General features: G+C 59.9%; 49 protein-coding genes, 1 tRNA gene and 3 pseudogenes (2 of these 53 cut by a window edge). 30 read left to right on the top strand and 23 right to left on the bottom strand.

Annotation, left to right across the window (positions count from 1 at the left end):
* On the bottom strand, positions 1 to 610 hold the 5' portion of the coding sequence (locus ACLBWT_RS09830) for an alpha/beta hydrolase family protein (protein ID WP_447662886.1). 227 nt of this gene lie to the left of the window's left edge; 610 of the gene's 837 nt are visible here — the first part of the coding sequence; it begins with the start codon at positions 608 to 610; its stop codon lies off the left edge, out of view.
* Positions 611 to 1028: 418 nt separating this feature from the next.
* Here ACLBWT_RS09830 and ACLBWT_RS09825 point away from each other — a divergent pair, with 418 nt between their 5' ends.
* Together ACLBWT_RS09825 and ACLBWT_RS09820 are read left to right on the top strand one after the other, a co-directional pair.
* Entirely contained in the window at positions 1029 to 1997 is a 969-nt protein-coding gene (locus tag ACLBWT_RS09825; RefSeq protein ID WP_447662885.1) for a M15 family metallopeptidase, read from the top strand.
* Between the two features lie 303 nt (positions 1998 to 2300).
* Entirely contained in the window at positions 2301 to 3215 is a 915-nt protein-coding gene (locus ACLBWT_RS09820; RefSeq protein WP_447662884.1) for an NAD(P)/FAD-dependent oxidoreductase, read from the top strand.
* A gap of 982 nt (positions 3216 to 4197) precedes the next feature.
* Here ACLBWT_RS09820 and ACLBWT_RS09815 read toward each other — a convergent pair.
* Entirely contained in the window at positions 4198 to 5505 is a 1308-nt protein-coding gene (locus tag ACLBWT_RS09815) for an MFS transporter (RefSeq protein ID WP_447662883.1), read from the bottom strand.
* 130 nt (positions 5506 to 5635) lie between these two features.
* Positions 5636 to 6826 carry a winged helix-turn-helix domain-containing protein gene (locus ACLBWT_RS09810; RefSeq protein ID WP_447662882.1) on the bottom strand — a complete coding sequence of 397 codons (1191 nt, stop codon included), beginning with the start codon at positions 6824 to 6826 and terminating at the stop codon, positions 5636 to 5638.
* A gap of 228 nt (positions 6827 to 7054) precedes the next feature.
* On the opposite strand from ACLBWT_RS09810, the gene ACLBWT_RS09805 reads away from it, so the two are divergent.
* Positions 7055 to 7612: a GNAT family N-acetyltransferase gene (locus tag ACLBWT_RS09805; RefSeq protein WP_447662881.1), complete on the top strand. Its 558-nt coding sequence runs from the start codon at positions 7055 to 7057 to the stop codon at positions 7610 to 7612.
* A 216-nt stretch (positions 7613 to 7828) separates the two neighbouring features.
* Here the strand turns inward: ACLBWT_RS09805 and ACLBWT_RS09800 are convergent, their stop codons facing one another.
* Positions 7829 to 8704: an aldose epimerase family protein gene (locus tag ACLBWT_RS09800; protein WP_447662880.1), complete on the bottom strand. Its 876-nt coding sequence runs from the start codon at positions 8702 to 8704 to the stop codon at positions 7829 to 7831.
* 255 nt (positions 8705 to 8959) lie between these two features.
* Between ACLBWT_RS09800 and ACLBWT_RS09795 the strand changes: the two genes are divergently transcribed.
* Positions 8960 to 10402, top strand: coding sequence for an HD-GYP domain-containing protein (locus tag ACLBWT_RS09795; RefSeq protein WP_447662879.1), 1443 nt, complete (start codon positions 8960 to 8962; stop codon positions 10400 to 10402).
* Between the two features lie 115 nt (positions 10403 to 10517).
* The gene (gene mgrA / locus ACLBWT_RS09790) at positions 10518 to 11516 is read left to right on the top strand and encodes an L-glyceraldehyde 3-phosphate reductase (protein ID WP_447662878.1); all 999 of its coding nucleotides are present in this window, start codon (positions 10518 to 10520) and stop codon (positions 11514 to 11516) included.
* Positions 11517 to 11709: 193 nt separating this feature from the next.
* Here the strand turns inward: mgrA and ACLBWT_RS09785 are convergent, their stop codons facing one another.
* A complete protein-coding gene (locus ACLBWT_RS09785; protein ID WP_048746503.1) occupies positions 11710 to 11928 on the bottom strand; it encodes a hypothetical protein in 219 nt (72 codons plus the stop codon).
* Positions 11929 to 12145: 217 nt separating this feature from the next.
* Between ACLBWT_RS09785 and ACLBWT_RS09780 the strand changes: the two genes are divergently transcribed.
* Positions 12146 to 13678 (top strand): ATP-binding protein, encoded by a 1533-nt coding sequence (locus ACLBWT_RS09780; RefSeq protein WP_447662877.1) that lies wholly within the window; start codon positions 12146 to 12148, stop codon positions 13676 to 13678.
* Between the two features lie 168 nt (positions 13679 to 13846).
* Here the strand turns inward: ACLBWT_RS09780 and ACLBWT_RS09775 are convergent, their stop codons facing one another.
* Positions 13847 to 14281, bottom strand: a complete 435-nt coding sequence (locus ACLBWT_RS09775; RefSeq protein WP_447662876.1) for a universal stress protein — start codon at positions 14279 to 14281, stop codon at positions 13847 to 13849.
* 265 nt (positions 14282 to 14546) lie between these two features.
* Between ACLBWT_RS09775 and ACLBWT_RS09770 the strand changes: the two genes are divergently transcribed.
* A tRNA-Thr gene (locus tag ACLBWT_RS09770) sits at positions 14547 to 14622 on the top strand.
* Between the two features lie 100 nt (positions 14623 to 14722).
* Here ACLBWT_RS09770 and ACLBWT_RS09765 read toward each other — a convergent pair.
* The 3 genes from ACLBWT_RS09765 to ACLBWT_RS09755 form a co-directional block, all read right to left on the bottom strand.
* Complete coding sequence (locus ACLBWT_RS09765) at positions 14723 to 14983, bottom strand: YkgJ family cysteine cluster protein (RefSeq protein ID WP_447662875.1); 261 nt, start codon at positions 14981 to 14983, stop codon at positions 14723 to 14725.
* A gap of 348 nt (positions 14984 to 15331) precedes the next feature.
* A complete protein-coding gene (locus ACLBWT_RS09760; protein WP_447662874.1) occupies positions 15332 to 17083 on the bottom strand; it encodes a hypothetical protein in 1752 nt (583 codons plus the stop codon).
* A gap of 24 nt (positions 17084 to 17107) precedes the next feature.
* Positions 17108 to 18403, bottom strand: a complete 1296-nt coding sequence (locus tag ACLBWT_RS09755; protein WP_447662873.1) for an AAA family ATPase — start codon at positions 18401 to 18403, stop codon at positions 17108 to 17110.
* Positions 18404 to 18616: 213 nt separating this feature from the next.
* Between ACLBWT_RS09755 and ACLBWT_RS09750 the strand changes: the two genes are divergently transcribed.
* Both ACLBWT_RS09750 and ACLBWT_RS09745 read left to right on the top strand, forming a co-directional pair.
* Complete coding sequence (locus ACLBWT_RS09750; RefSeq protein WP_447662872.1) at positions 18617 to 19120, top strand: metallophosphoesterase family protein; 504 nt, start codon at positions 18617 to 18619, stop codon at positions 19118 to 19120.
* 88 nt (positions 19121 to 19208) lie between these two features.
* Positions 19209 to 20015, top strand: a complete 807-nt coding sequence (locus tag ACLBWT_RS09745; RefSeq protein ID WP_447662871.1) for a hypothetical protein — start codon at positions 19209 to 19211, stop codon at positions 20013 to 20015.
* Positions 20016 to 20086: 71 nt separating this feature from the next.
* Here the strand turns inward: ACLBWT_RS09745 and ACLBWT_RS09740 are convergent, their stop codons facing one another.
* Positions 20087 to 20752 (bottom strand): NUDIX hydrolase, encoded by a 666-nt coding sequence (locus tag ACLBWT_RS09740; RefSeq protein ID WP_447662870.1) that lies wholly within the window; start codon positions 20750 to 20752, stop codon positions 20087 to 20089.
* Between the two features lie 162 nt (positions 20753 to 20914).
* Between ACLBWT_RS09740 and ACLBWT_RS09735 the strand changes: the two genes are divergently transcribed.
* Positions 20915 to 22699 (top strand): ATP-binding protein, encoded by a 1785-nt coding sequence (locus ACLBWT_RS09735; RefSeq protein ID WP_447662869.1) that lies wholly within the window; start codon positions 20915 to 20917, stop codon positions 22697 to 22699.
* A 293-nt stretch (positions 22700 to 22992) separates the two neighbouring features.
* Positions 22993 to 24078, top strand: a complete 1086-nt coding sequence (locus tag ACLBWT_RS09730) for an FUSC family protein (protein ID WP_447662868.1) — start codon at positions 22993 to 22995, stop codon at positions 24076 to 24078.
* An 82-nt stretch (positions 24079 to 24160) separates the two neighbouring features.
* Here the strand turns inward: ACLBWT_RS09730 and ACLBWT_RS09725 are convergent, their stop codons facing one another.
* The 5 genes from ACLBWT_RS09725 to ACLBWT_RS09705 all read right to left on the bottom strand — a co-directional run bounded on the left by ACLBWT_RS09725 (position 24161) and on the right by ACLBWT_RS09705 (position 27946).
* Complete coding sequence (locus ACLBWT_RS09725; protein WP_447662867.1) at positions 24161 to 24457, bottom strand: transposase; 297 nt, start codon at positions 24455 to 24457, stop codon at positions 24161 to 24163.
* A 30-nt stretch (positions 24458 to 24487) separates the two neighbouring features.
* Positions 24488 to 24631 carry a hypothetical protein gene (locus ACLBWT_RS09720; RefSeq protein WP_447662866.1) on the bottom strand — a complete coding sequence of 48 codons (144 nt, stop codon included), beginning with the start codon at positions 24629 to 24631 and terminating at the stop codon, positions 24488 to 24490.
* A 302-nt stretch (positions 24632 to 24933) separates the two neighbouring features.
* Positions 24934 to 25533, bottom strand: a complete 600-nt coding sequence (locus tag ACLBWT_RS09715; protein ID WP_447662865.1) for a TVP38/TMEM64 family protein — start codon at positions 25531 to 25533, stop codon at positions 24934 to 24936.
* Positions 25534 to 25550: 17 nt separating this feature from the next.
* On the bottom strand, positions 25551 to 26747 hold the full coding sequence (locus tag ACLBWT_RS09710; RefSeq protein ID WP_447662864.1) for an MFS transporter: 1197 nt from the start codon (positions 26745 to 26747) through the stop codon (positions 25551 to 25553).
* Positions 26748 to 26788: 41 nt separating this feature from the next.
* On the bottom strand, positions 26789 to 27946 hold the full coding sequence (locus ACLBWT_RS09705) for an MGDG synthase family glycosyltransferase (protein ID WP_447663103.1): 1158 nt from the start codon (positions 27944 to 27946) through the stop codon (positions 26789 to 26791).
* Positions 27947 to 28196: 250 nt separating this feature from the next.
* Between ACLBWT_RS09705 and ACLBWT_RS09700 the strand changes: the two genes are divergently transcribed.
* The 8 genes from ACLBWT_RS09700 to ACLBWT_RS09665 all read left to right on the top strand — a co-directional run bounded on the left by ACLBWT_RS09700 (position 28197) and on the right by ACLBWT_RS09665 (position 37533).
* Positions 28197 to 29171: an aldo/keto reductase gene (locus ACLBWT_RS09700; RefSeq protein ID WP_447662863.1), complete on the top strand. Its 975-nt coding sequence runs from the start codon at positions 28197 to 28199 to the stop codon at positions 29169 to 29171.
* 171 nt (positions 29172 to 29342) lie between these two features.
* Positions 29343 to 29465 (top strand): hypothetical protein, encoded by a 123-nt coding sequence (locus tag ACLBWT_RS09695; protein ID WP_447662862.1) that lies wholly within the window; start codon positions 29343 to 29345, stop codon positions 29463 to 29465.
* 837 nt (positions 29466 to 30302) lie between these two features.
* The gene (gene glpX, locus ACLBWT_RS09690) at positions 30303 to 31283 is read left to right on the top strand and encodes a class II fructose-bisphosphatase (protein WP_447662861.1); all 981 of its coding nucleotides are present in this window, start codon (positions 30303 to 30305) and stop codon (positions 31281 to 31283) included.
* A 203-nt stretch (positions 31284 to 31486) separates the two neighbouring features.
* Complete coding sequence (gene gap, locus ACLBWT_RS09685; protein WP_447662860.1) at positions 31487 to 32536, top strand: type I glyceraldehyde-3-phosphate dehydrogenase; 1050 nt, start codon at positions 31487 to 31489, stop codon at positions 32534 to 32536.
* 29 nt (positions 32537 to 32565) lie between these two features.
* Complete coding sequence (locus ACLBWT_RS09680; protein WP_447662859.1) at positions 32566 to 32745, top strand: GapA-binding peptide SR1P; 180 nt, start codon at positions 32566 to 32568, stop codon at positions 32743 to 32745.
* 4 nt (positions 32746 to 32749) lie between these two features.
* Positions 32750 to 35497, top strand: coding sequence for a pyruvate, phosphate dikinase (gene ppdK / locus ACLBWT_RS09675; protein WP_447662858.1), 2748 nt, complete (start codon positions 32750 to 32752; stop codon positions 35495 to 35497).
* Between the two features lie 522 nt (positions 35498 to 36019).
* The gene (locus tag ACLBWT_RS09670; RefSeq protein ID WP_447662857.1) at positions 36020 to 36688 is read left to right on the top strand and encodes a helix-turn-helix transcriptional regulator; all 669 of its coding nucleotides are present in this window, start codon (positions 36020 to 36022) and stop codon (positions 36686 to 36688) included.
* Positions 36689 to 36735: 47 nt separating this feature from the next.
* Positions 36736 to 37533, top strand: coding sequence for a pyruvate, water dikinase regulatory protein (locus tag ACLBWT_RS09665; protein WP_447663101.1), 798 nt, complete (start codon positions 36736 to 36738; stop codon positions 37531 to 37533).
* Positions 37534 to 38512: 979 nt separating this feature from the next.
* On the opposite strand, the gene ACLBWT_RS09660 is transcribed toward ACLBWT_RS09665, so the two are convergent.
* A complete protein-coding gene (locus ACLBWT_RS09660) occupies positions 38513 to 39019 on the bottom strand; it encodes a hypothetical protein (protein WP_447662856.1) in 507 nt (168 codons plus the stop codon).
* A 172-nt stretch (positions 39020 to 39191) separates the two neighbouring features.
* Positions 39192 to 40502 carry a threonine ammonia-lyase IlvA gene (ilvA, locus tag ACLBWT_RS09655; RefSeq protein ID WP_447662855.1) on the bottom strand — a complete coding sequence of 437 codons (1311 nt, stop codon included), beginning with the start codon at positions 40500 to 40502 and terminating at the stop codon, positions 39192 to 39194.
* A 338-nt stretch (positions 40503 to 40840) separates the two neighbouring features.
* Between ilvA and ACLBWT_RS09650 the strand changes: the two genes are divergently transcribed.
* The 5 genes from ACLBWT_RS09650 to ACLBWT_RS09630 all read left to right on the top strand — a co-directional run bounded on the left by ACLBWT_RS09650 (position 40841) and on the right by ACLBWT_RS09630 (position 44585).
* Positions 40841 to 41380 (top strand): hypothetical protein, encoded by a 540-nt coding sequence (locus ACLBWT_RS09650; protein WP_447662854.1) that lies wholly within the window; start codon positions 40841 to 40843, stop codon positions 41378 to 41380.
* Positions 41381 to 41825: 445 nt separating this feature from the next.
* Positions 41826 to 42605: a kanamycin nucleotidyltransferase C-terminal domain-containing protein gene (locus ACLBWT_RS09645; RefSeq protein ID WP_447662853.1), complete on the top strand. Its 780-nt coding sequence runs from the start codon at positions 41826 to 41828 to the stop codon at positions 42603 to 42605.
* Complete coding sequence (locus ACLBWT_RS09640) at positions 42602 to 43093, top strand: N-acetyltransferase family protein (RefSeq protein ID WP_447662852.1); 492 nt, start codon at positions 42602 to 42604, stop codon at positions 43091 to 43093. The genes ACLBWT_RS09645 and ACLBWT_RS09640 overlap by 4 nt, the downstream gene beginning before the upstream one ends.
* A gap of 234 nt (positions 43094 to 43327) precedes the next feature.
* Positions 43328 to 43948 carry a deoxynucleoside kinase gene (locus ACLBWT_RS09635; protein ID WP_447662851.1) on the top strand — a complete coding sequence of 207 codons (621 nt, stop codon included), beginning with the start codon at positions 43328 to 43330 and terminating at the stop codon, positions 43946 to 43948.
* A 1-nt stretch (position 43949) separates the two neighbouring features.
* Positions 43950 to 44585, top strand: coding sequence for a deoxynucleoside kinase (locus ACLBWT_RS09630; protein ID WP_447662850.1), 636 nt, complete (start codon positions 43950 to 43952; stop codon positions 44583 to 44585).
* A gap of 306 nt (positions 44586 to 44891) precedes the next feature.
* Here the strand turns inward: ACLBWT_RS09630 and ACLBWT_RS09625 are convergent.
* From ACLBWT_RS09625 to rsgA, 3 genes and pseudogenes are all read right to left on the bottom strand, one after another.
* A pseudogene (locus ACLBWT_RS09625) lies at positions 44892 to 45092 on the bottom strand (VOC family protein); the annotation flags it as partial.
* 38 nt (positions 45093 to 45130) lie between these two features.
* Positions 45131 to 45286: pseudogene (locus tag ACLBWT_RS09620) on the bottom strand (VOC family protein); the annotation flags it as partial.
* Between the two features lie 365 nt (positions 45287 to 45651).
* Complete coding sequence (gene rsgA, locus ACLBWT_RS09615) at positions 45652 to 46818, bottom strand: ribosome small subunit-dependent GTPase A (protein ID WP_447663100.1); 1167 nt, start codon at positions 46816 to 46818, stop codon at positions 45652 to 45654.
* 713 nt (positions 46819 to 47531) lie between these two features.
* Between rsgA and ACLBWT_RS09610 the strand changes: the two genes are divergently transcribed.
* The 3 genes and pseudogenes from ACLBWT_RS09610 to ACLBWT_RS09600 all read left to right on the top strand — a co-directional run bounded on the left by ACLBWT_RS09610 (position 47532) and on the right by ACLBWT_RS09600 (position 50793).
* On the top strand, positions 47532 to 48872 hold the full coding sequence (locus ACLBWT_RS09610; RefSeq protein ID WP_447662849.1) for a serine hydrolase domain-containing protein: 1341 nt from the start codon (positions 47532 to 47534) through the stop codon (positions 48870 to 48872).
* Positions 48873 to 49573: 701 nt separating this feature from the next.
* Positions 49574 to 50446: pseudogene (locus tag ACLBWT_RS09605) on the top strand (glycoside hydrolase family 3 protein); the annotation flags it as partial.
* The gene (locus ACLBWT_RS09600; RefSeq protein ID WP_447662848.1) at positions 50446 to 50793 is read left to right on the top strand and encodes a carbohydrate-binding protein; all 348 of its coding nucleotides are present in this window, start codon (positions 50446 to 50448) and stop codon (positions 50791 to 50793) included. The pseudogene ACLBWT_RS09605 and the gene ACLBWT_RS09600, both read left to right, overlap by 1 nt.
* Positions 50794 to 50907: 114 nt before the next feature.
* Here the strand turns inward: ACLBWT_RS09600 and ACLBWT_RS09595 are convergent, their stop codons facing one another.
* Entirely contained in the window at positions 50908 to 51522 is a 615-nt protein-coding gene (locus ACLBWT_RS09595; RefSeq protein ID WP_447662847.1) for a TetR/AcrR family transcriptional regulator, read from the bottom strand.
* Between the two features lie 141 nt (positions 51523 to 51663).
* On the opposite strand from ACLBWT_RS09595, the gene ACLBWT_RS09590 reads away from it, so the two are divergent.
* Positions 51664 to 52554 (top strand): ABC transporter ATP-binding protein, encoded by an 891-nt coding sequence (locus ACLBWT_RS09590; RefSeq protein WP_447662846.1) that lies wholly within the window; start codon positions 51664 to 51666, stop codon positions 52552 to 52554.
* Positions 52551 to 53363, top strand: a complete 813-nt coding sequence (locus ACLBWT_RS09585) for an ABC transporter permease subunit (RefSeq protein WP_447662845.1) — start codon at positions 52551 to 52553, stop codon at positions 53361 to 53363. Before ACLBWT_RS09590 ends, ACLBWT_RS09585 begins: the two co-directional genes overlap by 4 nt.
* Before the next feature lie 189 nt (positions 53364 to 53552).
* On the opposite strand, the gene ACLBWT_RS09580 is transcribed toward ACLBWT_RS09585, so the two are convergent.
* Together ACLBWT_RS09580 and ACLBWT_RS09575 are read right to left on the bottom strand one after the other, a co-directional pair.
* Positions 53553 to 53843, bottom strand: coding sequence for a DUF3817 domain-containing protein (locus ACLBWT_RS09580; RefSeq protein WP_447662844.1), 291 nt, complete (start codon positions 53841 to 53843; stop codon positions 53553 to 53555).
* Positions 53844 to 53971: 128 nt separating this feature from the next.
* Positions 53972 to 54886, bottom strand: coding sequence for a helix-turn-helix domain-containing protein (locus ACLBWT_RS09575; protein WP_447662843.1), 915 nt, complete (start codon positions 54884 to 54886; stop codon positions 53972 to 53974).
* 142 nt (positions 54887 to 55028) lie between these two features.
* Between ACLBWT_RS09575 and yicI the strand changes: the two genes are divergently transcribed.
* Positions 55029 to 55862: the 5' end (the start) of an alpha-xylosidase gene (gene yicI, locus ACLBWT_RS09570; protein ID WP_447662842.1), read on the top strand. The gene runs 1566 nt beyond the window's last position; 834 of the gene's 2400 nt are visible here — the first part of the coding sequence; the start codon lies at positions 55029 to 55031; its stop codon lies beyond the right edge, outside the window.

The raw sequence follows: 55862 nt of genomic DNA, 5'->3' as shown, positions 1-55862 counted from the left end.
GGGCGGGAATGTCGAAGCGATCTTTATTGGCGTCCAGATCCTCGAAAAACTCGCGCCGCACAGGCATTTCCTGCTGCGTCCGGGAATTGGTCACGTAGGCGACGCCTTCCTCGCGAGCCTTGGCTTCGAAGGCGTCGTCGAACAAGTTGGCGCGGGCGATGCCGTTCCAGGTAGCGGCTGCCCGGATGAGCGGATGCTCGGCGGCGAAGATGAGGGCGTTGCCTCCGCCTCTGCTGTGGCCGATCATGCCGAGCTTGGCCCGCTGGATCAAGCTCGCGTGGGGCAGATTGCCTCCGATCGCGGCTTTGAGGACTTCCTCCAGGTCAGCCTGCTCCCGGGTGTAGGTGTTGTAGCCGAATTTGGACAGCTCGTCGAAATCCTGCTCGCCGACTCCGTTGCGCGAGAAATTGAAGGTGATGGCGACAAAGCCGGCTTCGGCCAGCTTCTCGGCCGCATAGGGCATGAAAGCCCAATCCTTGAAGCCCTTGAAGCCATGGGCCAGGAACAGGGCCGGGCGATCTCCCGGCTTTTTGGCCGCACGCACTTCGCCGCGGATAATGCCGCCGTCGCCAAGCCTGATTTCGAAGGGCGACACGAATAGATGGGACATGAAACATACTCCTCTCAAGCTATAGCATTTCCAAAACTAAGCATAAACTTCCTTGCCGTTTCGTTCAAATGGAACTTGCGGCATATTCCTGGAGCAGCGCCTGCGCCACCTGTTCCATCCCCGGCTGTGGTTTGGTACGATGAGGACGGGCCTGGAGGCTGAAACATTTCCTGCTCCGGGATCGTTCACAAGGTTAACAATCAATCATTGTGCATCATGGACAGGGCTGGCCGTCAGACATCGGATAATACGCAAGGCTGATTGCCAGACACCGGATCATACGCAAGGCTGATCCTGCTTTAAAGATTTGCGAAGCCGCAGGCTCCAATGGAAGCGACATAGCTCTCCGGGGATCGGCAAGACATGGCCAGCAGGCCGCCGGCAGGCGGATCTCATACAGCAAAGGGGAACGACGATCATGAAAAACCGAAACAAACGAATTGCAGCAGCGCTTCTGCTTGCCCTTACCGCTTGGGCGGCAGCAGCCTGCTCCGACAACTCCGCTCCGGGAACGATTGCGGCAGTCAACGAGGCTGCTGGAAATGTGCAGACGGCCTCTCCATCGCCGTCGCAGGAGCCGGCAGCAAATGACGGAAACGGCAGCGAAGCCGTGGGAGGCGGAGCGGCAACGAATGCAGGGGGCGCAGCCAATGCAGGCGGAACGAATGATCCATCCGGCTCCAAGGGCGGCACAGACAAGCCGGCCGGCAACACAGGCAGCACAGACAAGCCGGCCGGGGACAAGGACGGACAAGGAACCGCTGTATCCGGGCAGCCGTCCGAACAGGTTGCGGCACAGGCCGATACGGTCGCGGCTTTGATCAACAAGGAGTTCCGCCTGCCGGAGGGCTATGTGCCGGATGACCTCGTCTACCCGGACATTCCGTTCACCTTCAGCGAGAAGATCGACAAGCGCAAGCTCCGCAAGGAGGCTGCAGGGGCGCTGGAGAAGCTGGTGGCAGGAGCAAAGAAAGACGGAATCTCGCTTGCCGGGGTCTCGGGCTACCGCTCGGAAACGAGACAAAAAACGCTGTTCGACAACTATGCCAAAAAAGACGGAGTCGCTGCTGCGGACAAATACAGCGCACGGCCGGGGCATAGCGAGCACCAGACCGGACTTGCGATCGACATGTCCGGGACGGACGGCAAATGCGCGGCGGAAAGCTGCTTCGGCGGTACGCCGGAAGCGGAGTGGCTGGCGGCGCATGCGGCGGATTACGGCTTCATCATCCGCTATCCCGAAGGCAAGGAATCCATTACGGGTTATAAATACGAGCCGTGGCATATCCGCTTCGTAGGCGTGGAACTGGCCGGCAAGCTTGCTGCAAGCGGCGACACGCTGGAGGAGTACTACGGAGCCGCGGTGCCGGTTACGGGACGGAAGTAAGCGCCGGGGCAAAGGCATCCACGGAGTTAGAAGCACATCCGCCAAGGCGGAGATGAAATGCGGGGGAGCCCGTTTTCGTCTCCGCCTTTTTGTCTCCGCCTTTTTGTCTCCGCCTTTTTGTCTCCGCCTTTTGTCTCGACCTTTTCGCCTCCGCCTTTTCGCCTCCGCCTTTTTGTCTCCGCCTTTTTGTCTCCGCTTTTTCGCCTCCGCTTTTTGTTTCCGCTTTTTTGTCCGGGCCGTTCCTCTTCTAGGCGTGCTATTTTCCTAATAAAGTTAGAGTAGCAAGGAAGGGGGCCTCGGGGGATGGATTGGGACTGCGCAATCATCGGCGGCGGGCCTGCGGGCTTGAGCGCCGCCTTGATGCTGGGCCGCTCGCAAAGATCGGTCCTTTTGCTCGACGATCATCAGCCGCGCAACTCCGTTGCGGAGGCCAGCCACGGCTATCTGACGAGAGACGGGATTGCGCCTGCGGAATTCCGCTCCCTCGCCAGCAATGAACTGGCGCAATATCCCTCGGTGCGGCTGAGCAAGAGCCGGGTCGTGTCGGTGGAAAAGGTGAATGGAGGTTTCCGTGTCTATACCGCAGCCGGGGGCTCCGCCGCAGCCCGCACGGTGCTGCTCGCCGCGGGATTGCAGGAGCGGTTCCCGGATATTCCCGGACTGCGGGAAATGTACGGCAAAAGCCTGTTCAGCTGTCCCTACTGCGACGGCTGGGAGCTTCGCGGGCAGCCGCTGCTGGCGCTGTCGACGGGATCCGGCTTGTTCCGGCAGGCCAGACTTCTGCTCGGGTGGAGCCGCGATCTGCTCGTATGCAGCCATGGGTCGTCCAATCTGACCATGCAGCAGCGGCATGCGCTGGAGAGCCGGGGAGTGAAGGTCAGCTCCCTTCGGATCGCTGCTCTTGAAGGAAGCGGCGGCATGCTGCGCGAGGTCGTCTTCGAGGACGGCAGCCGGATAGCCCGCAGCGGCGGCTTCGCCACGCCGGACGGGATGCTCGGCACCCCGCTCGGGAGCCAGCTCGGATGCGCGCATGACGCATACGGCTCCGTTTCGGCCGACGGCTCCGGCCGCACAAGCGTCCCCGGCGTCTATGCGGCGGGGGATACGGCGGGGTTCTCGCCGTCGCAGATCGTCGTCGCGGCGGCCAGCGGCACCCGCGCCGCAGTCGGCATCATCGGCGACCTGGCCGAGATCGATTTTATGCGGATGGGCGGATAAGCAGCCTTCGTTCCTGTTCAAAAAGAAAGATCCCTTCCATGGCGACATTGGCGGCAAACATGCCGTTTCCTGCCGGGACGGGATCTTTTTGGCTTGCCGCTTGGTCTTTGCCTGGAAGCTTGGTCGCAAGCTTATATAGGCTTCTTGAGGTTGAGCCCGGGAGCGAGGGGTCCGGAACGGCTCCTGGAGTTTAGCCCGTAAGCGAAGCCTCCGGAATGACTTCTGAGGGTTGAGCCCGGAAACGAAGCATCCGGAAAGGCTCCTGAGGGTTGAGCCGGAAGCGAAGCCCCTCAATGGCTCCTGCGGGTTGAGCCCGGAAACGAAGCATCCGGAATGGCTCCTTAGGGGTTGAGCTCGAAGGCGAAGCCTCCGGAATGGCTCCTGAGGGTTAAGCCCGAAAGCGAAGCCCTCGAAATGGCTCCTGAGGGTTGAGTCCGTAAGCGAAGCATCCGGAAAGGTTCCTGAGGGTTGAGCCGGAAGCGAAGCCTCCGAAACGGCACCTGAGGGTTGAACCCGGAAGCGAAGCCTCCGGAGTGGCCCTGAGGGTTGAGCCGGAAGCGAAGCCTCCGAAACGGCACCTGAGGATTGAACCCGGGAGCGAAGCATCCGGAATGGCCCTGGAGAAATGAGAATGGTCGCCTTTGCCGCCGGATTTCCACCTTTGAAACCATCGAATCGGGAAATCCGGCGGCAACAGCGATCGGAAGGGCCATCCGGCTGCGAAGCGAACTTGGGTTCACCTGCACAGGGCCGTCCTGGCTGCGAAGCGAACTTGGGTTCACCTGCACAGGGCCATCCGGCTGCGAAGCGAACTTGGGTTCACCCTCACAGGGCCATCCGGCTGCGAAGCGAACTTGGGTTCACCTGCACAGGGCCATCCGGCTGCGAAGCGAACTTGGGTTCACCCTCACAGGGCCATCCGGCTGCGAAGCGAATTTGGGTTCACCCTCACAGGGCCAATGGCTGCGAAGCGGCTCAGGCATCAGGCCTCCGCATCCAAGCGTTCCGGCTCCACCGGCCAAAGCCAGCGGTTGAAAAGGATTCCGGCCGCGCCGAGCAGAGCGATGACGACCCCGAACCGGCCGAAGATTTCCCGAGGGCCGGCCAGCTCGACCAGGAATCCGCCGAGCAGCGGAGCGGCGATCATGACCGTGCCGAGGACCATGCTCTGAATGCCGAACACCCGGCCGGTCATGCGCGGAGGCGTCTCCTTCTGAAGGCAATAGTTGAAGGCGATGATGAACATGCCGTTGCCGGCTCCGAGGAGCAGGCCGAGCAAAAGGACCGGCAGCGCAGCGGCGCCGGAAGGCAGGAGGCCCAGTCCCCCGATCGACGCGCCGATCATCGCGTATCCTCCGCCGAGACGCAAGCCGTATCCCAGGCTGCGCCCGATCTTGTTCAGGAGAGCGATCGCTCCCACCGCGCCGGCTCCAGCAGCCGCAACCAGCCAGCCGAGCATGAATTCCTTGTCGGGTGCAAGCACGAGGAACAGGCTTGCGAACTGGAAATCGACGATCTGGATCGACAACGCGCCGATCAGGCCGAACAGCATCGTATTGCGCAGCAGCCTGTTCCGGAGGATGAAGCTCCAGCCTTCTTTCCACATCTGGCGGAACGGCAGCGGTTCGCCGCTCTCAGAAGACTGACTGCCATTACGGCCAGAGCCGCTGACGGCCGCAGCTGTATCGGCAACGGCATCGTTCCTGATCAACAAAAGCATGGCATAAGAGAAAAGCCGCATGCAGACGTTGAATCCGATGCACCATGCGGGGGAAAGGGCCGTCAAGGCCAATCCGCCCAGCAAGGGGCCGGCGATTTTGGAGCTCTGGTTGACGAGGCCGTTCAACGAGGCTGCCTGCAGCAGCTGATCCTCCCGCACAAGGCTGCGGGTCAAGGACTGCTGGGCAGGCACATTGAGCGCGGAAACGGCAGAACGCAGCCCGAGCACGGGCAGCAGCCAGAACATGTTCGGAACGAGCAGCAGGGCGGCGGTCAGCGCAGCGGTAAGCAAATCGCACCATCGCATCAGCTGCAGCTTGTTCAGTCGGTCGGCGGCCACTCCCGCAACGGAACCGAGCAGGATGCCCGGCAGCGCCAGGCTGACGGGAATAAGCGCCAGCATAAGCGGGCCGGCTTCCCAGCGATAGGCGACCAGCACTTGAATGGCGAGCATATCGAACCAGTCGCCGAAGGATGCCGCTGCGTAAGCGGTGAAGGTGCGCCTGTACAGCTTGTTGCCGAGCAGGCCTTTTTCGACGCGTTTATGATCGATCGGCATTTCAATTCCCATGGTGATCTTCCCCTGTCCGTTGGCTTCAGCCGTTTGTTGAGCCGAGTATACCGCCGGATTGTCAGAGAAATATCAGGAGGAGGAACGACTTGAAGGCCATTACGATTCCAGTGCCGTCAGCCTTCCGATGTCAGTCCGCCAAGCAGTCGTTCAGCACCGCTTCTATGTTCGGCATGAGGCCTGGAAGTCCGCAGCGGGCTTGCGCCTCCGCGAACAGCTCCTCGTATTTGCGTGTCACCTCGGGACTGCCCTTGAAGGCGGTTCTTCGGCAAAATTGGACGATTCGGTAAAGCCCGAACAGCCGGATCGGGACGAATCCGGACAGCTCCAGCACGCCAAGTCCCTCGTCGAGCAGCGCTTCGCCGGAGCGCCGCTCGTTCTTTCTCAGCCGCCACAGCCCGCTCACGATGGAGTAGCTGCCGATTTCCCGCAGATAAGGCTTGGCCGCAAGGAGCTGCTCGATGGCTGCGGATATGGCCTGCAGCTCCCGGTCGCCCGTGCCGCTCAGGAGATGGGCGTACATCCCGGATGTGGCCGCCGGTGCTTCGAAGCTTTCGTAGCCCGGGTCCTCCAAAATCAAGCTGCGGGTCAGCCCGATCCGCTCAAGTGCCTTGTGCGGCGCTCCGGCCAGCGTATACAGATCCAGAATGTTGAGCATCTCGATTTCGCGGTGCTGGGCAGGAGGAAGCTTCCCCGTCGCGAGCACCCGCTCGCAGTAGTCCAGGCTGGCCTTGGGCTCCCCGGCGAACAGGTAGAACAAAAGCAGCCAGTAGACCCGTTCGGAAGCAGGCAAACCTCCTCCGTCAAGCAGCCATTGCACGTCTCCCTGGACGAAATGAACGTAAACGGAGTAGAACGGGTCCAGCTCATAACCGAGGATATCCTGCTGCCGGGCAAGCGCCAGCATCGAAGCCCCTTGGCCGTAGCGGTGATATTTGGCGAAAATATCGCGCATCTGCTCCCGCAGCTCTCCGTCGCCGGCCGAAGGGACGGCATGGATTCCCGCCGGCTGGGAACGTACGGTCAGGCAGTAGCCGAAGCTGCGCACGGTTCGAATCGCCAGCCCTTTGATTGGAGCCAGCTTTTTGCGGAGCCTATAGATATGGTCGTCTACGGTGCGCTCGACCGGATATTCGAGAGGCCATACCCGATCGAGCAGCTGTTCCCGGCTGAAGGCGCTTCCTTGATTGCGGTAAAGAAATCGCAGCAGGGCGTATTCCTTGGCGAACAGCTCGACCGATACCCCGTTCGAGGATACCGTATATCCGTTTTCGCTGAATTCCAGCATCATCCCGATCCCCTTTTTTTTCCTTCGGGTCATTATAGCATTTCCTGGGGAAATCCGGCGCGGACATGGCAATAGGCGCATCCAAGCGGAGGATAGGCAGAAGCAGCCGGATACAGGAGCCCAGGAAGAATCCGGGGGCTCGCGCGGAAGAGGCCGCCGCGCTACAATGGGAGTACAAGGCCTGCTTGCGTAAGATGGCTTCCTCAGGATGCGGTCTGGATGAGGAAGCGCGGGCAAACCGCTGGAAGGGACGGGATCGCTATGAATGGAATCACGATGATGCGCGCGGAAGCGGGCGGATTGACGGTCGAGAGGCTGCGTCCGGAAGGAACGGCGGAAGCGATGGATATGCTCCGGGGCATCGCCGGCTGGCTGGAATCCAGCGGCTCCCTGCAGTGGAACGGCTTGCTTCGAGGAGAGGACAGCCACGGCTTGGAAGAAGCGGCGGCCAGAGGAGAGGCGTTCCTGTTCCGGGCAGGCCCGAAAGCCTCGGCGGAGGAGAGGCTGCCGCTTGCCGGAATGGTCATCCTGCTTCAGCAGCCCGGCGAGTGGGACAAGGAGCTGTGGGGAGAGCAGGGACACGAGCCCTATCTGTATCTGCACCGGCTGGCCGTCAACCGCGACTATGCGGGTCAAGGCATCGGCGGGGCCATCCTGTCATGGGCGGAGACGGGCGTAGCTTGCGAAGGAAAGTCGGCGATACGGCTCGACTGCATCGGCAGCAACGACAAGCTCAACGCTTTTTACAGCGGTTTCGGATATACGTTCATGGGCAGATCGGACAACGGCTTCTGTCTTTACGAAAAAGAAATCCGATAATGGACATGCAGCCAAAAACGGACCTGATTTCCCTTGGAAAGGGGAACAGGTCCGTTTTTGGTTTGGGCACAGCGGCCGGGCACAGCGGCCGGGCACAGCGGCCGGGCACAGCGGCCGGGCACAGCGGCCGGGCACAGCGGCCGGGCACAGCGGCCGGGCACAGCGGCCGGGTACAGCGGCCGGGCACAGCGGCCATGCCGCAGCGGCATCAATGTATTACAGCGTATGGGACGCGCCGATGACCAGCTCGGCCTCGACGGTTTCGCCCGGCTGGACGAGCACGAGCTCCTCCTGGCGGTTGAGCTCGCCGTTCAGAGCCATCCAGGGCTCCACGCAGACGAACGGCTTGTCCTCTACGCTCCACAGGACGACGTAGCGGAAGCTGCTGCTGTAGCGCATCCGGACCGCAAGGTTTCCGGAAGGCTTGAAGGCAATCTCCGGAGCAGCCGGATCCAGCAAGGCGGCCGATTCCTTCATGCTCCCGAGATCGAGGGAGCCTTCGTACGGCTTTTCCGCTCCGTCGTTGTAATCCAGGTACCGGGTCGCGTCCGTTCGGTAGGAAATGTTTTTGGCATCCGCGGCAAAGTAGGGATGGAAGCCGGGATACATCGGCATCGGCGAATCGGACAGATTGCGGTATTGCTGGGAGATGGACAGGTCGCCGTTCTTGAGGGTGTACGTGAACAACAGCTCGAAATCGAACGGGAACTGCTCCCGCGTCCGCTCGCTGCTGCGCAGGCGGAGGGTGACGGAGGCTGCCCGGTCATCGGAGATGCCGGCGATTTCCCAAGCTTCGGTGCGCGCGACTCCGTGATTGCGCATGCGGTATTTGCGTCCGTTCCACTCGTACTCCCCGTTGGCCAGCTGGCCGCTGATCGGGAAGAGCACGGGATTGCCCCCGCGTATGTTCGCATCTCGATCCAGGAACGTGGCCTCGTCGAGATAGAACAGCTCATAGCCGTTCAGCCGGCATTGCAGAGCGATGCCGCCGCGTTCCGGACAGATCAGCACGCGGGAGCGGGTAGTCGCCTCCGTCAGCTCGACCATTTCGTATTTTTCTTTGTATGTTTTGACTTCATATTGATATGGCAATAGGTCTCAACTCCTGTGAAAATAATTCTTTTTAAGAAGACAGCATCTTCCATCGTTCGTCCTTCAAAAGGGACCAAAAGGTCGAAAATTTGAATATTGGCTCTGTTCAAAGCTTTCTAGGATAAGGTATGCTACGGATAAAGCTTATTTTTCCCATATTAATGCAGCGGCCGCTATTTGTATAGGCATCCATAAGTCCTGGCTTTCATTCCATCATTCGTCCCGTTGCGGTCATACGAGGTGATCTTCAGTCCCATGCGCGCTCCTCACCGGAAGCTGCTTACGGCTGCTGTATTCATACTGCTGCCCCTGATTCTGTTCCAAGCCTTGAGATGGTCCGGGACTCTGGACATCTATTGGCATTCCCCAGTCGGACATTTTTATATCGTGACGATCGTCTCCGTCTTTTCCTTGCTGCTTGCGGGGGCGATGGGCTATACCGGGATGAAGCTGCGCAACATCGGCGTCTCGTTCCTGGCGCTGGCCTACATCTCCATGACGGCGCTGATCATGCTGCACGGGCTCGCCACGCCGGGATTCATCATGGAGCACAACTCCGTCCAGGGCATTTCCTCGGAGCTGGGCATCCTCATCGCATCCGTATGGCTGGCGCTGTCCGGCGTGACCGCGGCTCGTCCGCTCGTCCTGTTCCTGGGGCGTTTCCACCGGTGGCTCGTCCCTGCATGGACAGGCATTCTGGTGCTTTGTTTCTTCTATGCAATGAACCATCCCCATATTCTCGCGGGGTGGTCGGAGAGGGAATCGACGAGAACGGTATCGACGGCGATCGTGCTTATCCTGCTCGCCAGCGCCGCCAGGAGTTATTGGAAAGGCTACAAGGCCGCCAGGATGCCGCTGCAGCTCTCCATCGTCTACAGCTGCGGCTGGCTCGGCGTGGGTCAGCTCATGATGGTTCTTGGCGAGCCGTGGCGTCTCAGCTGGTGGATGTACCATGTGCTGCTGCTGCTGTCCTTGCTGGCTGTGGCGGCGGGCATCCTGCTCCAATATGCCAGCTCCCATTCCTTGCTGGATTCCATGAGAGCCCTGTTCCGCTCGGATCCTAAGGAATGGCTGCAGAAATGCATTTCGCCAAGTGTCCAGGCACTGATCCAGGCGACGGAAGAGAAGGACGGCTACACGGCGGGCCATAACTATCGGGTTGCCCTGTATGCCCTGAAGCTGGCCGAGCGCATGGGGCTGGCTTCATCCGACCTCATGGCGATCGGCCAAGGCGGGATCATCCATGATGTGGGCAAGCTGCAGATTCCGCAGTCGATCCTGAACAAGCCCGATGTGCTTACCCAGGAGGAGCGGGCGGTCGTCGAGCTTCATCCCGTGCACGGCTACGAGCTGTGCCGCAAGCTCGGCTTCATGCGGGAAGAGCTTGCTGTCATCCGGTCCCACCATGAACGGTGGGACGGCACCGGCTACCCGGACCAGCTGCGGGAGAAGGAGATTCCGCTGTTGGCGCGCATTACGGCCGTCGCGGACGTGTACGACGCGCTTACCTCGTCCAGGTCCTACCGCAAGGCGATGACCCATGAGCAGGCGCTCGGGATCATCTCGGCTCAGCGCAGCCGGCAATTCGATCCGGCTTGCGTCGATGCCTGGCTGAGCCTGGCGGAGGAAGAACCCGGATTTTTCGCGGAAACGGCTACCGACATGCATATCGTCCTGCCGCGGACGCTGACCGTCTGAGCCGGTCCAGGATCGGCCAAGCCATCTTTCTGAGGTATAATGAGCAGCATAGCTGGACGCCGTATTCAACCTGATCAAGGACGGCGATTATAGAGGTTCAAGGAGGACAAAGGCGATGGGATATCAAGCTCATTCCGGGCGGTACGAATCGATGAAGTACAACCGCGTCGGACGCAGCGGGCTGAAGCTGCCGGCAATATCGCTCGGACTGTGGCATAACTTCGGAGGGAACGACCGCTACGAGAACGGCAGGGAAATGGCGCGCAGGGCATTCGACCTGGGCATCACCCATTTCGATCTGGCGAACAATTACGGGCCTCCGCCAGGTTCCGCGGAAGTGAACTTCGGCCGGATGCTGAAGGATGATCTGGCGCCTTACCGGGACGAACTCGTGATCTCGACCAAGGCGGGCTATTACATGTGGGAGGGGCCTTACGGCGAGTGGGGCTCGCGCAAATACATCCTCTCGAGCCTCGACCAGAGCCTGAAGCGGATGGGCCTGGAATACGTCGACATCTTCTATCACCACCGTCCGGACCCGGATACGCCGCTCGAAGAAACGATGTCAGCCCTGGACCATGCGGTCCGTTCCGGCAAGGCGCTCTACGCCGGCATCTCGAACTACAGCGCCGAGCAGGCCAGGGAAGCGGCGTACATCCTGAAGCAGCTCGGCACTCCGTGCCTGATCCATCAGCCGTCCTACTCCATGTTCAACCGCTGGATCGAGGACGGGCTTCAGGATGTGCTGGAGGAAGAGGGCATCGGCTCGATCGTCTTTTCCCCGCTTGCGGGCGGCATGCTGTCCGACCGTTATCTGCAGGGCATACCCGCGGATTCCCGGGCCGGCGGACCAAGCGTATTCTTGAGCGGCAGCCAGATTACCGAGGGCCGGCTGGCACAGATCCGCGAGCTGGACGCTCTTGCCCAGGAGCGCGGCCAGTCGCTGGCAGCGATGGCGCTTGCCTGGACGCTGCGCGGCGGGCGGGTCACCTCCGCTCTCATCGGCGCAAGCCGGGTATCGCAGATCGAGGACAATGTCCGCGCGCTCGACAACCTGGAATTCAGCGGAGAAGAGCTGGAGAAGATCGAGAGCATTTTGCGCCGCGAGGCTTAAGCCGCGGATCGGACCCGGCCTGTCCGGACAATCACGAATGAACGCCAAGCAGGCGCAAGGGAGACCGACTCCCTTGCGCCTGCTTGTGCTGGTACCGAATTCGTTGAGAGGCCGGACGAAGTCCACGACTTCTGCCGGAGCAGGGAGGACTCGCCTGGAGGACTGCCCGAACCAAGCTGCCGGGGGGCAGAGCCTAGCCTACTTCCAGATAGAGCTTCGTTCCGTCATGATATTGGAAGATCGCCACGTCGCGCGACATCTCGACAGAGGCGATCTCTTTCCATCGTTTGCGAAAATCGAAGTTGAGCTCAAGCTCCCTCAGCTTGCCCGGGAGCGCCTTCAGCGCTTCCTCCTGTCCCGGGGGGTAGTAGACGGGGACAGAACGGTTTTTGAACGTGATCGGCTGCATCATATCGGACAGCACCCCCTTGTGAAATTTATCTTTCCTTGCCTTATTTTACATTAAACGCATTAAAGGAATATGAACGAAATAGGAACATTATTCAACAAGTTTCGTTTCGGCGCCTGCTATTCGCGTGAAGTCAGGAGGGAAATGACAGTCGATGGATGATGAAGGCTGCGAAATTGATGTAGAATGAAGGCATAAAATGAAACTGACGGAGGCTGGCATGGCACTATCCAAAGTTTTCTTCATGAACATCAGCCTGCTTATCACGATCGCCTATTTGTTCAATCTCGGCTATAAAACCGCCTTCCAATGGCTGCGGCCCGGCATACAGGAGGCGCTGGCCTCCTTCATCTTTATCGCATCCGGCTGGCTGACGATGGTTTTCGGCCTTCGGGTGAACGACCATATTCTGTTCGATCTCCGTTATGTGCCGCTGATCATGGCAGTCCTGATTCTCAGCAAGCCTTGGCAGATCATCGCCATCGGGGTCGGGATCGGCATGGGCAGGCTTTTTTTCGGCATCAATGCGGCCTCTCTCGCCGGAATGGGCAACATGTTCATCCTGGGCGCCGCCGGAGCGCTGCTCGCCTTCTTCCTCGGCAGGAGCCGCTGGAAATTTTTCCGGAAGGCTGTTGTGGTCATACTCGCCATCAACATGCTCAACTGCATAAATATCTCCTGGCTCGGCGTACTTCCATTGTCCGTGTATTGGAGCGAATACGCGCCGCTGACGCTGCTGCTCTCGCTTCTTCTCAGCGCCTTCTTCGTGTACATGATCCGTGACTTCAGCCTCGATCAGCAGCGGATGGTCGATCTCAAGAATATGAACCTGATCTTGCGCAGGCAGACCAAGGAGATGAGGGAAGCCAAGCGGGATCTGGAGGAGAAGGCTCGCCAGCTGCTGCTCTCGTCGCGCTACAAGTCGGAATTTCTGGCCAACATGTCGCATGAGCTCAAAACGCCTCTGAACAGCATGCTGCTGATCTCGCAGCTGATCCAGGAGAGCGATGACGAGGCGTACGGCGAAGAGGACAAGCGTTATGCGGGCATCCTAAAAGCAGCGGGAGTGGATCTGCTGCATCTGATCGACGATATCCTCGATCTGTCGAAGGTCGAAGCCGGCAAGCTGCAGCTTACCCTGGAGAACGTTCCGGCCATCGAGCTGCTGCATTCCGTCCAGGCGCAGTTCCAGCCGGTCGCCGACCGAAAGGGACTTCCGTTCCGGATCGAGGTCGAGCCGGATTCCCCGCAGCTGCTCTTGACCGACGCTCTGCGCGTCAATCAGGTGCTCCGCAATCTGCTGACGAACGCGTTCAAGTTCACCGAGTCCGGGTTCGTGGAGCTCAAGGTGTCCGGAGAACGCAGAGCGCTGCTCCCGTCATTGGAGGAGAATCTGCTTGGAACCCGCGCGTCCGCACGCTTGCGGAGCAGGGAGAAGTCCAGACAGCCCGTGCCGGCTCCGCCCGACGTGGACTGGATCGTGTTCGCGGTCAAGGACACCGGCATCGGCATCGACAAGGAGAAGCAGAACCTCATCTTCGAGGCCTTCCAGCAGGAAGACGGCAGCATTACCCGCCAATACGGCGGAACCGGCCTCGGCTTGTCCATCAGCCTGCAGCTGTCCAAGCTGCTTGGGGGCATGCTCGAGCTGCAGAGCGGCAAGGGAGAAGGCAGCACGTTCATCTTCCGCATGCCTGCCGACAGCAGCTTCGCCGGGCCTGGAGAGGAAGGCGATATGCCGCAGCGGATATGAGCGAGAGCCCTTCGTCCCCGCAGACGAGGGGCTATTCTGCATCCTGAGCGGCATATGGGCAGCCATTGGCATGCAAAAGCGGAAAAGAACCGCCCGGCTCTTTTCCGCTTTTATCCGCATTTTTCCTTGGAAGAAGCTAGTAGGGAACACGTTTGCCTGGCCTTAGGCCTATTTGACGATGAGCACCGGCACTTTGGCATGCTGGGTCACGTAATGGCTGACGCTGCCCGTGAACAGCTCCTTGAAGCCGCCTTTGCCGTGGCTACCCACGACGATAAGATCGGAGCCGCGGTCCGCCGCCATCGACGTGATCGTCTTGCCGGGATCGCCTTCGGCGACCAGCACCTCGATCGGAGTATCCGTTACCGAGGAGATGATGGTGCGGGCTTCCGCAGCTACCGTCTCGGCCTCGAGCTTCATGGATTCCGTTGCCGCGGGCGGCGAGCCTGCGACCGTCTCGCCAACGACGATCGGCGTCAGATTATAGACATGGACGACTTCAATCAGCGCTTTGAAGGTAGAAGAAAGCTCGAGCGCCGATCTCAGGGCACGGACGGACTGCTCCGAGCCGTCGTATCCGACAATGATTTTGGAATAGGGCATGTTCGATGCGCCTCCGTTCTGTTATGCTCGCTTCCGGTCCGGATCCATTCCAGCATCCTTATGCAGCGCGAGTCTTACTTGTCGTTACATTACCCGTGGCTGGCAAAGCGGAAACGGCGGACATAAATTCGTCACATGTGCAGCCGCACAAACGCGTCGACAAATGCTTGACAATATTCGCGAAAATGCGTATTCTATAAAAGTCGCCGCTGACGAAAACTTGTTGTAAACAAGGACAAGCAGGTGTCTCGACAACCAATGATTTGCTGATGTAGCTCAGCTGGTAGAGCAACGCATTCGTAATGCGTAGGTCGGGGGTTCGAATCCCTTCATCAGCACCATTTTCAACTTTTCAGGATTCATTCCCTTCGCAAAAACGTTGTTTTCGACATCTGTCGGGAGCGGCGTTTTTTTATTTTTCATGACAAAAGCTCCCGATCGTCACGCGCCGGGAGCGGTCGCTTTTTCAAGCCATTCCAGATAGGCGAGGGCATCGTCGCGGGAATCGCCGCACATATCGGCGGCTGCATGAAGCTCGCCGCATACGGCAGGCCGCTCGGGCTTGCCGAACAGGGCGCAGCGCAGATCCGGCAGCAGCTGCACGCAGGGAACTCCTGCGGGCTTCCCGTGGGGCATGCCTGGAATCGGAGACGAGATCGAAGGGGCGATGCAGCAGGCGGCGCAGCCGCTTCGGCAGATCATAACCAGTCACCTCTTTGCATAGAATAGATTCAAATCACCCGGCAGACCGGACACGAAGTTTGTGAAAACGCTTCACGGGTTAAAAACAAGTCAACCAAGCTCCGTCTAAATGGCGGCCGCAAGGGCCATAATGAATCCATTACGGAAAACAGGGAGAGATGTCTCATGATTCGACGGGAAGGCCATTTGCTGACCGGATTGTTGAACGGACTGGCTCTGTCGCTGCCGTTTTGGGCGGCCTGCGCGGCATGGCTGGCGACCCGCTGAACGCTGTCAAGGCGACGGTCGGCAAGGGCTGCGAGAAAAAAGCAGAGGCTGCGCGAAAGGCGCGGCCTCTTTGTTTTGGGATCATAAGCGCAGTCTCCGCCGGCGGCTCTCCTGTTCTTCGCCCGCTGCAGCGAACACGTCGAGCAGGAGGCTCCCTGCTTCGGCATCGCGGGAATCCCAGGCCTGCGCGAAGCGGACCCGGTGAGAGACTCCCAGGATATCATATTCCGCGGCAAGATGCTGCCTTGCCGAGCCGACGATCAGCGTATGGAGGCGCACGCTCCTGCGTGCGGAGAGCCGTGCGAGGCGCTCCCGCAGCGGGGGAGTGATCTCTCCGACACCGTCGGTCAGCATGACGAAATCGGCGGCGGCAAACCCGCGGACATGCTCCACGATGTCGATGCCTCTCGCGAGGGGAGCGTCAAAGTTCGTACCGCCGCCATAAGCGAGGGAAGCCATGCCGTAGAAACGGTCCCAGTCGGGCCGCTGATGATAGAGGCGATGCTCGATGACCTCGCCCTTCGCGCCGAACAGCAGCAGCGTGAAGTCTCTGCGTTCCGCCAGCGCGAATGCGGCGAACGCGGCCGTGAACACCTGGACGAGACGGAGCTTGGATCCGCGCATCGAATGGGAAGTATCCATCATGCATATGACCGGGCCGCGCTGGGATTCCTCGGCCTCTCCTTCCGGAGAGTAGGCCAGCAGCTTGCGATCGAGCAGCTTCATCAGGAAATAGGGCTCGAAGTCGGGATCGGCAAGCAGGCTTGCTTCTCCCGGAAGCATGCGGGCGATGTCGCCGGCGAGCTCCAGTCCTCCGTAAGCTTCATGGACGCGCAGCGATGAGGCTTTCTTGCGCATGGCTTTCAGCGAGTGCACGCTGCGGCCGACATCCTCCAGAAAAGCGAGCAGATCCTTGCGGCTCTGCAGCTGCTCGACCCAGCGGCTGTACTCCTCGAACGTCTGGCGCCGCAGGCGGCCGAGCTCGCTTCCCCAGCGCCGGTTGGCCAGCCGCTGGCTCGCCTGCATGAGCCCGAAGATGTCGCCGCTGTCCTTGCTCTCCCGCTCCAGCGAGCCCCGCAGCGACTGCCCGAGCCAATCGCCGAGCTCATCCTCGATGCGCTGCATGGCTGCCGCCTCGCGGGCACTGACGCGGGATAGGCGTCGTTCCAGCTGCTGCAGCTCGGCTTCGGCCTTCGTCAGCTTGGCCCGCAGCTTGTCGCGGCGCAGGAAGTCGGTTCGCATCGCCTCTCGCAGCTCCTCGACCCGCTGCCGCAAGGCGCGGCGCTCCTCCAGATCCAGCGGGCGGCTGTCCTGCTCGCTCTGCTTGTCCTCTACCGTGCGCCGGCCCTGCTGCAGCCGGTAGCCGACGAGCTGCAGCTGCTCCAGCTGGCGCTCGCTGAGCCGCTCCTTCAGCTCCCCGGCAGCCTCGATGCCTCCGGGGCCCTTATCCTGCTCGCCGGCAGAAAGGATCGGCCTTTTCTCCCTTTCCCGCCGCTTCGCCTCCTCCTCGTAGGATTCCGTCAGCCATGACAGCGCCTTGAGCGCCGTCTTGAACGAAGCATTCACTTCGCCGATCGTCCGCGGATGGATGAGGCGGTAGAAATGCTGCCGCCGCAGGGAGGCCAGCATCCAGCGATGGAACGGATCGCCTCCGACGGGATGCTCGAATACGGGCTCCGCCAGGTAAAAGCTCATGAAGAAATCGGCGAACAGCTCCAGATCGAACCATGGTACTTGCCTTTCGGCTTCCTTCATCCATTCGCGGGCGGTCCGCGAGGAGCGGACGAACGCATCGAACTGATAGCGGTCTACCCTGGCGCTGCGAATCAGCATCCGCCTGCCTCCTTCCGGTTGACGTCAAAGGGTATAGTCATAAGAAACGCCGGGCATATCCTTGTCGAACAAAGTGCGGTACAGCCCCTGGAGCTGCTGGAGAACCTTCTCGCCTCCGATGCGCAGATGCGTGAAGCGGACAGCATATTCGTCGGCATGCAGGATGAACACCGATTGCGACTCGATCCATGCGGGCAGCTGCTTCTCCTTCTCCTGCCAGGCGACTAGACGTCCCTGCAAGGAACGGGCTGTTTCCTCGAGCTCGCTCCTCGCCTCGTCCGTCATCGAAGCGAGCCGTTCCGCTTGCGTGCGGCCAAGGGAAGACCCGACCTCCTTGCGGAATTGGAAGCCGCTCAGTTCTTCCTCGCGGGACAGCCATTTCTGGAGCGTGTCGCGGTAGGAGGCCAATGGCAGCTCCTTGTCCATTTCCTTGGCGAGCAGTTCCTGCCAGACGCCGGCAAAAATGCCCCGCAGCTCCTCGAGGTCCTCGGGGAAGTCCCAGAGCAGATGCGGAGTCAGCACCGTATCCCAGACGCTGACGGCATCGCGGCCATGGATTGCGGCGCTTATCTGCCAAGTGCGGCCGATCCGGCGCCAGCGGCGGTCCGACAGGATATATTCCTTTTCTTCCATCAAAGTCTTGAGCCGGAACAGCATGACGAGCACCGGCTCCGGCAGGGCGACACCGGAGGCGGCATCCTGGATGCGCTGGACATCGCCGGAATCGAGCAGGGCGGGAGGCGGCGTATCCGGTCCCTGGAACATCCGCTCGAAGCTGGCGATCTGCTGGAGATAGCGGGTTTCGTAGCGGAAGAGGAAGCGGTCGTAGAGGGCGGCGAGCCCTTCCTGCTCCTCCGGCAGCTCGTTGGACGCAGCTATGAGCGAGAGCAGAGGCACTTCCCTGGCTTCCGCTCCATTGTAGAAAATCCGCTCGTTCAGAATCGAGAGCAGCGAGTTCAGGATGGCGCTGCTCGCCTTGAAGATCTCATCGAGAAAGGCGAAGCGGGCCTCGGGCAGATAACCCTGCGTCTGGCGGACGTAGCGGTCCTGCTTGAGCTGCTGCAGGGAGACGGGGCCGAACAGCTCGTCGGGCGTCGTGAACCGGGTCAGCAGATAATCGAAGCTGCGGCTGCCGCCGAACAGGGCGGCAGCGCTCCGGGCGAGCTGGGACTTGGCGGAGCCTGGAGGCCCGACCAGCATCAGATGTTCGCCGCTCATCAGCGCCAGCAGGAGAACGCGGATCAGCTCCTCGCGTTCCTGGAAGCGGTTCTCCAGATGGGCGGCGGCTTCGCGAAGCTTATTGGGTATGTTATGGCTCATGGCGAATGCAGCCCTCTTGCCGAAGCAGCGGCGGGTCTGCTCGATCCCCCTTGTTCTTGTCGGATGCCGCGGTAGCGGTCTTCTTATTGTACCAGAGCGGCCCCGCCGAATACGAATCGCTGCCGGCGCGGAAACTGTTCCTGAAGCGTATCGGGACGGAATCTATTTGTGCTAAGCTTGAACCAAAGCTGCGAGAAGAAAGGGGATGGACTCATGCGGATTGGACTCGTGTCGGATACGCATCTTGGCGCTTCGGCATCCAAGCTGCCGGATGCGCTTGTGAAAGGGCTGCGGGGAGTGGATTACATCCTGCATGCCGGAGACTGGACGCATCCCCGCGTCGCCGGCCTGCTGGAAGACATCGCGCCGGTGGACGGAGTGGCGGGCAACAATGACGGTCCCGAGCTCGTACGCCGCTACGGCAGGCGCAAGCTGATCGAGCTCGCAGGCTGCCGGATCGGCATCGTGCACGGCGATCTGGGCCAAGGACGATGGACGGAGCAGAAGGCGCGGTCGAATTTTCCTGACGACGGGGTCGGCCTGATCCTGTTCGGCCACTCCCATGCCCCTTACAGCAAGCGGGAGGGAGACCTGCTGCTGTTCAACCCGGGATCTCCGGTCCAGAAGAGGCGCCAGCCCCGCTACTCTTACGGCATTCTGAACATTTCGGGCGGACGGATGCACGCGGAGCATCATTATTACGACGATCGGAGCTGACCGGAGCTGACGGGAGCGGAAGGCACTAGCCCGAGGGCGGCTGCATATCCTGTGGTAGCAACCTATGGACCAGGGAGGGCCTTCCACGATGATTATTCCCGATTTTCCAAGCGATCTGCTTGAAGAACACCGCCGGTGGCATCATGCCAACCATATCATGAACAACAACAATCCCCCGATTGGATGGGGAGACAAGTTCCTGAACTTCCACCGGCAATATATCCGCAAGGTGCTCGACTGGTACCGCGGCCAAGGGCTCGACATGTCGCTGGTGGCTCCGTGGAGCGAAGTTCCGCAAGGCATCCGCATGTCTTCCTGTTACGACGGGAACGGCGAGATGCGGGTCCGCTACCAGCCGCAATCCTTTGCGACGGCGGATGATCTGGGGCGCTTCATCGAGCATATCCACGCCTGCATCCACGATGCCGGCTCCGAGGTGCTGGGCGAGCCTATCCTGCGGGATCTGGACATTGCTCCCCGCTCGACCTACTTCTACCAGATTCACGGACTGATCGACAACTGGTACTCCAACTGGCAGCGGAGCCAGGGGGCGGGCGGATTCCCGGGCGGCCTATCGCCGCAGCCCGGCTTCATGCCCGGCATGCAAGGTATGGGAACAATGCCCGGAACGGGAACCATGCCCGGCATGCCTGACTTGAGCGGCTTCGGAGGCGGAGTACCCGGACCGGGAGCTCCGGGACCGATTCCCGGCCTGCTGAGCAGCGTCGTTCCGGCAGGCAATGTCCGCAAGAAAGCTTCCAGGCGCGGAGGAGCCCGCAAAGCAGGTACGGGATCCGCCCGAAAGGCTGCTCCAGGAGCAGCCCGCAAAGCCGCCAGGGCTGGCAAAACCGCCAAAGCCGCAAAATCCGCCAAAGCTGTCAAAGCTCTGCATTAAGGTGATGGCCCGGCGGCGCATTGTTCAAAAAGCCTTGCCGGCTCCCGATGGAGAAGGCAAGGCTCTTTGGTTCAAGGAAGCTCGCTGAGACGCCTGAACAGCGAGGAGTAGTAACCGGCCGGACGAGGAACGAAGTCCTCAGGGCGTATTTTCCGGGTGACCGGGACAAGCCCGGATTCGGATATGGCCTTATCCGCTCCCGCGCCTGCGATCTCCGGCCATTCGGCTCCCTGAACGGACAGCGCATCCAGCCTGCCTTCGAACAAGCCGATAAGTCCCTCGGCCGGAGCCTCGTAGATCCCGGCTACCTCCTCGTGCTGAAGCCGGTGCTCTAATAGGGGGAGGGCGCAGCGAAGGGCGAACTCCTCCGATCGTTCGTGATCTACGAAAGGAACGCCTCCCGCTATCCCCTCCGACCTTTCGACCGAGTAGCCGAGCGGCAGCAGATCCTCATAGGCAGCGGAGATTCCAAGCTCTTCCTCCAGCTCGCGGACGGCATCGCGGATATCTTCCCCAGCGGACAAATGGCCGGCGGCCGTAATATCGTACAAGCCGGGATAGGTGTCCTTGCTTTCCTGCCGCTTCTGAAAGCGGATGAGGGTGCCGTCGCCGGAGCCTCGGACGAGCCAGCAATGGAAGGAGCGGTGGCGCAGGCCGAGCCGGTGCGTTTCGGCGCGGGTGGCCGTTCCGATGCGGGTCCAGCTGTCATCGTAAATATCGAACATTTCTTTTTTCATCGGTTGATTCCTTTCATCTACTGCTGCGGTGAACAGATAGAACGGCATTGTCAGAAAGACGATTCCTCATTCCAAAAGGATTTTTCGCGGGTACGTCGAATTTCAAGGAAAAATCCATTTTTTTGCAGCCCATTTCTTATACAGAACGGGATGATCTCGACGATGCAGCCTGACCATGCCTTCTACATTCCCTTAGCTTATACGATCATCGTCTTCTCCGCCTATACGATGTTCAGCATGGTTGGTAATTTGAACAGCCGCCGTCCGTTCCGCCATTACTGGTTTCTCGGATCTTCAGCCGTATTCGCCCTCGGCGCATGGTCCATGCATTTCGTCGCCATGCTGGCTTCCCATTACCTGGTATCGATTACGGCGGAATCCTTCCTGGCATTGTTCCTGCTGGGAGGAGCGGCTTATTCCGCCTTTCTGCTGCTTGGAGACGGGGAGACGAGCAAGCTTCGACTGGGCGCTTCTTCCCTGATCATCACCTCTTCTGTCGCTTTCATGCACTATATGAGCGTCTTGATGCATCGTGTCCGGCTTCTCGACTTGAGTCCATCGCTGCTGGCCGCGGGTTTGGCCGTCTTGCTGGCCGGCACCTACACTTCCTTGCAGGCCTACATGAAACATGGGGGAAAACGCCGTTTACCGGCCAGCTTCATCTTCGGAACAGGGGCGATCGCCTTCCATCTGCTCGCCCTGGAGTCCCTCTCCTACGGCCGCGGCTCGTCGGAGCAGCCGACCTTCCGGATTGACCAGTACCTGATGTTCATGGGGCTGCTGCTTGCCCTTGCTACCGTCATCATCTTCAGCTTCAGCATCGTCGCCTGGGTTGCAGACCGCCGCTACGGACTGATCAATGAGCGCTACAAGCTGCTTGTGGAGAATTCCATCGATATGATTGCCGTCATCAGCGGAGGCAAGTGGGAATTCGTGAACTGTTCCGGACTGAGGATGTTCGAAGCTTCGGATGAATCCGATATGGTCGGCAAGTCGGTCTACCGGTTCCTGTGTCCGGACTCCCACGAGCGTCTGCGCAGCCATCTGGCCCGCCACCCGCGCGGAGGCAAGCCTTCAGGCAGGCCGTCCCCCCAAGCTCCTGCGGTCGCGATCGAGCTGGACTGGCTCACATTGGGCGGGAGGCCGATCAGCACGGAGCTGATCCATTCGGAATCGACCTTCTCCGGCCAGCAGGTGGCGATCGTCATCATCCGCGACATATCCGAGCGCAAGAAAAACGAAGAGCTTCTGATCAACTCCGAGAAACTCTATGTGGCCGGTCAGCTCGCAGCCGGAATCGCGCACGAGATCCGCAATCCGCTCACCTCGCTGAAAGGATTTCTCCAGCTGATCGCAAGCGGCCGCACGTCCGGCAGCCCCTACTTCGACATCATGAAATCCGAGCTCAACCGTATCGAGAACATCGTCAGCGAGCTGCTGATGCTGTCCAAACCGCAGGTATATGAGATGGATTATACCGACGTGCGCGAAATCATGCTCGACACCGTGCTGCTTCTGGAGTCTCAGGCTTCCCTGTACGGCATCGAGATCGGGGCCGATTACGGATCCGAGCCGCTCTGGATATACGGCGTCGAGCCCCAGGTGAAGCAAGTGTTCATCAACGTGCTCAAAAATGCGATCGAGGTCATGGCCGAAGGAGGCAAGATCATCATCGCCACCGAGCTCTGCGAGGAAGACGTGCTCGTCACCGTCAAGGACGAGGGACCCGGCATCGACGAGGAGCAGCTGTCCAAGATGGGCCAGCCTTTTTATACGACCAAGGATAAAGGAACGGGGCTTGGCCTGATGGTGTCCTACAAGATCGTGGACAACCACAAGGGAAGGATCCGGGTGACGAGCGAGCTGGGAGAAGGGACTTCGTTCCAGATCTATCTGCCCTACTGCGCGGTTGCGAGAAGAAGCTCGCTGGGCAGCCTGGGCTCGTGACAGCGGAAGCGGAGCAGCGAGGAGCAAGACCTGCAGATAGGAGCGCGAATCGGGATTCATGCCCGGTCGGCGCTTCTTTTTTGATCCAAGGAACGTCGGTCTGGTTTCAAAAAGAAAGGTATGCCGGGGCCAGGTATAAATTGAAATGAAAAAAATGTACAATATAGCAGTTGCCCGAATTCGGAAATCGAGAACGAGCGGGCATGGCATACGTTACAGGCAATGGAGCAACAGGGTATAAGAGGAGAAGAAGCATACCCATTCGCTGCCTGAGAAGGAGGATTTCAACCCTTATGACAATCGGGGCCCGAGTGGTTAAAACCGGCATTGCCGTTGCGCTGGCCATTTACCTGAGCGAGCTCTTCCAATTCAGCTCTCCGATTCTGGCTGCTGTTTCAGCCATATTCACCTTGCAGCCGTCCATTTTCCGCTCCTGGCAGCAGGTGAGCGACCAATTCCAGACCAATCTGCTCGGCGCAATGATCGCGCTGGGAGCCGTGCAGTTGATCGGCAACAATCCGATCGCGGTCGGCATTGTCATCATAGCCGTCATACTCGTCAGCATCCGCTTGAAAATGGAATCGACGGTGGGGCTGACGCTCGTGACCGTCGTGGCTGTCATGGAAGCGAACGCGACCGGCTGGATGTTCGCCGTGGAGCGTTTCCTCCAGGTATTGACCGGCATGGGGGCGGCGTTCGCCGTCAACGTGCTCGTCTTCCCGCCGAGGCCGCGCAAGCAGTTCCACAGCGACGTGCACCGCTCCTACCAGCAGCTGTCGCTGCTCCTGCGCACCTCCATCTCCGACGAGATGAAAGAGCAGGTGTACAACGACGAGAAGGCCAAGCTGCACGGCACGATCGGCAAGCTGGACGAACGCTACTTGGTGCTCGCGGACGAGCGCTCCCTGCGGGCTTCGAGCCGCGCCGAGCGGGCGCGCCAGCTGCTGCTTTCCAAGCAGCTCATCAAGGCGGTCACCAAGGGAGCCGATCTGCTGGACGTCGTGGAGGAGCATTACTTCGCCTCTCCAGGAGCGGAGGATTGGGCGGTCAAGCTGGATGCCCAGATCGAGGAGCTGACCAAGTACCACGAGCATCTGCTGCTCAAGCTGGACGGAAAAATCAAGCCGCATGCCTGCGTGCCTTCGGAAGCGATTACCGGAACACGGCTGGCCCAGCAGCTGACGGATTACCTGCGGGAGGATCCGGATCAGCACCGGCGGCTCGTGTTCGTCGCCGCCGCTCTGTTCGAATACGGCTATCATCTCCGGCGGCTGGAGAAGATCATCGATCAGGTGCACAGCAGGGACAGGGAGGCGGAGGACGGCCGTTCGGCGCTTGCCGCCTCCGAAGAAGCAGAGCCGAGGCAGATCAAGAATTGATCCATCGGCTTGGATTCCACTTGGCCCCGCACCGTAAAAAAGGCGTACCCTCCATCAAGAGGGTACGCCTTTTGCGCGTCGCTTATTCGTCTCCGCGATGCTCTTTGTGCTTGTGGCGGCGCGGATGCTGCAAGTGGTTCTCGGGGTCGTTCGCGCTGTCATGCGGGATTTCACGCGGATCGGTATGGCCGGCATGATGGTTGCTGAATTTCAGCTCGGCCAGCTTCCACTCCGTCGTTCCCCACATCGGATCCGCCGGAAAAGCATCGCCGCGCTGCAGCTTTTCCTGACGGCCCCACTGGTTCGTATAAACGCCGTCGACCTCGACATGCTCCCCCGAGATCGGCTCCATTTCGTTATGGCTAGGCTTCTCGCTCATGCGATCCCTCCTGAGTGTGTAGGATGCTGGTTAGACGCCGTGCTTGCGGACAGCGGCGGCATCCGCATCGGACTGCTTGGCGCTGGCCGCGGCTTTGCCCTTGCCGGTGCGGTCTGCTTCCGACTGGGCTTTGCGCGCGAAGGTCTGCTTGAATGAAGGCTGTTCGCCGGACATGGCCATCCTCCTTTCGCGGGAGATGCCTTGCCTTTACAGTGTGTGTAGGCGAAGCGGCCCCTAATCGGCGTTGAAGCGGCCAATATCGACCATAGCCGGCAAAGAGATGCCTGACAGGGAGGCCGGACTTTCCTTGCCTGACTGCCGCAAGGCGGCGGCAAGCCGGAACGAACGCCCCAAAAAAGCCCCGTCCGCCGGACGAGGCCACTTAAAAAATAGCGTAAGGCGCGAAATCGATCGGAAGAATGATTTCAGTCTGCAGCGACACCTTTTCAGCGGCCTCCAGCTGGACAGGGCTTGTCTTATTTAGCCAAGTAACGCGTTTCGAGTCTTTTTCCGCCCAGCCACATGATGACAATGACGCATACGGCAAGCACGATGCGCCATGGCGCCAGATCGCCGATATTGAAGCTCAGCAGGGAGATGATGAAGATCATGACCGCCTTGCCGAGAACGACCGCGACGAAGAAGGTGCGGAACGGGACGCTGCTGAGGCCCGATGCGATATTGACGAGCACCGAAGGGGAGAACGGGAAGCAGGCGAGCAGGAAGATCGGCGTGAAGCCCCGGCGCTCCAGCCAGTCGAAGAATACGCGCACGCGCGGAAAGCGGCGCTCCAGCCACATCCCGAGGCCTCCGCCTATAGAGCGGGCGATCCAGAATACGCAGATGGAGCCCGCAGTGACGCCGATCCAGGAATAGAGGAAGCCCCAGCCCAATCCGTAAATATTGGCGTTCGCCGCAATGAACAGGAAAAGCGGCAAAAAAGGCAGGAAGGCCTCGGCGAGCGGCAGCACAATTCCCGGCAAAGGGCCATAGGAGGAAAATTGCTGCAGCGTATGCTCCAGCTGCTGGGGGTTCATGGTTTTGATCTCGCGAATCCAGTCCTGGACGATGCTCATGCTTCACACAACCTGTTCTATTTGGGATCAAGCTTGCCGGGTTCGGCCAGCGGAAGAAGACAATAGCAGATGCCGATCAGTCCGAACAGCAGGGCGCTGATCCAGACGACGAAGGGCTCTCCTCTCCAGGAGGCGATCAGCCCTCCGAGGACCGGGCCGATCATGCCGCCGATGCCCTCCACGGTGCTGAGCAGACCCCAGCCGAGTCCTTGCTGGCCGGGAGGAACATAGGCTGCGAGCAAGGCGTTCCATGCCGGCAGTACGGCTGCATAGGACAAGCCCAGCAGAGCGGCGATGACGATGCACAGCCATAGGCCCGAAGCGTAGGCGAGAGCATAGAGCGCGGCCGCAACGGCGAAAAAGCCGATGACGAGAAACCAGCGGCGGAACGATCGCAGCCGGTCCGACAGCTTGCCGAACGGGACAAGCCCGGCGAGCGTGAATACGCCTCCGGCTGTCAGCAGGAGGGAGTATTGGGCGCCGGTCAGGCCCAGTCGGCCGGTGGCCAGCGTTGGAAGCACGGTCACGAGCATGCCTGCGCCAGCCGTCTGCAGCACCATGCCCGGAAGCAGCAGCTTGATCTGGGACAAGCGCTGCTTCATATCGGGAAGCTGCTCCCGCAGCGGCACCCGCTCGACGGCCGAGCGCTGCTGTCCGCTGATGAAGAGCGACAGCACAGACGCCAGCACGACGCTAGAGAGGATCATCAGATAAGCCGCGCGGCTGCTGTGGTCCATTACTATATTACACACAATCGGACCTGCGCCAAGCCCCCCGAGCCAGATCATATATAAAAAACCCATCTGGGCTGCTCTTCGCTCCTCTGTCACCTGGGTCAGGCAGACGATCCAGATCGGCGAGATCCCGACTCCGTAAATGGCGGCCGCGAGAATGAACAGCCAGGGAACGTCCGCGAAGGGGAGAAGAACGACTCCTGCAACTGAAGCGATCATGCCCGCCATGACGACGAAACGGATGGAGAACCGGTCAAGCAAATACCCGATGGCCATCTTGAGCACGGTGTCGGTGAGATAATGCGCCGTGATGGCGGCACCTACCGCATCCAGCGTAAGTCCGAGCTCATGCTTGCCGTACAAGGGCAGGAAGCTGATCAGGACGGCGCCGCGCGCGAATTCCACGAGCAGAAGAATGACGGCATAGAGGGGGAGCTCGGTTCCTCCGATGCCAAGGGAGCGGTTCAGGAATCGATTCATGGACGGGTTCCTCCTTGCTCGGCTGGTAAGGCCTGTTGCCATTAAGTATACCCGCCTAGACGCCAGAGCAAATCCTCGGCGACAGCATCCGCGCCGCCGGGGAGGCCCAGAGAGGAGCTGGCGAACCTTCTTTCGGTAAGACGTTCAGGACTGGCAAAGAGTTTCATGATTTCTTCCGCGAGCCGGGCCGGGGAGCGGACGATTTCCACGGCTCCCTTGGAAGCGAGATAGGAGGCGTTGCCGAGCTCTTGTCCCGGCACCGGGCGATAGACGAACAGCGGAACCCCGGCGGCAAGGCCTTCGGCCAGCGTGAGGCCGCCAGGCTTGGTGACGAGGCAGGAGGCCAGCGGCATGAGCTCGGGCATCGTCTCCACATAGCCGAACAGATGCAGCCTCGACCGTTCCGGATGCCGCTCGAACCTTCGGGCAGCCGATGCCCGGAGAGCTTCATTCCGTCCGCAGATGACGGCGATCTGAAGATTGTCCATCCGCAGCAGGCGGCTGCAGGCGTCGAGGATTCCGCTCATGACGCCGCTGCCTCCGCCCATGATCAGCACGAGCGGCAGACGTGGGTCGAGGCCGTAGCGGGCGAACGGCTCCGCTGCCCGCTCGGAGCTCTCCGGCATGCGGAAGCCCTTTTTGACGGGAATGCCGCTGACGCAGATGCGCGAGCCGGCGATGCCAAGAGCGTTCAGCTCCCGGCCGAAGTCCTCGGTAGGCACATAGTAGCGGTCGATGCCGGGATGCACCCAGCGGCAGTGAAGATCGTAGTCGGTGACGACAGCGGCGGTGAGCATTCCGGGAAGAAGCGTCTGCTTGAGGGCGAGGCCGGCGAACAAAGGGAAGGTATGAAGCACCGCGTCGGGACGCTCGCGCAGGAGCACCTGGCGCAGCTTGCTTCGCCCGAAAGAATGCAGCCATGCCGCGAGCCTGGAATCCGGCTTCATCGGCCGGGTGCGGTCGTAGAGCCAGCCGTATAAGCCGGGCATGACCGTATAGCTCGATCGGTAGGCGAGACGGGTCATTTCATTCAGAAGCGGATGGGCTTCGGCCATCAGATCGATCAGCACCGTCCGGTCGTTGCCCTTGCGGGCGAGCGATTCCTTCACGGCCAGAGCGGCTTGAAGATGGCCTTCTCCATAAGAAGCGTACAGGATCATCAGCTTGGGCTGCCGGTGCGGAAGCTCTGCGTGCTGCATGGTCACGGTGGCACCTCCTGGGGCGTGGATAAGTCTGTCTTCCAGTATACGGGCCTCTTGTAAACGTAAGGTCAGAAAGAGATGGAGATTTTGAAATTTGCCGGAGGTTGTATGTGGCGTTGCCGGACGACGGCCTCCGACTGATTCGCATGGCGGATTATATGCGGCGTTAATTTATGGTATAAAGGAATAGTCTGCCCGCCATCTTGCCATAGATCCTCATTTCTGTTGAAAAAGGAGTTGGAAAGCGATGGAATACACTACGCTTGGACGAACGGGGCTCAAGGTCAGCCGCCTGTGCCTGGGAACGATGAATTTCGGCGTCGGCACGGAGGAGAAGGATGCCTTTGCCATCATGGATGCGGCGCTGGATGCCGGAATCAACTTTTTCGATACCGCCAATGTTTACGGCTGGGGCGAGAATTCCGGCCGGACGGAAGAGATCATCGGACGCTGGTTCGCCCAGGGAGGCGGCCGCAGGGAACGGACCGTGCTCGCGACGAAAGCCTACGGCGACATGCATGACAGCCATGACGGCCCCAACAGGCAAGCCGGACTGTCCGCCTATAAGATCCGCCGCCATCTGGAAGGCTCGCTGACCCGCCTGCAGACGGACCATATCGAGCTGTACCAGATGCATCATATCGACCGCAGCGTCCGTTGGGACGAGCTGTGGGGCTCCTTCGAGACGGCTGTCGCCCAAGGCAAGATCGGCTACGTCGGCTCCAGCAACTTCGCCGGCTGGGATCTCGCGGTCGCGCAGGGAGAGGCCAAAGCCCGCGGCTTCCTCGGGCTCGTCTCGGAACAGCACAAGTACAACCTGCTGACCCGCCTGCCGGAGCTCGAGGTGCTGCCGGCCGCCAAGGCGCTCGGTATCGGCGTCATTCCGTGGAGCCCGCTCGACGGCGGCCTGCTCTCCGGCAACATCCGCCGCGGCGACGCCGGCCAGCGCAGCGGCGACAAGCGCTGGGAGAAGCACAAGGACCAGCTGGAGCAGTACGGCCGCCTGTGCGACGAGCTTGGCGAGACGGAAGACCTGGTGTCGCTGGCCTGGCTGCTGCATCAGCCGGCTGTGACGGCTCCGATCATCGGCGTGCGGACGCTGGAGCAGTTCGAGCGCTCCCTGCGCGCGGTCGAGCTGAAGCTGGACGAGTCCGTCCTGCAGCGGATCGACGAAATCTTCCCCGGACCGGGCGGGGAAGCTCCGAACGCATACGCCTGGTAGGAGGCGTTTCGCGGAGGCAAGTGCTTGTGTGGATGGAAGAAATAGAAGCGAGAACTAGATCGTTTTAAGAGGCCAGAGGCCGTCAGGCCGTCCCTTGCGGACGGCCTTTTTGTGTTTAGGGGGAGTTTTTAAGCGGGGGCGGCGTGAGTGCAGGGGGGAGGAGAGAGGGGAATGGAAAAGAAGAAGAGAGAAGGAGAGGGAGAGGAGAGGGAGAGGGAGAGGAGAGGAGAGGGAGAGGAGAGGAGAGGAATGGAATGGAGAGAGGACGTTGAGAAGAAAAAGGTGGCGAAGTGAAACGGCGCCATGGTACACATATCCGACAGGATAATGACTGATGAGCAGAAGAAAAAGGAGTGATGAGGAGAGAAAGGGAGGGGAAGTGAGAGAAATGTAGAGAAGAGAGAAGAGAGAAGAGGTAAGAGGTAAGAGGTAAGAGGTAAGAGGTAAGAGATAAGAGAGAAGAGGTAAGAGGTAAGAGGTAAGAGGTAAGAGGTAAGAGGGAGAGATGGTTTCGGCAACTTCAATCCCTGAGAAGGCTCATGCTCAAGCAACCTCATTAGCCTATCGGACATAGGATCCCTTATTTTCGAGGTTTTCGCTCATGGACGCATTTATCGGACATAGGATCCGCTATTTCTACAGTTTGTATTGTTATATAGCTAATTGTTCACAAATAACGGATCGTATGTCCGATCCGCATAGGAATGTGATGGTTTTCGGCTAAATAACGGATCGTATGTCCGAAAAGCAAAGGCAATTGAAGGTTTCGAGTAACTTACGGATCGTATGTCCGATCCACATTGGGATGGGATAGTTTTTGAATATAACGGATCGTTGTGTCCGACCCGTATAGGAATATGATGGTTTTCGGATAAATAACAGATCGATTCACAAGAAATCTCGCTAGGCCGCCTTGAAACAGGCGGTCTATTTTTTTGCCAAAGGAACGAGGCGATCTCCTGGGTAGGCTTAACAGCCTATCCTCCCATAATTCCATGGTAGGCCAGACTCAATTAGGAGTCATTATTGATGCTGAATTAGCCTATTGTGCGTCATATATAAAATATGATACATTAATTCCGAAAAGAGTCGGATGCGATCTGGCAGAAGGAAAGAAGAAGGGATGAGGACATGGAACGGGAACTGGCATTGGAAGTTGTGCGCGTAACGGAGCTGGCCGCGTTGGCATCGGCACCCTGGGTTGGGAGGGGCAGCAAAAATCAGGCGGACCTCAGCGCGACGGAAGCGATGAGGAGGATGTTCGGTTCGGTTCCTGTCCGCGGCACGGTGGTCATCGGCGAAGGCGAGATGGATGAGGCTCCGATGCTGTACATCGGCGAGAGCGTCGGCCGCGGCAGCGGTCCGGAAGTCGACGTGGCCGTCGATCCTCTGGAAGGGACGGAGCTGGCGGCTCGCGGCTTGAACGGGGCTTTGTCCGTGCTGGCGATGGCGCCGAGGGGGAGCCTGCTCCACGCTCCGGATATGTACATGGAGAAGCTCGCTGTCGGACCCGCGCTCTCGGGCAAGCTCAGCCTGCTTGACCCGCTGTCCGTCACCATGCGCAAAGCGGCCAGGGAGCTTGGCAAGCCGCTTGCCGAGATCACGGTCGCCATCCTCGACAGGGAACGGCACGAAGCGGCGATCAGCGAGCTGCGGAAGCTTGGCGTTCGAATTCGACTGCTGCCTGGCGGTGACGTGGCGGGAGCGATGGCGACTTGTTATCCCGAATCCGGCGTTGATATCTATGCGGGCTCCGGCGGGGCGCCGGAAGGCGTGCTGGCAGCGGCGGCGCTGAGATGTCTTGGAGGCGAGCTGCAAGGAAGGCTGCTGCCCGAGGACGAGGAGCAGGCCGGACGCTGCGCCGCAATGGGAATCGTCGACGCCAGCCGCGTCCTGAGCATGGACGATATGGTCGGGACCGGCGACGTTATTTTCGCGGCTACGGGCATCACGCAGGGAGACTTCCTCGACGGAGTCCGCTATCGCCCGGACGGAACGGTTTGGACCCACTCGGTCGTGATGCGCGCCGAAACCCGCACGCTTCGCCATATCCAGACGCGACATGATTTATCTCTCAAGGTCATCGACGGGGGCCGGGAGGCGGCAGTCTGACCGAATCCGGTTGTTTTCCGCCTAGAGCATCTGCCTATCAAGCGGCAGCGGCGAGGGATTTTTGCGTATAAAAGAAGCTCCGCGGGAAGGACGGCTCTCATGATCTGCTCCGGAATGAGCGAGGCGGGAAGGGCTCTTCATGCCCTATGAGGCGTCATATTTAAATAATAGGCATCATATTTGCGGGAAATGGAGGAATGGGAATGAGAGTTGCGATCAGCGGAACCGGAAGAATCGGCAGGCTGTGCATCAGGCGCCTGATCGACCTGGAGACGGACGGAATCGAGCTCGGGGCAGTCAATACGACCTGCACGGCCGCCACGCTGGCCCATCTCCTGGAATACGACACGGTGCACGGCCGCTGGAAAGCGGATATCGCCGTTGTCAGCGAGCAAGAGCTGCTGATCAATGGCAGCCGGCTGGCGCTCGTATCGGAGAGGGACCCTTCCCGTCTTCCGTGGAGACAGCTGGAGATCGGGCTTGTCATCGACGCCACAGGAGCGTTTGCGGCAAGAGCGATGCTGGATCTCCATCTAAGCGCAGGCGCTTCCAGAGTGCTGCTCACTTCTCCCGGCGAAGCCGATTTGACGGCGGTTATGGGAGTCAACGAGGCGGATTTCAATCCTATGAAGCATCGGATCGTATCCGCCGCCTCCTGCACGACGAACTGCCTGGCGCCTGTGCTGAAAGTTGTTCATGAAGCCTTTGGCGTTCGCGAGGGATGGGCGACTTCCATTCATGCGTTCACGAACGACCAGAACCTTATGGACAATCCGCATCGCGACCTGCGCCGTGCCCGAGCCTGCGGCTCCTCGATCGTGCCTGCCGCGACGGGCATGTCGAAGGCGCTGAAAGAGGTGCTGCCGGAGCTGGCCTCCCGCATTCAGGGCACGGCGGTCCGAGTGCCGGTGGCCGACGTCTCTCTGCTGCAGCTGCAGCTCGGACTGGAGACGAATGCCGGCGAAGAGGCGGTAAAAGCTGTTTTTCGGGATGCAGCCGCAGGCGAGCTGGCCGGCTATGTCGGATACAGCGAGCTGCCGCTTGTGTCGGCAGACTATATCGGCTGCTCCAAGTCGGCCGTCGTGGATGGACTCAGCGTGATGGTCCGCGACCGGAGCATCCAGCTCATGGCCTGGTACGACAACGAATGGGGCTATGCCTGCCGTGTCATCGACCTGGCGGCGCTGATCGCCCGAAGCTGCGGCGGGCAGCCGCGCAGCAAGCAAGCTCAAGAAGCCGGCATCGCCTGGTAATCCAATTTACGACAGGAGAGATGGATAGGATGAACGCTCAGCCGAAAGCCGCTTCCGCAGCCCCGCTCGAATACGGATTTGTTTTGTGCAAGCATTGCAATGAAATCATGTATACCCTTCCCACGAACGGAGTCAAAACTTTCTACGGCGTGTGCGAATCCTTGAATTGCCGCGAGCAGGCAGCCGGCCGTCCGGAAGGGAGCGAGTAAAGCGATGGCGATCAAGTATGCCTACTTTTTAGAAGAAGGAAATATCGGGATGAAGGAGCTGCTCGGAGGAAAAGGGGCCAATCTGGCCGAGATGACGGCTGCCGGCGTTCCGGTGCCGCAAGGATTTACGGTGACGACCGAGGCTTGCCGGGATTATTTCCGCCTCGGCGAGCATTTGACCGAAGAAATGTGGGCGCAGATCTCGGATGCCCTCCTTGCGCTGGAAAATAAGATCGGGCAGAAATTCGGGGACCGCATGAATCCCCTGCTCGTTTCGGTGCGCTCGGGCGCGGTCGCCTCCATGCCCGGGATGATGGATACGATTCTCAATCTGGGGCTGAGCGACGATACGGTGGAGGCGCTGGCCGAATCGACCGGCAACGAGCGATTCGCGTACGATTGCTACCGCCGGCTGATCCAGATGTTCGGCGAGGTTGTGCTCGGCTTGGACAGCTGGCGCTTCGAGCAGCTGCTGGAGAAGCTGAAGCGGGAGAAAGGCTGCGAGGAGGATCAGCAGCTGGGCGCGGATGCCTGGAAAGAGCTGATTTCCTCCTATAAAGCGTGCATTCAGCAAGAGTCGGGCAGGCCTTTTCCGCAGGATGTGAGGGAGCAGCTGCGAATGGCGGTCGAGGCTGTGTTCCGCTCGTGGAACAATCAGCGGGCCCGGGTCTATCGGCGCATCAATCGGATTTCCGATACGCAAGGTACGGCAGTGACGATACAGAGCATGGTGTTCGGCAACCGGGGAGAGGATTGCGGGACGGGAGTCGTCTTCACCCGCGATCCGTCCACGGGCGACGCCGGCCTGTACGGGGAGTTTCTCGTGAACGCTCAGGGCGAGGATGTCGTCGCCGGCGTGCGGACGCCGCGGCCGATCAGCGAGCTTGCCGCCGCCATGCCGGGCATATATGAGGAGCTCGCCGGCTGGTGCGCCAAGCTGGAGAAGCGCCATGGGGATATGCAGGACATCGAGTTCACCGTCGAACACGGACGCCTCTTCCTGCTCCAGACCCGGACGGGCAAGCGCAATGCCCAGGCTGCTTTGAAGATAGCCGTCGATCTGGTCCGCGAAGGCCGGATTGCCCGAGAGGAAGCGGTGCGCAGGATGGACATCTCTCATCTGGAGCAGCTGCTGCACCGGGGCATCGATGAATCCGCAGGGGTACAGCCGCTGGCCTGCGGATTGCCGGCATCACCCGGAGCGGCGATCGGGATGGCTGTATTCGATGCAGACCGCGCCGACGCCTGGGCTCGCGAAGGGAAGCCGGTCGTTCTCGTGCGGCCGGAGACGACGCCTGACGATATTCACGGCGTTCTGGCGGCCGAGGGCATTCTGACGAGCCGGGGCGGGATGACAAGCCATGCGGCGGTCGTCGCGCGAGGCATGGGCAAGCCCGCTGTATGCGGCTGCGAGGATATGGCCGTCGATCTGGAGGGCAGGCAGATGAGGGCAGGCGGGCAGCTCATTCGGGAAGGGGATTGGATCACTCTCGATGGAGGTACCGGACGCGTCATCGCGGGCAAAGTGCCCTTGCGGGAGCCGGCTGCCACGGAGGAGCTGCTGGAAGTGCTCGGCTGGGCCGACGGAATCCGCAGACTCGCTGTGTACGCCAATGCCGATACGCCGGAGGATGTCCGGACGGCTCGCGGCTTCGGAGCCGAAGGCATCGGGCTGTGCCGAACGGAGCATATGTTTTTCGCCCCCGAGAGGCTGAAGGTCATGCAGCGCATGATCGCGGCTGAGACGACGTCGGAGCGGGAGGCGGCTCTTGCCGAGCTGCTGCCGATGCAGCAGCAGGACTTCGAGGCGATATTCAAGGCGATGGACGGCCTTCCATCGACGATTCGCCTGCTGGATCCGCCGCTGCATGAGTTCCTCCCTGGAAAAGAGGAGCTGCAGCGCAAGCTGGAAGCCGATCCGGACGAGGCGGAGCGCAGCCGGCTGCAGAGGCTGCTGCGCATGTCGGATTCGCTGCGCGAGAGCAACCCGATGCTGGGGCAGCGAGGCTGCCGGCTCGGCATCGTTCATCCGGAAATCTACCGCATGCAGGCGGAAGCCGTCTGTCTGGCTGCCGCCGCCTGCCTCGCGCGCGGCGTGGACGTGAAGGCGGAGATCATGGTGCCGCTCGTCGGGACTGCTGCTGAGCTCAGCCTGCTGCGAACCGATATCGAAGAGGTCATCGGCCGCTTGCTCACGCCTGAGCAGCGTCAGGCTTGCCCCATTTCCATCGGCACGATGATCGAGGTGCCGCAGGCGGCGCTGACTGCTCGTTCCATCGCGGCTCATGCAGATTTCTTCTCTTTCGGCACGAACGATTTGACACAGATGACCTACGGCTACAGCCGCGACGATGCCGAGGGCAAATTCCTGGCCAACTACGTCGAGCGGCGTCTGCTGCCCCATAATCCATTCCAGGTGCTGGACGCGGAAGGGGTGGGGCAACTGGTCGCCATGGCCGCAAAAGCAGGGCGGGAAGCTCGTCCTGGGCTCAAGACCGGCATTTGCGGGGAGCATGGGGGAGACCGGGATTCCATCTTTTTCTGCCACTCCATCGGCCTCGATTACGTCAGCTGCTCGCCTTACCGTATTCCGATGGCCCGGATCGCGGCCGCGCAGGCGGCGCTGGCGGCTGAGGAAGCGGAGAAGACGCAGGCTGCGCGAGCCATGGAGTCGGCAGAAGTGCCGGAGTCGGCACCATCTAAGAAAGAGATTCGATCAGCGGAGCCAGCACCGGCCATACAGGCGATATAGATAAGCAGGCAAACAGGTAGACAGGCCAGCAGGCAAACAGGCAATAGGTAAAACAGGCAAACTCGTAGTAGAGGCAAATATGCAAAACAGGTAATACTCGTAGTAGAGGCAATAGAGGCAAAACAGGTAAAACTCGTAGTAGAGGCAAACAGGCAAAACAGGTAAACCAGGTAAAACAGGTAAACAGGTAAAACTTGCAATAAAGACATTAGAGGCAGTAGAAGCAATAGGGGCAGTAAAGGCAATAGGGCCATACAAGCAATACAAGCAATACAAGCAATACAAGCAATTCAGCAATTCAGCAATACAAGCAATACGAGCAATAGGTCATACAGGCTAACAGCATTATAGGTAAGATAGGTATCTCCATCCGATTAGGCGGCAGAAACAAGACAGCCGGCACAGCCGCGCGAAGCCAGGATGCAGGGTACTTGCTCAAGCCAAGCCAGGCGCTCCCCGTCAGCCAGCCTTCCACGCTCCCGGTGTGAAAAAATATCGGCATCGGTTACAATGAGAAAAGAAATGAAGCGAGCGGAGGGAACGGCAATCAAACTTTCAACCCGGCAACAGAAAATCGTGGAGACGGTGCGCAGGCGCGCTCCGATCACGGGCGAGCAGATCGCGGAGCTGCTCGGGGTCACCCGCCCGGCGATCCGTTCCGATCTGGGACTGCTCGTCATGCTGGGCCATCTTGACGCCAAGCCCAAGGTAGGCTACTTTCTCGGCGAGGCCGAGGAGAGCCTCTCCCGGCCTGGCGCCGCAGCCGACGCTTCGCTGCTGCCGGTCCGCGAGGTGATGGGCGTGCCTGTGGCGCTGCGGGAGACGGCGACCGTGAGCGACGCCGTCGTGACGCTCTTTCTGGAGAACGTAGGGAGCCTGACCGTCATCGATGGATCCGGCTGTCTGGCTGGCATTGTCTCGCGCAAGGATCTGCTCAAGGTTGCCCTGGGCAACCCGCAGGCTTCCGCCATGCCGCTCGGGTTCGTCATGACGAGATATCCCAACCTCGTAACGGTGTCGCCCGACGATACCGTCCGTGACGCCATGGGCAAGATGATTGCTTCCGAGATCGACGGCCTGCCCGTGGTCCAGCCGCATGCGGGCGATTCGGCCGACAAGGTTGAGGTCATCGGGAGAATTACGAAAACAACGGTCACGCGGCTATTCTACGAGGCTTCGTCGAGAGGCTGAAGCCCGGCACGGGCGGTTAGGGGGCAGGATGAAGCTTGGATGATGAAATGAAAACGATCATGGTCGCATCGGATTCGGCCGGAGAGACGGCGGAGGCGGTCGCGCGGGCCGTGATTCGGCAATTCGAGGCGCAGAAGGTCCGGACGGAGCGCTGGGCGAACATCAAGTCGGAGGATGAGGTCCGGGAGCTGATGGAGCGCGCTGCCGCGACCGGCAGCCTCGTCGTGTATACGCTCGTGCTCCCGGAGCTGCGCGAAATGCTTCGCCAGGAGTCCGTCCGGTTGAGCGTGCGCGCGGTGGATGTGATGGGCCCTGCGATGGAAGGGTTCGTGCAGACCTTCGATTCCTTGCCGAAGGGAGAAGCCGGCCTGCACCGGATGGATCAGGCCTACTTCGACCGCGTCGAAGCCGTTGAGTACACGGTCAAGGCCGACGACGGGCAACATATAGCCGGCTGGAACCAGGCTGATCTCATCCTGCTGGGCGTCTCCCGCACCTCCAAAACTCCGCTCGGCATCTATTTGGCGCACAAAGGCTACAAGGTGGCCAACTATCCGCTTGTGCCCGAGGTGAAGCCCCCGGAGGAGCTGTTCCAGCTTCCGCGCAGCGTCTTTGTCGGCCTCACGATGGACCCGGAAAAGCTGATCAATATCCGCATCGAGCGCCTCAAGACGATGGGGCTCCCGTCCAGCGTCAGCTATGCCAGCCTCGAGCGGGTGGCTGAGGAGCTGGAGCATGCCCGCAGCCTGTTCCGCCGGCTCGGCTGCCTCGTCGTCGACGTGACGGACCGGGCAATCGAGGAGACGGCCGGCATCATTCTCGATGCGCGCAAGCATCGGAGCTAGCCTCAAGCAATAATCGACCATCCTGATGCGGATCCCATTGTAGACGGATTGGAGATTCAGCTTGTGGATAGCGGTAATCCCCCGAAGTTAACTTCGGGGGCTTTTGGTTTTTTGTTCTGCCTGAGTGAGACGGCGGGCTCTGCAAGTTCTTTAAGCAGATAGGAGTCGTCGAAACAGAGCGGGATTGCGTTAGGGACTACCATTTAGGAGCAGGAGCAGGAGCAGGAGCAGGAGCAGGAGCAGGAGCAGGAGCAGGAGCAGGAGCAGGAGCAGAAGCAGGAGCAGAAGCAGGAGCAGGAGCAGGAGCAGAAGCAGGAGCAGGAGCAGGAGCAAGAGTCAGAGCAAAGCCAAAGCCAAAGCCAGAGCTAGAGCTAGAGCTAGATCCAGAGCAAGAACCAGAGCAAGGGAACAAGTTGATCGGACATGAGATCCGTTATTTATCGAATATCGAGGTTATTGGTGGTGGATCGGACATAGGATCCGTTATTTATATGAATTCTATTGATATAAAGATGTAAAATCCAAAATAGCGGAACGTATGTCCGATAAAGTTGGAAATCGATCCAAATCGCTCGAATAGCGGAACGTATGTCCGATAAAGTTGGAAATCGATCGAAATCGCTCGAATAGCGGAACGTATGTCCGATAAGATTTAAACATTCACTCGATTTCCTGGAATGAAGACTGTTTTTGTGCTCGGCATGCATCGGAAACATTAGGTCATTCGGTTAACCAAGAAGGGCCATCCAAATGAGCGAAGGGGGAGAATAAGAGCGGAAAGAAGCCTGGCATGCATGAATTGGAATCGATCCCATCAGGATGATGTGACTGCAGCCGTAGATTCAAGCCTTCGGTTTCCAAGGCGATTCATCAAAGGCCCATGCATTTGAGAATGGGCCTGCTTGATTTACGCGTTTATTTGGAAACATAGGATGAAGACCTCTTCTCGCACCGTTTCTTATCTAGCTTAATGATGATTTCAATTCCTTTTGAAACAGAAAGCTGCGAGAGCCGCCATTCGCCTTCGGTTTTTCCAAATCATGTCCAACAGGAGAAGCATGAGGCGATAGAGCAGGGCCGAAGCGGCGAAGATCCAGTAGACTCCATGTGCCTCCTCCCCGACGGCGATGGCCGGAAGCAGCCCGGCTGCAGGATACAGAAGGAGCAGTTCCGAGATGAGCCGAATGGAGGAGGGGAGAGTTCTGGCGCTGAGGCGGCCGATGGCCCAGGAGGCGGGAATGCCGTAGAAGAGATGGAAGGGCAGGGCATAGATGAAGACCAGGACGGCTCCCAATAGCCGCTGCATCCAGGCTCCTTGGATAGAATGGAATTCTGCTGCCCACAGGCCCGCCATGACGATGCCCGTCGCTGCAGCGGACAGAAACGCCGCGCCCAAGCGGAGAAGAAAACTTCTCATCGCGCCGCTCCGCGCTGTGTTCTCTCCAGCAATTCCGGCAGCCGCAGCAGAAGCAGGAAATCTTTTCATGGAATCATCTCCTCGATCAGGTATGGGATGAGTCCAGTGTGCCGCATCCGCCGCCGCTGCGTCAGGCCCTTCTTTTATAGAACCCTCCTCAAGCCCGGGCTTGAAAATCAAAGAAAGCCGAAAAGGCCGCTGCGCAATCGCAGCGGCCTTGCAAGTCCGGCCTCAAGCAGGCTCAGATGAGCAGATCGAACAGCACCGGATCCTTGTTGAGCTCCATGAACTGGTAGCCTCTGGCGTTCATCCGGCTGACCAGGCTGCCATAGTCCTCGCGGTTCTTCAGCTCGATGCCGACGAGGGCGGGGCCGTTCTCCTTGTTATGCGTCTTGGTGTACTCGAATCTCACGATGTCGTCGTCCGGTCCGAGCACCTCGTCGAGGAATTCGCGCAGGGCTCCGGCGCGCTGCGGGAAGTTGACGGTGAAATAATGCTTGAGCCCCTCGTACATCAGGGAGCGCTCCTTCATCTCCTGCATCCGGTCGACGTCGTTGTTGCCGCCGCTGATGATGCAGACGACCGTCTTGCCCTCCAGCTCGTCCCGGTACATGTCCAGCGCGGCTACAGGCAGCGCGCCGGCCGGCTCGGCGACGATGGCGTTCTCGTTGTACAGGCTCAGCAGCGTCGTGCAGGCCTTGCCTTCCGGCACGAGCACGACATCGTCGAGCAGGTCGCGGCAGATCGCGAAGGTGAGGTCGCCGATCCGCTTGACGGCGGCTCCGTCGACGAACTTGTCGATGGAGTCGAGCGGCGTGACCTGCCCGCTGCGCAGCGAGGCATCAAGGGAAGGCGCGCCCTTGGGCTCGACGCCGATGATGCGCGTGCGGGGCGAGACCGCCTTGATGTAGGAAGCGACTCCGGCCGCCAGCCCGCCGCCTCCGACGGTGACGAAGATGTAGTCCGGCATCGCCTCGGCAGCATCCATGATTTCCTTGCCGACCGTGCCGTTGCCCGCGATGATGGCCCGGTCGTCGAACGGATGGATGAAGGCGGCTCCGGTGCGGGCGCATTCCTTCATCGCTTCGTCATAGGCGTCGTCGTAGGTGTCGCCGGTCAGCACGATCTCGACCTGGTCGCCGCCGAAGAACTGGACCTGCGTCACCTTTTGGCGGGGAGTCGTGCTGGGCATGTAAATCTTTCCGCGGATGCCGAGCGTCTGACAGGAGTAAGCGACGCCCTGAGCGTGATTGCCCGCGCTGGCGCAGACGACGCCCTTCTCCAGGTCCTGCGGCGGCAGCGTGCGGATGCGGTAGTAGGCCCCGCGGATTTTGAACGAGCGCACGACCTGCAGATCCTCCCGCTTGAGCAGCACGTTGCAGTTGTAACGGCTGGAGAGGACGCGGTTCGGCTGCAGCGGGGTGCGGGTAATGACTTCATTCAGCGTCAGCTGGGCATGCATGATCTCCTCGAGAGGGATGCGTACCGCTTCCTCCTTGGCTTTGCCCGCTTCGGGCAGCGGACCGGGGGACTGGGGCGTGCTGGAATTCATACGCGTTCTCTTCCTTTCCGTTTGGCAAGATGATGGGGGAGGGCTAAAATAAGAAAAAACGTCCCTGTGCGGGACGTGCGTCCTGATCACGTTTGTGCGGCTGCCTGTCCATCCTGGGATCGCGTCTTGGAGGCGCAGCCCTGCAAGGGAGTGCCGGCCGATAGCGAAGGCTCTGCCGCCGCTTGCAGCGTCGGCGCGGCTTGGCGGCATTCGATGGGTAGTTTTGTTATACTCCCCGCACGATCCTTTGTCAATGGAAGCCAAGCGGCTGGCAGGACAGGCCGCAGCAGGCCTGCGCAGGATAAAAACGGTTTCGGCCGAACGGAGGTGCATCTGAAATGCGCAAAATCATATGGGGATTCATTGTTTCGCTGCTGGTCGTGGCGCTGCTGGCGGGAGGAGCGGCGATCTGGTACGTCAGGCCGGTGGAGAAGCTGACGCTGGACCACGCTCCGCTGGATTTCAGAAGCAAAGCCGCCGAGATGATCCAATCCGGCAAAGCCGAGGTGTTTCTCTCCCAGGAGGATATCACCAATCTTGTCCGCGCCCAGCTCGCGGAAAACCCGCAGGTCAGGCCGGAGCTGAAGATCGAGGGCGTGCGGATTCAACTGGACGGAGACCGCATGGCTGCGGATATAAGCGCCAAGTACAAAAACCTGCTGACGGTAGGCGCCAAGGCGGGCTACAAGCTGGAATGGAGAAGTCCCGATCTCATCCTTACTCCGCAGTCGCTTTCCATCCGCTCTCTGGAGCTGCCGGAGACGATGCTGGACGAAATCGTCATCCCGGTAGGCAGCCAGCTGCCGCCTCTTGTCGGCATTCGCTCCGTAACGTTCCGGGATCATGGCGCCGCTGTCGGGCTGAAGCTTCAGCTCTAAGCCGCCGAGGCCTATTTCGGTCGTGGGCTTGAATCTGTCCGATTTTTTAAGTCTGCATCGGATGGAGACAACTGTCTTGCTTAACTGTCTTGCTTAACTGTCTTTGCTTAACTGTCTTGCTTTTAGCCGTATCGCCCTGAATGGCTTTACGGCTTTTTTTGCATGGATGCGATAAGCATGGACAAGATGGCTGACAGAGATCTTCTCACTGGAATCCTCCATGATTTCAAGAATAAATGAAAACGCTTACCAATTTCAGAATACCGAAGCCAGCCTCAGGGCGGCACCCACCAAACTATAGAATGTGCTGCAATAACTATAGAGTGTATGGAGGTTTCAGTCTTGCACAACGGACAAGGGAGAAGGGGGGAGCGAATCTTTTGTCGAATTAGGAAAGAACGCAAGAGGACGATAACAGGGCTGTCCGTTCAAGGAGGTTGAAGCGATGCTGCCTTATCCGGCTGCGACTTCAAGGGAAGATAAATGGAAGTTCATCCATCAGGTGAAAGAAGAGGTCCTGCAGCGGGACGGCGGAAGCATGTTGGCGGTCGGCGTTTACGGCTCGCTGGCCCGTGGGAGCGACGGACCCTATTCGGATATTGAAATCCGCATTTTGACGCCGGACGGCGTCGATCTCCCCGGACAGGAGGAGATCATTCTTCCCTTCAAGCTGGAGATCGGAGCGATGCAGCGATCGGCCTGGCTGAAGGGAGCCGCATCCGTCGACGACAGCTGGGCGGTCAAGGCGGGCTCCTACGCCGATGTAGTCGCCCTTCACGATCCGGGCCGTCTCTTTGAGGAAGCCAGGCTCGCCGTCGGAAGCGCTCCCGACTCCGCCTTCCGCGAGGTGATGAGGGAGTTCATGGTCTGGGAGCCCTATGAAACGATGGGGAAAATCCGCAACGCCGTCTCGACTGGAGACGGGGCGTATATGCGCCGCGCGGCTTACGATCTCTCGTGGCAGGCGGCCAAGCTGATCGGGCTGGCGAACCGCCGTTATTTCACGACCAGGGCCAGCAGCTTCGAGGAAGCTTCGGCGATGCCCTCGCGTCCGGACGGCTTCCTGGAGCTGGCGGCTATGGTCATGGACGGCGACCTGCGGGATGTCTTGGAGGTCCATGCCCGCTGCGAGCGGTTGTGGACCGGCTTGAACGAATGGTTCCATGCCATGGGCATCGATTACCGATCGGAGACATTCCGGTGGAAGGGGGAGAGCGGCTCATGATCATGGCTCCGGTCGAAGAGCGGCATCTGCCGCAAGTGCTCCAGACTTACAACCACTATGTCCTGAATACGACGATCTCGTTCCATACCGAGGCGCTGAGCCTGGAAGAAATGCGCGCCAATGTCATGGGCGGCGATCCGCGCTACCGGACCTATGTCATCGAAGAAGAAGGGGTTTATGCCGGCTACGCCCTGCTGACCCGGCACAAAAACAAGCAGGCCTACGATACGACCGCCGAAATCACGATTTATCTGGACCCGGAACGCCGGGGCAAAGGGACGGGCAGCCGGGCCGTAGCTTCTCTGGAGGAGAAGGCTGCCGAGCTCGGCTTCCATGCGCTGGTGGCGACCGTCTGCACGGAGAACGAGCGCAGCATCGCCCTGTTCGAGCGGCTCGGCTACGAGAAATGCGCGCATTTTAAGCAGGTCGGCCGCAAGTTCGGCCGCTGGCTCGACATTGCGAGCTATCAGAAGATCATCGGATCCTGACGGTTCGCGGCTAGCAGGCGCAGGATGCCATAAGGGCCCGCTCCCAATAGGGGAAGATAGAAGAGCAGCAGGGGATAGGAAGAGGGACTCTGTCTGATTTCTCTTCTACTTGCAGCAGTTGGCAATAATTTTGGGCGGGAAGTGGTTCTCCTGTGACCTCGCAGCAGATATAATGGGGAAGTCTGTTTTTGTGCATCGACCGTAAGACCGTAATCAAGGGGGATATAAGCAACGATGAAACGCGCACCGTATATAGCCGTCGAAGGCCCGATCGGAGCCGGCAAGACGACGCTCGCCACGATGCTGGCCGGAGAGTGGCAGCTTCCGCTGGTCAAAGAAATCGTGGAGGAGAATCCGTTCCTGGACAAGTTCTATCAGGATATGGACGATTGGAGCTTCCAACTGGAGATGTTCTTCCTCTGCAACCGCTTCAAGCAGCTGGAGGACACTGTCATTCCTCGTCTCGAAGCCGGCGAGCAGGTCATCGCCGATTATCATATCTACAAGAACCTGATCTTCAGCGAGCGTACGCTCAAAGGAATCAAGAAGGACAAGTACCGCCATATCTATCATGTGCTGACCGACGATCTGCCCAAGCCGGACGTCATTCTGTACATCCGGGCCGATCTGGATGTGCTGCTTGCGAGAATCGCCAAGCGGGGCCGTTCGTTCGAGGAGGAGATGTCCTCCGATTATCTGCAGCAGCTGATCGAGGATTACGATACGGCGATGGCTTCCCTGGCGGAGCGCGAGCCGGGTACCGTCATCATTCCGATCGACGGAAATACGGTCGACTTTGTCGCCGACCGCGGGCAGTTCGACGAGATCGTCGCCCGTTTAAAGGAGCACTTATAAAATGAATCCATTCGGCATTCCCGAGAAGTCTGTCATTACCGTTGCCGGCACCGTCGGGGTCGGCAAATCCACTCTGACCTCCGCCCTGGCGAGAAGCCTCGGCTTCCGCACCTCGCTGGAGCAGGTCGATTTCAACCCTTATCTGGACAAGTTCTACCATGACTTCGAGAGATGGAGCTTCCATCTGCAGATCTACTTCCTGGCCGAGCGCTTCAAGGAGCAGAAGAAGATGTTCGAGATGGGCGGCGGCTTCGTGCAGGACCGCTCCATCTACGAGGACACCGGCATCTTCGCCAAGATGCACGCCGATCAAGGCACGATGTCCCCGACGGATTATCAGACTTATACGAGCCTTTACGAGGCGATGGTGATGACGCCGTACTTCCCTCATCCGGATGTGCTGATCTATATCGAAGGCAGCCTTCCGTCCATTCTGGCGCGGATCGCGGAGCGGGGACGGGAGATGGAGATACAGACCGAGGTGTCGTACTGGGAGCATATGCATGCCCGCTACGCCAAGTGGATCGGCGAATTCAACGCCTGTCCGGTGCTTCGGCTGAACATCGACGAGTACGACGTGAACGACGAGGCTTCCACGCAGGAGATCCTGACGCGGGTGGCGCGGATCATCGGCTGACGGAGGCTTGCTGCTGCAAGGCCGTGACAGTCATTACGCGGGTTGAACCCATCCAAGGCTGTGAAATTGGACAGTGGATGACAGTGGATGCATGACGAAAAAGCTGTTCCGAAAGCCGAAGTCCGGCCGAGGAACAGCTTTTTTTGGCTTTCTGCCGATCCGAAGCCGGACCACCCAAAGCCGGTCTCATCGTCAGAGGCCGGGAATGGAGAGCTGGCCGGCAAGCCGTCCAAGCCCGATGCCTGCTCAGAGCCCTGCTCAGAGCCCTGCTCAGAGCCCTGCTCAGAGCCTTGCTCAGATGCCCGCTCAGAGCCCTGCGTTCAGCTCGATCAAATTGCCGGCCGGATCGCGGAGGTATGCGACCCTATGTCCCCATTCGGGGGTGTCATGCGGCTCTTTGACAAAATCGATTTGCTTGTCCCGCAGCTCTCTGAATGCCGCGTCGACATCGTCCACCTTGATGATGACGGCCATCCGGTCGCTCGCGCACAATTCATGCGATGCGTGCGGTCCATCGGCGCCCGCCCGTCGCCGGCGAGCGGCGGTTCCAGCGCGAGGCGGATGTCCCCCGTGAGGAACTCGGCATAAGGAGTATTATCGGTGCCGTGGAGCACCTGGAGGCCGAGAATGTCCCGGTAGAACAAAAAGCTGTCCCGGACACTGGGCACGAACAAGCGTATATGGGAGATTTTCAATGACATTCCCTCCGCGTGCTTTCATATTCCTGCCTGCATCCGCTTCCGGCTTCAGCTGCGCCAGGCTTCAAGGGGCGGCAAGTACGATCAGAATACCACGACTTCGACGGGACCGTTTCTTACGGATCGCTGCGCTTCAATCCGAGGCATGCCGCATGAAGAAGCTCGGCGAAGACGGCGTTGCTGGGCGAGCAGCCAACAGCAGCGGGCGTGTACTTTTGGCGAGAGGCAGTACGCAGCGTCAGGCGCTTCAATTGGCGAAAGTCAGTACGCAGCGTCAGGCGCTTCAATTGGCGAAAGTCAGTACGCAGCTTCAGGCGCTTCAATTGGCGAAAGTCAGTACGACAGCGTCATTCCTCCCTTGGCGCGGGTCAATCCCAATCGCTGGTCGCCTTCTTGGCGCTGCGGCGCTCCTGCTTGTTGCGCAGCCGGTTCTCGGCGGGCGTGATCGTCTTGCGCGCGGCGGACTGCTCCTTGCGTGCGACGCGGGCGAGCTCGCGTCCAGTTTTCAAATAGTTTTCATACCGTCCGGCATCCAGCGTGCCGTCGGCAAGCGCCGACTTCACGGCGCAGCCCTGCTCGCGCTTGCTATGGGTGCAGTCGGTGTAGCGGCAGCGGGAGGCGAGCTCCTCGATATCGGAGAAGGCGCCTGCATGGCCGCCGGGGGAGCCTTCGCTGTCCCACAGCTGCAGCTCGCGCATGCCGGGGGTATCCATCAGCAGCGCGCCGCCGGGGAGCCGGAACAGCTCGCGGTGAGTCGTCGTATGCCGTCCCCGGTCGTCCCCGCCTCTGACGCCCTGCACGCGCTGCTCCTCGCTGCCGGCCAGCCAGTTGAGCAGCGTGGACTTGCCGACGCCGGAGGAGCCGGCAACCGCGATTGTCGCCCCCGGCCGCATGTACGGCCGGAGCTGCTCCAGGCCTTCATTCTCCTGCGCGCTGACGGCGTGGACCGGCACGCCGGGAGCGGCGTCCTCGACCTGCCGCACCAGATCATCCGGATCGTCGGCGAGATCTGCCTTGGTGAGCAGGACGACCGGCGTCGAGCCGCTTTCCCAGGCCGCCACCAGATACCGCTCGATGCGGCGCAGATTGAAATCGTGGTTCATCGCCGTCGTGAGGAACAGATAGTCCATGTTGGCTGCGACGACCTGTCCGTCCTGCACCTGCCCGGCTTCCTTGCGGATCAGCGCGGAGCTCCGCTCGAGCAGGGCGTGGATGCTGGCGCGGGAGCTGTCGCCGGGCTTCGGCACGGAGGCCAGCACCCAGTCGCCGACCGCGGGGTAGTCTGTCTTGCGGGAAGCGTCGAACGAGTAGCGCCCGGTCACTTCTGCCAGATGCTCGCCGGATTCGGCAGCCAGCCGGTATAGATGGGAGAACTGGGCGACGATGCGGGCGGGCTCGAGGCCGGCGATGCCCGTTTGCTCCCGGCTCTTCTCCAGCCGTTCCTGCCAGGAGTCGTTCCAGCCGTAGCTGCGGAGCCCATGGCCTTCGATCGGATCCTTCGTTTCGGTTGGTTCATTCCATTCATTTGGTTTCAGGCTCAAGTCAGATTCCTCATTTCGCAGGGTATAGTCCGTTTCTGTCCAGGTTTTATTCCGTTTGTTCATCTCGTCCGGCTCGTTTGCATTTAAGGTCAAGGCTGGTTCCTCTTTTCGTGGGTTGGATGGAAAAAGCAAAAAGCCCGCAGCGAACATGCGGGCTTGCCTTGTCAGGCATGGCACCGCGGGCCAAGATGGCATGCGGGCCTATAACAGGCCCGCGATCTCTGTGGATCCCGCGGGCATTAAAAAACCGCAGGAGACCAATGGTCTCCTGCGGCGCCGACGATCGGCGCCCGCCTCTGCCATCATGGCAGAAGCGGGCTGCGGATCAGAGTCGGCTTGCTCCGTCAGGGACCGGCGTCGGGACAATCAGCTTGTAAGTCGCATATGCAGTCGTCATTTGACATCGGCCTCCTCTGTTGAAATAAGTGGTTTTAGCATAGCCTTTTTTGGTCATTTTTATCAAGGGCGAGAACAAATAAAGGCGAATAGCACCAGCAGGCTTGCTAAGGCTCGCTAAGGCTCGCGCGGCGTCAGACGTTGTTTCGGAACGGGATCGCAGAAGTCCATTCTCTACCTGTTTTCTACCCGCCATTCCGGCCGGAAACCGTTTAAAATGAAACCAATACGGAAGGGCGTGAATCCATTGGTATGACTCATCGATGTTCCTAACTCTCTATAAAAACCGAATATGAATGGGAGGAATCATCATGAGTCGACATGATTGCATCATGGAGCGCCTGGACTCTTTGCTGGCCGGCTTTGCGGCGCAGGAGCCGCTGCCCGGACTTGCGGTGGGCATCGTCACCGCAGATGGAGTTTTTGCCCGCGGATACGGAGTCCGCGATGCTGGAACGGGCGAGCCCGTGGACGAGCACACTCTTTTTCACCTGGCATCGGTATCCAAGCCGCTGGTGGCTACGGCCGTCATGCAGCTGGCGGAGCAAGGCCGATTGAATCTGGACGCTCCCGCGAGCGGCTACGTCCCTTACTTCAAGCTCGCCGACGGCCGGGAACGCGAGGTGACGATCCGCGACCTGCTCAGCCATACCTCCGGCATGCCTGACGAGGACGACTTCCAGTGGGACCGTCCGGAGGATGACGAGGGCAGTCTGGAGCGGTATATCCGCGGCCTCGCCGCACGCAGCCTGGAGCGGAATCCCGGGGAGGAGCATGCATACAGCAATATCGGTTTCGAGCTGCTGGGAGACGTCATCGCCAAGGTCAGCGGAATGTCCTTCGAGGCGTACATGCAGGAGCATGTGTTGCGGCCTGCCGGGATGGAAGAAAGCACGTTCCTATTGGCGGAGGTGCCGTCGGCACAGCTGGCCGCCCCGCATATTCTCGGAGCTCCCGAAGGACGCTACGGACCGCAGAAAAGCCGTGTTTTTCCTTATCACCGGGCCCATGGACCGAGCTCGACCTTGTATATGAACGCGGTAGACAGCTGCCGGCTCATGCTGGCTTATCTGAGGCCGGAGCAGGCTGCAGAGGGGAAGAGTCTGCTTGAGGAAGCCAGCCAAGGGGAGATGTGGAGCACCCGGGTCGACATAGGATATGGAGATTGGATGGATGGAATCGCCCTCGGCTGGTTCACGGGTTCGTACCGCGGACGCAGAGCCGTATCCCATACCGGGCAAGATACCGGCTTCCGCAGTTATCTGGTGCTCTTGCCGGAGGCAGGCTTCGGCGTCACCCTCATGATGAACGACGACTATGTCGGTCTCAAGGTGCTGATGAAAGGCATTCTGGACCTGCTGCTCGGTGAAGGAACAGGCGAAGTCCAGCGCAATCTGGCCCATCATTTGACCGGCATCGCCTTGTCCGGCGGAATCGATGCGGCATGGGACGAGTACCTGAAGATTCTTGATGAAGGATTGGAACGGTATGCCGTCTCTGCCGACGATTTCAGCTATATCGCCTATCCGCTGGAGGAGAACGGTTATGCCGGCGAAGCGCTGAAAGCTCTTGAGCTCGGCCTCCGCCTGTTCCCGGAATCGGAACATCTGCGCGAGCGGCAGAGGGATTCCGTGCAAAAAGTGAACCCGTAAGCAAGAGTACCGAGGCCGCCTGTTTCTGGCGGTCTTTTTTCTTTTCTGTAGCGTTCAATATCGCCCGGATCAAAGTGCTGATTGGAGTGGAAACAGAATTTTAATCGGACTGCCGATAGGAATGCCGATCGAGCGCTGTCGGAGCGCCCATTGAAGTGCCGATCGGAGTGCCGATCGAACCGTCGATCGGAGCGCTGATCGGAGTGTACCGGTCGAACTGTCTATCGAACCGCCGATCGAACCGCTAATTGAATCGCTTATCGGACATAGGATCCGCTATTCCGGCGCAAATCGCATTTGGACAGCTGTATCGGACATACGATCCCTTATTTCACAAAATCCTATTGCTATATGGATATTAACGACAAAATAGCGGATCGTATGTCCGATAAAGTTTAAATAGGCCAATAATTAGTAGAATAGCGGAACCTATGTCCGATAGCAGAATAAGGGAGGGATAGAATCCATTCACATTATCGATAAAATCCGGATCGAGCCGCCGTGCAGGCGTTCGATATTGAAGCTGGAAATGGCGCAAGGATGCAGGCAGGCATCCGATCCCTCTCAGCACTAAATCCAACATGAAAACGCCATCAATTTGCGGGGTACCGGAAGCGGCCGTTCGACCTTATGCTAGTCTCAGTCCTCTTTTGCCCGGGAAGGGCAGAGTGAAATCGAGACGAGACAAGGAGCTGCCGACCATGAGCACCGGAACGTACGCGTATCCCTTTCTTAACCCTGGCCTGCCGCTCAAGGAGCGGGCGCAGAGCCTCGTAGCCCTGCTGACGCTGGAGGAGAAGATCTCTCTGATGAGCCAGTATCAGGAAGAGATTCCGCGCCTCGGCATCGCCAAATACAAGCATGGAACCGAGGGGGCGCACGGTATCGCCTGGCTCGGGGAAGCGACGGTGTTCCCGCAGCCGATCGGGCTTGCCGCCACCTGGAATGACGAGCTCATAAAAGAGATCGGACAAGTCATTTCCGAGGAGGCGAGGGTGTATTACGGCCGCGATCCGGAGCGCAACGGCTTGACCATCTGGGCTCCGACGGTCGACATGGAGCGGGACCCGCGCTGGGGACGCACGGAGGAAGCTTATGGAGAGGATCCTTTTTTGACGGGCAAGCTGACGGCTGCGCTGGTACGGGGCATGCAGGGAGACGACCCGTTCTACCTGCGGGCTGCGGCGACGCTGAAGCATTTCTACGCCAACAACAACGAGAAGGAGCGCGGCTTCTTCTCCGCAAGCATCGATCCCCGCAACAAGCGGGAGTATTACCTCAAGGCGTTCGAGCCGGCGTTCCGCGAGGGCGGAGCGGTCTCCATGATGACGGCTTACAACAGCGTGAACGGAATACCCTGCAATCTGCTCGAGGATATCAACGGCATCGTTCGGGACGAGTGGGGCATGGACGGCTTTGTCGTCAGCGACGCAGGCGACGTGCTCGGCACCGTGAACGATCACGGCTTCCTGGCCTCGTATGCCGAGGCGGTGGCGCAGTCCATCCGCAGCGGCATCGACAGCATCACCGACGACTCCGAGACGGTGCACCGGGCTGTGCGGGACGCCCTGGAGTGAGGGCTGCTATCCGCATCGATGCTTGCACAGACGGCGGAGACAGCGCGGCACCTGCCGGCGGGAGCGGCTGGCTGCTGTACCGCGACTGCCTGCTGCCGGCAGGAGAGGCCGTATTCGTGGCGCATGTCGCCGGAGCCGAAGCCGGCATGATCGAGCTTCGCCTGGACGGCCCGCAGGGGCTGCTCGTCGGCCGCTGCCCGGTGCCTCGCACCGGAGGGCCGCAGGCCTGGACGCGAATCGAAGGCCGGGCGGAGCTGCCTGCGCTGCCCTCCGGCATGAAGGATCGGGCTATGGCGATCGTGCTGACAGGCAAGATCGGGTTGTCCCGGTTCCGCTTGTCATAGCTGCAAAGCAAATGAATAAAAAGGCCGTCCAAACTTCACTTGGACGACCTTTTCTTTGACCAGTCATGCTTATAGAAGGCGGGGCCGCCATGTATTTTACAAGCTCTCCGTCATTCAGGCCTTCGCTCCGGCAGAGCTGATCCCGAAGAAGAACAGCTTCACCATCTCCTCGATGAACGTCTCCGCATCGCCGCGCTGCTCGGCATAGGCCAGCACCTCGTCCATGCGGCTGATCCACATTTGCGACCACATCTGCAGGTAGAGAACGATCGTTGAAGTCGATACCTCCGAAGATATTTCGCCCGCTTTCTTGCCGTCTTCGACGAGCTTCACAACCAGCTCCGTGCCTCTGGCCATGTATTCTTCCATGACATAGTGCTCCATCTCCGGATCCTGGCTCCACAGCTTTCTAAGGGTTTCCGTATCAAATGTGCGGTGGGAAGCTTTCTTCTGAAGGAGGATGTACTCGATCTTTTCCTTCAGCGTATGCTCTTCGGCCAGGTAGGCCTCGAAATTCTGTAGCGCGTCCTGCATGAAGGCCCGGAACGCTTCGCGCAAGAGGGCTTCCTTGCTCCCGTAGTAGTTGTAGATCGTGACCTGGGAGACGCCGGCTTTCTGGGCGATGTCGGCGATGCGCAGCCCGGAGGGATCCGATTCGCGGAGAAGCTCCAAGGCCGATCGGACGATTTGCGCTTTTTTTTGAAGAGCTCTCTTTTCGAATCCGTTCATGGCGATCCTCCCGTTCGGAATAATGAAATTATAGCATACTCATAGTTCAAAAGTGTTGACGTATCCCGATTTCAGGAATAGGATAGTTTTGTAATCTAGGTCTTTCCATATTTCATAAATTCGAAGCGGGAGGCGATGTCGATGCTGGCCGTCGAGCATCTGTCCAAAACATTTCCCGGAGGGAAGGGCATTTTCGATCTGTCCTTTTCGGTAGCGAAAGGAGAGGCATTCGGCTTTCTCGGCCCGAACGGTTCCGGGAAGTCGACCACGATCCGGCACATCATGGGATTCATGAAGCCGGATCGTGGTTCGGCTTCTGTAGGAGGAAGGGATGCCTGGGCAGGCCGGGGCCGCGTCCAGCGGATGATGGGGTATCTGCCCGGGGAGATCTCGTTTGTCGAAGGGATGACGGGCCGCTCTTTTCTCGACTTCATGGCCGATATGCAGGGCGTCAACGATTCGGGGAGAAGGGAAGAGCTGACCGAACGCTTCCAGTTCGACGAGCGCACGCCGATCCGCAAAATGTCCAAAGGAATGAAGCAGAAGGTCGGCATCGTAGCTGCGTTCATGCACCGGCCGGAGGTTGTCGTTCTCGACGAGCCGACCTCGGGCCTGGACCCGCTCATGCAGAAGGTGTTCATCGACCTGGTGCTGGAGGAGAAAGCGAGAGGAGCCGCCATTCTCATGTCTTCCCACAGCTTCGCGGAAATCGAGCAGACCTGCGACCGGGCCGCGATCATCAAGGACGGCATCCTGCTCGCCGTGAAAAATATCCGAGACCTCCAATCGATGCAGCGCAAGCTGTTCGAGCTTGGCTTCGAGAGCGATGCGGACGCCCGGGCCTTCGCTGAGGAAGCCGGGCCAGGAGCGGAGCTGCTCGGCGGCTGCCGCGTCAGGCTGGCCGTTCAGGGCGGATATGACCGGTTTTTGGCTGCGGCGTCCCGCTATCGGGTCGTCAATATGGAGATCCACAGGCAGAGTCTGGAGGATGTGTTCATGGACTTCTACGACAGGAGGGAGAATGGGCTATGAGCATCGCGCTTTACAGGCATATGATGAAATCACACGGCAAAGGCATGCTCAATTATGCGATCGGCGCGGCCTTCTACATGCTGCTCATGTTCTGGCTCTTCCCCTCCTTCGCCAACAGCAGCAAGGCTGTCGAGGGGATGATCGACTCCCTGCCGAAAGGCATGGCCGAGGCTCTCAACCTAAGCGCGGGTTTCGGCACGGTAGAGGCTTTTGTCTCCGGGGAATTCTATGGCCTGCTGCTGGTGCTGATCCTCTCCGTTTACAGTGTCTCGTTCTCGACCCGGCTGATGGCGCGGCTGGTGGACCGCGGATCGATGGCGTACCTGCTGTCCGTTCCGGTCACCCGGGCCCGTGCGGCGGCGACCCAGGCAGCCGTGTTCGTGACGGGATTACTGGCGATCATGACCGTGGCGACGCTGAGCGGTTTTGCGGGATATGTCCTCTTTATCGGGAATTTGTCCTCTTTCGGCGGCGCGGCTTTCGCGAGGATGAACTTGGCGGCATTCCTGCTGTTTTTCGCAGCCGGAGGCATCTGCTTCCTCATTTCCTCCTCGGCCAACGATGAGAAGCGGGCCGCGGGGCTGTCGGCCGTGCTGACGTTCGGCATGTACAGCTTCGACTTTCTAGGCAAATTGAGCAGCCAGATCGAATGGCTGCGCAAGCTGACGTATTTCTCTCTATACGATCCGAGCGGCGTCATCGCCGGCCGGGGGAATCCCGGCTTGGCTTGGCCGATTTTGGCCGTGATCGGGGCGGTTGCTTTTGCAGCGGCAATCTGGCTCTTCCATCGGCGCGATCTCCCCTTGTAAAGGGGCGGTTGGCGGGGCAGCCTTTCTGCGGGCGCAATCCGAGCAGCATTTGCAGCCAGCCGATTTATGGGCCCGCCATCATCTGAACAAGCCGCTTTGCGGGACTGCCGTCATCTGAACAAGCCGCTTGCAGGCGCAGCCGGGCTGCGCCGCAAGCGGCTTCTTCGCATTTCTGCGTGGGGACGGTTGTCAGCCGTCCTTCCGGATGCGCGAGTCCAGCACGAACGTGCCGAAAGGGATGAAGGCGGCTGCGACCGCTCCGGCGACGCGCATCAGCTTCCAGCGGGCGGCGATGACGGCATGCAGCAGGGCGAACATATAGAGGACGAACAGGGCTCCGTGCGCTCCTCCTACGATCGTAACTCCCGCATGCCAGTCTCCCCAATATTTCAGAGGCATGGCGATGAAGAGCAGGATCAGGAAGGAAGAGCCTTCGAGCAGGCTGATGAGACGGAAGCGACCGACGGGATTGGTAAGCATAGAGAGCCTCCTAGGCGGTTTCTTGGACGTAAGTCGTCCCTAGGTAACACGCTCGGAGGGAGGCTTGGTTTCGCTCCAATCGGCAGCAAATGTGACAACTGTGGGTCGGGAGGCATCGCAAGCGCGGCTTACCGCGCCGGATCCCGCCGGCGGCGGAAATCCGACGGCGTGCTTTTCATCGCCGCTTGGAAGCTGCGGATGAAGTAGCTGACGTTGTCGAAGCCGGTCTCCAGCGCGATATCGGCAATCCGGCGGTCCGTCTCCCGGAGCAGCAGCGCGGCCTGCCTGATCCGGTACGCCTTGATGTACCCGATCGGGGTCTGGCCGGTCATGCCGCGGAAAAAGCGGATGAACTGCCCTTCGCTGAGAGGGATGAGCGCGGCAAGCTCCGCGATCCGGATCGGCTGGCCGTAGTGGACCCGGATAAACTCGATGACCCGTTTCAGCCGCTCGACCTTGAGCGCGTCGCCCTCGGGCGGGCGGGCACCTTCGTGACGGATCCGTCGGTCCGCCGCTTCCCCGTCCGCATGCAGGACGGCGAGCATGAGCAGCAGCCGGCCCTTCACCTCGGCTTCGTATCCGGGCCTCTGCTCCCGGCAAGCCTTGCGGATGGCCGCGAGCTCCTCCAGCAGGCTGCTTCCGAGCCCGGAATCGGGCAGCGCGCGGCGGGGGAACGTCGCGGAGCGGTCCCGCAGCGGCTGGATCAGCTTCTCTTCTACGGCATCATAGACAGCCCCGGACAGCAGGGCGGGATCGAATACGAGCGCATAGAAGCTGCAGCCTGCTGAGCCGCTGGCATGCCCGGCATGCAGCTCCCCGGCGTCCACGAACGCAGCCTCGCCGGCCTGGAGCACGAGCGTGTCCACCCCGACCTGGAACCGCACCTCGCCCTCCGCCACATAGAACCATTCCATCTCGTTATGCCAGTGCGCGTCGACGACATGCTCGCCGGGACCGTACCGGTATTCATAGCTTCCGAACAGCCTCCCGGCTCCGTCCCGGACGTTCTCTTCCTTGAATAAGCTCCGGTCGAGCTCTTCCATGTTCCCCGCCCCTTTGAAGGTCATGGGCAATACATCAGAATCGTGCAATAAAATGCGCGATTATATGCAAGATTCATCCTGAATGCCGCCGTATACTGTTATTATAACGCTTACAATTCACAGGATAAAGGATGGATGCGAAGTGAAATTCACGGACGGAAACTGGCTGATCCGGGAGGGCTACTCCGTAGAGAGCGCCATGCAGGTTCACGATTGCCGGGCTGAAGACGGCGTGCTGACGGCGTATGCCTCCACGACGCCGCTGAGGGGACGGGGCAGCATGATCAATACCCAGCTGCTGACGATCCGCTTCCACTCCCCGCTGCCGGGAGTGATCGGGGTCAAGCTGACGCATTTCGAGGGTGCCGTCGACCGGGGGCCGCATTTCGAGCTTCGTGGCGGACATCTGGCAGGAGCTATAACCGGAGCCGGACATGAAGCCGGAGCCGAAAATACAACAGGAGCCAGTGCCGCCGCTGCCGGACATGCCGAGATCGCGGAGACGGACGCCTACGCGGAGCTGAAGAGCGGGAATCTGAGCGTGCGGATCGACAAGGGCGGGCAGTGCTCGGTATCGTTCTTCCGCAGCGGGGAGCGCTTGACGGGCAGCGGCTTCAAGTCGATCGCCCATGTGACGGGTCCGGACGGAGAAGCCTACATGCGAGAGGAGCTGGACCTGTCGGTCGGCGAGCTCGTATACGGGCTCGGCGAGCGCTTCACCGCCTTCGTGAAGAACGGCCAGGCCGTCGACATCTGGAACAAGGATGGAGGCACGAGCTCGGAGCAGGCGTACAAGAACATTCCTTTTTACTTGACGAGCCGAGGTTATGGAGTGTTCATCAACGATCCGGGCGCGGTCTCGCTGGAGGTCGCCTCGGAAAAGGTGAAGAAGGTGCAGTTCAGCCTTCCCGGCGAAGCGCTGGAATACTTTGTCATCGACGGACCGACGCCGAAGGAGGTGCTCGGCCGCTACACC

It is taken from the genome of Paenibacillus sp. D51F, from assembly GCF_053345695.1.
The sequence above is the reverse complement of the archived record's forward strand: the minus strand, read 5'-3'. Positions and strand labels throughout refer to the sequence as shown.

What these genes read in the sequence shown, in the direction of transcription:
- ACLBWT_RS09585 (WP_447662845.1), top strand. Translation starts at nt 52,551, where the DNA reads ATGAGCATCGCGCTTTACAGGCATATGATGAAATCACACGGCAAAGGC.
- ACLBWT_RS09670 (WP_447662857.1), top strand. Translation starts at nt 36,020, where the DNA reads ATGAAGCGAGCGGAGGGAACGGCAATCAAACTTTCAACCCGGCAACAG.
- ACLBWT_RS09575 (WP_447662843.1), bottom strand. Translation starts at nt 54,886, where the DNA reads ATGGAAGAGCTCGACCGGAGCTTATTCAAGGAAGAGAACGTCCGGGAC.
- ACLBWT_RS09820 (WP_447662884.1), top strand. Translation starts at nt 2,301, where the DNA reads ATGGATTGGGACTGCGCAATCATCGGCGGCGGGCCTGCGGGCTTGAGC.
- ACLBWT_RS09795 (WP_447662879.1), top strand. Translation starts at nt 8,960, where the DNA reads ATGCGCGCTCCTCACCGGAAGCTGCTTACGGCTGCTGTATTCATACTG.
- ACLBWT_RS09705 (WP_447663103.1), bottom strand. Translation starts at nt 27,946, where the DNA reads ATGCAGCACGCAGAGCTTCCGCACCGGCAGCCCAAGCTGATGATCCTG.
- ACLBWT_RS09825 (WP_447662885.1), top strand. Translation starts at nt 1,029, where the DNA reads ATGAAAAACCGAAACAAACGAATTGCAGCAGCGCTTCTGCTTGCCCTT.
- ACLBWT_RS09590 (WP_447662846.1), top strand. Translation starts at nt 51,664, where the DNA reads ATGCTGGCCGTCGAGCATCTGTCCAAAACATTTCCCGGAGGGAAGGGC.
- ACLBWT_RS09725 (WP_447662867.1), bottom strand. Translation starts at nt 24,457, where the DNA reads ATGAGCGAGAAGCCTAGCCATAACGAAATGGAGCCGATCTCGGGGGAG.
- ACLBWT_RS09745 (WP_447662871.1), top strand. Translation starts at nt 19,209, where the DNA reads ATGATTATTCCCGATTTTCCAAGCGATCTGCTTGAAGAACACCGCCGG.
- ACLBWT_RS09660 (WP_447662856.1), bottom strand. Translation starts at nt 39,019, where the DNA reads ATGAAAAGATTTCCTGCTTCTGCTGCGGCTGCCGGAATTGCTGGAGAG.
- ACLBWT_RS09740 (WP_447662870.1), bottom strand. Translation starts at nt 20,752, where the DNA reads ATGAAAAAAGAAATGTTCGATATTTACGATGACAGCTGGACCCGCATC.
- ACLBWT_RS09780 (WP_447662877.1), top strand. Translation starts at nt 12,146, where the DNA reads ATGGCACTATCCAAAGTTTTCTTCATGAACATCAGCCTGCTTATCACG.
- ACLBWT_RS09710 (WP_447662864.1), bottom strand. Translation starts at nt 26,747, where the DNA reads ATGAATCGATTCCTGAACCGCTCCCTTGGCATCGGAGGAACCGAGCTC.
- ACLBWT_RS09630 (WP_447662850.1), top strand. Translation starts at nt 43,950, where the DNA reads ATGAATCCATTCGGCATTCCCGAGAAGTCTGTCATTACCGTTGCCGGC.
- ACLBWT_RS09775 (WP_447662876.1), bottom strand. Translation starts at nt 14,281, where the DNA reads ATGCCCTATTCCAAAATCATTGTCGGATACGACGGCTCGGAGCAGTCC.
- ACLBWT_RS09645 (WP_447662853.1), top strand. Translation starts at nt 41,826, where the DNA reads ATGCTGCCTTATCCGGCTGCGACTTCAAGGGAAGATAAATGGAAGTTC.
- glpX (WP_447662861.1), top strand. Translation starts at nt 30,303, where the DNA reads ATGGAACGGGAACTGGCATTGGAAGTTGTGCGCGTAACGGAGCTGGCC.
- ACLBWT_RS09810 (WP_447662882.1), bottom strand. Translation starts at nt 6,826, where the DNA reads ATGACCCGAAGGAAAAAAAAGGGGATCGGGATGATGCTGGAATTCAGC.
- gap (WP_447662860.1), top strand. Translation starts at nt 31,487, where the DNA reads ATGAGAGTTGCGATCAGCGGAACCGGAAGAATCGGCAGGCTGTGCATC.
- ACLBWT_RS09815 (WP_447662883.1), bottom strand. Translation starts at nt 5,505, where the DNA reads ATGGGAATTGAAATGCCGATCGATCATAAACGCGTCGAAAAAGGCCTG.
- ACLBWT_RS09650 (WP_447662854.1), top strand. Translation starts at nt 40,841, where the DNA reads ATGCGCAAAATCATATGGGGATTCATTGTTTCGCTGCTGGTCGTGGCG.
- ACLBWT_RS09610 (WP_447662849.1), top strand. Translation starts at nt 47,532, where the DNA reads ATGAGTCGACATGATTGCATCATGGAGCGCCTGGACTCTTTGCTGGCC.
- ACLBWT_RS09735 (WP_447662869.1), top strand. Translation starts at nt 20,915, where the DNA reads ATGCAGCCTGACCATGCCTTCTACATTCCCTTAGCTTATACGATCATC.
- ACLBWT_RS09665 (WP_447663101.1), top strand. Translation starts at nt 36,736, where the DNA reads ATGAAAACGATCATGGTCGCATCGGATTCGGCCGGAGAGACGGCGGAG.
- ACLBWT_RS09750 (WP_447662872.1), top strand. Translation starts at nt 18,617, where the DNA reads ATGCGGATTGGACTCGTGTCGGATACGCATCTTGGCGCTTCGGCATCC.
- mgrA (WP_447662878.1), top strand. Translation starts at nt 10,518, where the DNA reads ATGGGATATCAAGCTCATTCCGGGCGGTACGAATCGATGAAGTACAAC.
- ACLBWT_RS09580 (WP_447662844.1), bottom strand. Translation starts at nt 53,843, where the DNA reads ATGCTTACCAATCCCGTCGGTCGCTTCCGTCTCATCAGCCTGCTCGAA.
- ACLBWT_RS09640 (WP_447662852.1), top strand. Translation starts at nt 42,602, where the DNA reads ATGATCATGGCTCCGGTCGAAGAGCGGCATCTGCCGCAAGTGCTCCAG.
- ACLBWT_RS09730 (WP_447662868.1), top strand. Translation starts at nt 22,993, where the DNA reads ATGACAATCGGGGCCCGAGTGGTTAAAACCGGCATTGCCGTTGCGCTG.
- ACLBWT_RS09760 (WP_447662874.1), bottom strand. Translation starts at nt 17,083, where the DNA reads ATGCTGATTCGCAGCGCCAGGGTAGACCGCTATCAGTTCGATGCGTTC.
- ACLBWT_RS09695 (WP_447662862.1), top strand. Translation starts at nt 29,343, where the DNA reads ATGGAAAAGAAGAAGAGAGAAGGAGAGGGAGAGGAGAGGGAGAGGGAG.
- ppdK (WP_447662858.1), top strand. Translation starts at nt 32,750, where the DNA reads ATGGCGATCAAGTATGCCTACTTTTTAGAAGAAGGAAATATCGGGATG.
- ACLBWT_RS09595 (WP_447662847.1), bottom strand. Translation starts at nt 51,522, where the DNA reads ATGAACGGATTCGAAAAGAGAGCTCTTCAAAAAAAAGCGCAAATCGTC.
- ACLBWT_RS09680 (WP_447662859.1), top strand. Translation starts at nt 32,566, where the DNA reads ATGAACGCTCAGCCGAAAGCCGCTTCCGCAGCCCCGCTCGAATACGGA.
- ilvA (WP_447662855.1), bottom strand. Translation starts at nt 40,502, where the DNA reads ATGAATTCCAGCACGCCCCAGTCCCCCGGTCCGCTGCCCGAAGCGGGC.
- ACLBWT_RS09785 (WP_048746503.1), bottom strand. Translation starts at nt 11,928, where the DNA reads ATGATGCAGCCGATCACGTTCAAAAACCGTTCTGTCCCCGTCTACTAC.
- ACLBWT_RS09805 (WP_447662881.1), top strand. Translation starts at nt 7,055, where the DNA reads ATGAATGGAATCACGATGATGCGCGCGGAAGCGGGCGGATTGACGGTC.
- ACLBWT_RS09700 (WP_447662863.1), top strand. Translation starts at nt 28,197, where the DNA reads ATGGAATACACTACGCTTGGACGAACGGGGCTCAAGGTCAGCCGCCTG.
- ACLBWT_RS09720 (WP_447662866.1), bottom strand. Translation starts at nt 24,631, where the DNA reads ATGTCCGGCGAACAGCCTTCATTCAAGCAGACCTTCGCGCGCAAAGCC.
- ACLBWT_RS09715 (WP_447662865.1), bottom strand. Translation starts at nt 25,533, where the DNA reads ATGAGCATCGTCCAGGACTGGATTCGCGAGATCAAAACCATGAACCCC.
- ACLBWT_RS09755 (WP_447662873.1), bottom strand. Translation starts at nt 18,403, where the DNA reads ATGAGCCATAACATACCCAATAAGCTTCGCGAAGCCGCCGCCCATCTG.
- ACLBWT_RS09635 (WP_447662851.1), top strand. Translation starts at nt 43,328, where the DNA reads ATGAAACGCGCACCGTATATAGCCGTCGAAGGCCCGATCGGAGCCGGC.
- ACLBWT_RS09765 (WP_447662875.1), bottom strand. Translation starts at nt 14,983, where the DNA reads ATGATCTGCCGAAGCGGCTGCGCCGCCTGCTGCATCGCCCCTTCGATC.